Origin of the sequence: Curtobacterium sp. 22159 (assembly GCF_052045775.1) — a bacterium.
Lineage (GTDB): Bacteria > Actinomycetota > Actinomycetes > Actinomycetales > Microbacteriaceae > Curtobacterium.
In genome coordinates this window covers 17,653-73,387 of the sequence record NZ_JBQEPN010000014.1, presented here as the reverse complement: position 1 = coordinate 73,387, position 55,735 = coordinate 17,653, and the positions used below count along the sequence as shown (strand labels likewise).

General features: G+C 72.0%; 57 protein-coding genes (1 of these 57 cut by a window edge). 27 read left to right on the top strand and 30 right to left on the bottom strand.

Annotated elements, in window-relative coordinates; translation table 11 throughout:
* The 3 genes from ACTJKO_RS15505 to ACTJKO_RS15495 all read left to right on the top strand — a co-directional run.
* Positions 1–161, top strand: partial view of a lysostaphin resistance A-like protein gene (locus ACTJKO_RS15505; protein ID WP_440690042.1) — the 3' portion only. 715 nt of this gene lie to the left of the window's left edge; the window shows 161 of its 876 coding nt (coding positions 716–876); the start codon falls outside the window, past its left edge; its stop codon occupies positions 159–161.
* 185 nt (positions 162–346) lie between these two features.
* Complete coding sequence (locus ACTJKO_RS15500) at positions 347–2,143, top strand: phosphatase PAP2 family protein (RefSeq protein WP_440690041.1); 1,797 nt, start codon at positions 347–349, stop codon at positions 2,141–2,143.
* A gap of 107 nt (positions 2,144–2,250) precedes the next feature.
* A complete protein-coding gene (locus tag ACTJKO_RS15495; protein ID WP_440690040.1) occupies positions 2,251–3,117 on the top strand; it encodes a L,D-transpeptidase in 867 nt (288 codons plus the stop codon).
* 11 nt (positions 3,118–3,128) lie between these two features.
* On the opposite strand, the gene ACTJKO_RS15490 is transcribed toward ACTJKO_RS15495, so the two are convergent.
* Positions 3,129–3,923 carry a methyltransferase domain-containing protein gene (locus ACTJKO_RS15490; protein WP_440690039.1) on the bottom strand — a complete coding sequence of 265 codons (795 nt, stop codon included), beginning with the start codon at positions 3,921–3,923 and terminating at the stop codon, positions 3,129–3,131.
* A gap of 2 nt (positions 3,924–3,925) precedes the next feature.
* Complete coding sequence (locus ACTJKO_RS15485) at positions 3,926–4,723, bottom strand: HAD-IIA family hydrolase (RefSeq protein ID WP_440690038.1); 798 nt, start codon at positions 4,721–4,723, stop codon at positions 3,926–3,928.
* A gap of 178 nt (positions 4,724–4,901) precedes the next feature.
* Here ACTJKO_RS15485 and ACTJKO_RS15480 point away from each other — a divergent pair, with 178 nt between their 5' ends.
* From ACTJKO_RS15480 to ACTJKO_RS15470, 3 genes are read left to right on the top strand one after another with little or no spacing between them, the layout of a single operon-like run.
* Positions 4,902–5,582 carry a TetR/AcrR family transcriptional regulator gene (locus ACTJKO_RS15480; RefSeq protein ID WP_440690037.1) on the top strand — a complete coding sequence of 227 codons (681 nt, stop codon included), beginning with the start codon at positions 4,902–4,904 and terminating at the stop codon, positions 5,580–5,582.
* A 12-nt stretch (positions 5,583–5,594) separates the two neighbouring features.
* On the top strand, positions 5,595–6,254 hold the full coding sequence (locus tag ACTJKO_RS15475; protein WP_440690036.1) for a hypothetical protein: 660 nt from the start codon (positions 5,595–5,597) through the stop codon (positions 6,252–6,254).
* A gap of 38 nt (positions 6,255–6,292) precedes the next feature.
* Complete coding sequence (locus ACTJKO_RS15470; protein ID WP_440690035.1) at positions 6,293–6,958, top strand: TrmH family RNA methyltransferase; 666 nt, start codon at positions 6,293–6,295, stop codon at positions 6,956–6,958.
* A gap of 54 nt (positions 6,959–7,012) precedes the next feature.
* On the opposite strand, the gene ACTJKO_RS15465 is transcribed toward ACTJKO_RS15470, so the two are convergent.
* From ACTJKO_RS15465 to ACTJKO_RS15445, 5 genes are all read right to left on the bottom strand, one after another.
* Complete coding sequence (locus ACTJKO_RS15465; protein ID WP_440690034.1) at positions 7,013–8,011, bottom strand: LacI family DNA-binding transcriptional regulator; 999 nt, start codon at positions 8,009–8,011, stop codon at positions 7,013–7,015.
* A gap of 39 nt (positions 8,012–8,050) precedes the next feature.
* The gene (locus ACTJKO_RS15460; RefSeq protein WP_440690033.1) at positions 8,051–8,854 is read right to left on the bottom strand and encodes an NAD-dependent epimerase/dehydratase family protein; all 804 of its coding nucleotides are present in this window, start codon (positions 8,852–8,854) and stop codon (positions 8,051–8,053) included.
* A 149-nt stretch (positions 8,855–9,003) separates the two neighbouring features.
* Positions 9,004–11,235: a YhgE/Pip family protein gene (locus ACTJKO_RS15455; protein WP_440690032.1), complete on the bottom strand. Its 2,232-nt coding sequence runs from the start codon at positions 11,233–11,235 to the stop codon at positions 9,004–9,006.
* On the bottom strand, positions 11,232–11,936 hold the full coding sequence (locus ACTJKO_RS15450) for a hypothetical protein (protein ID WP_440690031.1): 705 nt from the start codon (positions 11,934–11,936) through the stop codon (positions 11,232–11,234). The genes ACTJKO_RS15455 and ACTJKO_RS15450 overlap by 4 nt, the downstream gene beginning before the upstream one ends.
* Positions 11,933–12,583, bottom strand: a complete 651-nt coding sequence (locus tag ACTJKO_RS15445; RefSeq protein ID WP_440690030.1) for a TetR/AcrR family transcriptional regulator — start codon at positions 12,581–12,583, stop codon at positions 11,933–11,935. The genes ACTJKO_RS15450 and ACTJKO_RS15445 overlap by 4 nt, the downstream gene beginning before the upstream one ends.
* Before the next feature lie 159 nt (positions 12,584–12,742).
* Here ACTJKO_RS15445 and ACTJKO_RS15440 point away from each other — a divergent pair, with 159 nt between their 5' ends.
* Both ACTJKO_RS15440 and ACTJKO_RS15435 read left to right on the top strand, forming a co-directional pair.
* On the top strand, positions 12,743–16,408 hold the full coding sequence (locus ACTJKO_RS15440) for a S8 family serine peptidase (protein ID WP_440690029.1): 3,666 nt from the start codon (positions 12,743–12,745) through the stop codon (positions 16,406–16,408).
* Positions 16,409–16,520: 112 nt separating this feature from the next.
* Positions 16,521–16,691: a hypothetical protein gene (locus tag ACTJKO_RS15435; RefSeq protein WP_440690028.1), complete on the top strand. Its 171-nt coding sequence runs from the start codon at positions 16,521–16,523 to the stop codon at positions 16,689–16,691.
* 89 nt (positions 16,692–16,780) lie between these two features.
* On the opposite strand, the gene ACTJKO_RS15430 is transcribed toward ACTJKO_RS15435, so the two are convergent.
* Positions 16,781–16,954: an Rv0909 family putative TA system antitoxin gene (locus tag ACTJKO_RS15430; RefSeq protein ID WP_440690027.1), complete on the bottom strand. Its 174-nt coding sequence runs from the start codon at positions 16,952–16,954 to the stop codon at positions 16,781–16,783.
* 197 nt (positions 16,955–17,151) lie between these two features.
* Between ACTJKO_RS15430 and ACTJKO_RS15425 the strand changes: the two genes are divergently transcribed.
* A complete protein-coding gene (locus ACTJKO_RS15425) occupies positions 17,152–18,444 on the top strand; it encodes an adenylosuccinate synthase (RefSeq protein WP_440690026.1) in 1,293 nt (430 codons plus the stop codon).
* Between the two features lie 3 nt (positions 18,445–18,447).
* Complete coding sequence (locus tag ACTJKO_RS15420; protein WP_440690025.1) at positions 18,448–19,005, top strand: arsenate reductase/protein-tyrosine-phosphatase family protein; 558 nt, start codon at positions 18,448–18,450, stop codon at positions 19,003–19,005.
* A gap of 133 nt (positions 19,006–19,138) precedes the next feature.
* Here the strand turns inward: ACTJKO_RS15420 and ACTJKO_RS15415 are convergent, their stop codons facing one another.
* Positions 19,139–20,386, bottom strand: a complete 1,248-nt coding sequence (locus ACTJKO_RS15415; RefSeq protein WP_440690024.1) for an MFS transporter — start codon at positions 20,384–20,386, stop codon at positions 19,139–19,141.
* A gap of 54 nt (positions 20,387–20,440) precedes the next feature.
* On the opposite strand from ACTJKO_RS15415, the gene ACTJKO_RS15410 reads away from it, so the two are divergent.
* The 3 genes from ACTJKO_RS15410 (at position 20,441) to ACTJKO_RS15400 (ending at position 22,128) form a co-directional block, all read left to right on the top strand.
* A complete protein-coding gene (locus tag ACTJKO_RS15410) occupies positions 20,441–21,211 on the top strand; it encodes an AraC family transcriptional regulator (protein ID WP_440690023.1) in 771 nt (256 codons plus the stop codon).
* 209 nt (positions 21,212–21,420) lie between these two features.
* Positions 21,421–21,750, top strand: a complete 330-nt coding sequence (locus tag ACTJKO_RS15405) for a hypothetical protein (RefSeq protein WP_440690022.1) — start codon at positions 21,421–21,423, stop codon at positions 21,748–21,750.
* 51 nt (positions 21,751–21,801) lie between these two features.
* Positions 21,802–22,128, top strand: a complete 327-nt coding sequence (locus ACTJKO_RS15400; RefSeq protein WP_440690021.1) for a hypothetical protein — start codon at positions 21,802–21,804, stop codon at positions 22,126–22,128.
* Positions 22,129–22,167: 39 nt separating this feature from the next.
* Here the strand turns inward: ACTJKO_RS15400 and ACTJKO_RS15395 are convergent, their stop codons facing one another.
* Genes ACTJKO_RS15395 through ACTJKO_RS15385 form a run of 3 tightly spaced genes read right to left on the bottom strand, consistent with a single transcriptional unit; the run spans position 22,168 to position 24,271 of the window.
* Positions 22,168–22,899, bottom strand: a complete 732-nt coding sequence (locus ACTJKO_RS15395) for an SOS response-associated peptidase (protein ID WP_440690020.1) — start codon at positions 22,897–22,899, stop codon at positions 22,168–22,170.
* A gap of 33 nt (positions 22,900–22,932) precedes the next feature.
* Positions 22,933–23,643: a hypothetical protein gene (locus ACTJKO_RS15390; protein ID WP_440690019.1), complete on the bottom strand. Its 711-nt coding sequence runs from the start codon at positions 23,641–23,643 to the stop codon at positions 22,933–22,935.
* A complete protein-coding gene (locus ACTJKO_RS15385) occupies positions 23,636–24,271 on the bottom strand; it encodes a hypothetical protein (RefSeq protein ID WP_440690018.1) in 636 nt (211 codons plus the stop codon). Before ACTJKO_RS15385 ends, ACTJKO_RS15390 begins: the two co-directional genes overlap by 8 nt.
* A gap of 62 nt (positions 24,272–24,333) precedes the next feature.
* Between ACTJKO_RS15385 and ACTJKO_RS15380 the strand changes: the two genes are divergently transcribed.
* Positions 24,334–24,720: a YchJ family protein gene (locus tag ACTJKO_RS15380; protein ID WP_440690017.1), complete on the top strand. Its 387-nt coding sequence runs from the start codon at positions 24,334–24,336 to the stop codon at positions 24,718–24,720.
* On the opposite strand, the gene ACTJKO_RS15375 is transcribed toward ACTJKO_RS15380, so the two are convergent.
* Complete coding sequence (locus tag ACTJKO_RS15375; RefSeq protein WP_440690016.1) at positions 24,713–25,597, bottom strand: shikimate dehydrogenase family protein; 885 nt, start codon at positions 25,595–25,597, stop codon at positions 24,713–24,715. The genes ACTJKO_RS15380 and ACTJKO_RS15375 overlap by 8 nt on opposite strands.
* 56 nt (positions 25,598–25,653) lie before the next feature.
* Between ACTJKO_RS15375 and ACTJKO_RS15370 the strand changes: the two genes are divergently transcribed.
* Complete coding sequence (locus tag ACTJKO_RS15370) at positions 25,654–26,664, top strand: iron-siderophore ABC transporter substrate-binding protein (RefSeq protein ID WP_440690015.1); 1,011 nt, start codon at positions 25,654–25,656, stop codon at positions 26,662–26,664.
* Positions 26,665–26,729: 65 nt separating this feature from the next.
* Here the strand turns inward: ACTJKO_RS15370 and ACTJKO_RS15365 are convergent, their stop codons facing one another.
* Positions 26,730–27,134, bottom strand: coding sequence for a DUF1304 domain-containing protein (locus ACTJKO_RS15365; RefSeq protein WP_440690014.1), 405 nt, complete (start codon positions 27,132–27,134; stop codon positions 26,730–26,732).
* Positions 27,135–27,235: 101 nt separating this feature from the next.
* Between ACTJKO_RS15365 and ACTJKO_RS15360 the strand changes: the two genes are divergently transcribed.
* Positions 27,236–27,559 (top strand): chorismate mutase, encoded by a 324-nt coding sequence (locus tag ACTJKO_RS15360; RefSeq protein ID WP_440690013.1) that lies wholly within the window; start codon positions 27,236–27,238, stop codon positions 27,557–27,559.
* Positions 27,556–28,635: a lactonase family protein gene (locus ACTJKO_RS15355; RefSeq protein WP_440690012.1), complete on the top strand. Its 1,080-nt coding sequence runs from the start codon at positions 27,556–27,558 to the stop codon at positions 28,633–28,635. The genes ACTJKO_RS15360 and ACTJKO_RS15355 overlap by 4 nt, the downstream gene beginning before the upstream one ends.
* A 30-nt stretch (positions 28,636–28,665) precedes the next feature.
* Here ACTJKO_RS15355 and ACTJKO_RS15350 read toward each other — a convergent pair whose 3' ends face one another.
* Genes ACTJKO_RS15350 through purS form a run of 4 tightly spaced genes read right to left on the bottom strand, consistent with a single transcriptional unit; the run spans position 28,666 to position 32,981 of the window.
* Positions 28,666–29,586 carry a 2-hydroxyacid dehydrogenase gene (locus ACTJKO_RS15350; protein WP_440690011.1) on the bottom strand — a complete coding sequence of 307 codons (921 nt, stop codon included), beginning with the start codon at positions 29,584–29,586 and terminating at the stop codon, positions 28,666–28,668.
* A 10-nt stretch (positions 29,587–29,596) separates the two neighbouring features.
* The gene (purL, locus tag ACTJKO_RS15345; RefSeq protein WP_440690086.1) at positions 29,597–31,999 is read right to left on the bottom strand and encodes a phosphoribosylformylglycinamidine synthase subunit PurL; all 2,403 of its coding nucleotides are present in this window, start codon (positions 31,997–31,999) and stop codon (positions 29,597–29,599) included.
* A gap of 26 nt (positions 32,000–32,025) precedes the next feature.
* Positions 32,026–32,721, bottom strand: a complete 696-nt coding sequence (gene purQ / locus ACTJKO_RS15340) for a phosphoribosylformylglycinamidine synthase subunit PurQ (protein WP_440690085.1) — start codon at positions 32,719–32,721, stop codon at positions 32,026–32,028.
* 5 nt (positions 32,722–32,726) lie between these two features.
* A complete protein-coding gene (gene purS / locus ACTJKO_RS15335; RefSeq protein WP_440690010.1) occupies positions 32,727–32,981 on the bottom strand; it encodes a phosphoribosylformylglycinamidine synthase subunit PurS in 255 nt (84 codons plus the stop codon).
* A 146-nt stretch (positions 32,982–33,127) separates the two neighbouring features.
* Between purS and ACTJKO_RS15330 the strand changes: the two genes are divergently transcribed.
* On the top strand, positions 33,128–33,742 hold the full coding sequence (locus tag ACTJKO_RS15330; RefSeq protein WP_440690009.1) for a PadR family transcriptional regulator: 615 nt from the start codon (positions 33,128–33,130) through the stop codon (positions 33,740–33,742).
* Complete coding sequence (locus tag ACTJKO_RS15325) at positions 33,739–35,388, top strand: DHA2 family efflux MFS transporter permease subunit (RefSeq protein WP_440690008.1); 1,650 nt, start codon at positions 33,739–33,741, stop codon at positions 35,386–35,388. The genes ACTJKO_RS15330 and ACTJKO_RS15325 overlap by 4 nt, the downstream gene beginning before the upstream one ends.
* 11 nt (positions 35,389–35,399) lie before the next feature.
* On the opposite strand, the gene ACTJKO_RS15320 is transcribed toward ACTJKO_RS15325, so the two are convergent.
* Entirely contained in the window at positions 35,400–36,311 is a 912-nt protein-coding gene (locus ACTJKO_RS15320) for a cytochrome c oxidase assembly protein (RefSeq protein ID WP_440690007.1), read from the bottom strand.
* A 122-nt stretch (positions 36,312–36,433) separates the two neighbouring features.
* Here ACTJKO_RS15320 and ACTJKO_RS15315 point away from each other — a divergent pair, with 122 nt between their 5' ends.
* The gene (locus tag ACTJKO_RS15315) at positions 36,434–36,880 is read left to right on the top strand and encodes a Fur family transcriptional regulator (RefSeq protein WP_440690006.1); all 447 of its coding nucleotides are present in this window, start codon (positions 36,434–36,436) and stop codon (positions 36,878–36,880) included.
* A 31-nt stretch (positions 36,881–36,911) separates the two neighbouring features.
* Entirely contained in the window at positions 36,912–38,417 is a 1,506-nt protein-coding gene (locus ACTJKO_RS15310; RefSeq protein WP_440690005.1) for a catalase, read from the top strand.
* Between the two features lie 68 nt (positions 38,418–38,485).
* Here ACTJKO_RS15310 and ACTJKO_RS15305 read toward each other — a convergent pair whose 3' ends face one another.
* Positions 38,486–39,052, bottom strand: coding sequence for a GNAT family N-acetyltransferase (locus tag ACTJKO_RS15305; RefSeq protein ID WP_440690004.1), 567 nt, complete (start codon positions 39,050–39,052; stop codon positions 38,486–38,488).
* Positions 39,053–39,158: 106 nt separating this feature from the next.
* Complete coding sequence (locus ACTJKO_RS15300) at positions 39,159–40,028, bottom strand: VOC family protein (protein WP_440690003.1); 870 nt, start codon at positions 40,026–40,028, stop codon at positions 39,159–39,161.
* A gap of 210 nt (positions 40,029–40,238) precedes the next feature.
* Here ACTJKO_RS15300 and ACTJKO_RS15295 point away from each other — a divergent pair, with 210 nt between their 5' ends.
* A complete protein-coding gene (locus ACTJKO_RS15295) occupies positions 40,239–40,709 on the top strand; it encodes a hypothetical protein (protein WP_440690002.1) in 471 nt (156 codons plus the stop codon).
* 109 nt (positions 40,710–40,818) lie between these two features.
* On the top strand, positions 40,819–41,634 hold the full coding sequence (locus tag ACTJKO_RS15290) for a helix-turn-helix transcriptional regulator (RefSeq protein ID WP_440690001.1): 816 nt from the start codon (positions 40,819–40,821) through the stop codon (positions 41,632–41,634).
* Between the two features lie 135 nt (positions 41,635–41,769).
* On the opposite strand, the gene ACTJKO_RS15285 is transcribed toward ACTJKO_RS15290, so the two are convergent.
* The 5 genes from ACTJKO_RS15285 to ACTJKO_RS15265 are packed head-to-tail and all read right to left on the bottom strand — an operon-like array spanning position 41,770 to position 45,727.
* A complete protein-coding gene (locus ACTJKO_RS15285; protein ID WP_440690000.1) occupies positions 41,770–42,090 on the bottom strand; it encodes a hypothetical protein in 321 nt (106 codons plus the stop codon).
* Between the two features lie 22 nt (positions 42,091–42,112).
* On the bottom strand, positions 42,113–42,739 hold the full coding sequence (locus ACTJKO_RS15280) for a response regulator (protein WP_440689999.1): 627 nt from the start codon (positions 42,737–42,739) through the stop codon (positions 42,113–42,115).
* Entirely contained in the window at positions 42,736–43,953 is a 1,218-nt protein-coding gene (locus ACTJKO_RS15275; RefSeq protein ID WP_440689998.1) for a sensor histidine kinase, read from the bottom strand. Before ACTJKO_RS15275 ends, ACTJKO_RS15280 begins: the two co-directional genes overlap by 4 nt.
* Before the next feature lie 23 nt (positions 43,954–43,976).
* A complete protein-coding gene (locus ACTJKO_RS15270; RefSeq protein WP_440689997.1) occupies positions 43,977–44,783 on the bottom strand; it encodes an ABC transporter permease in 807 nt (268 codons plus the stop codon).
* Positions 44,780–45,727 (bottom strand): ABC transporter ATP-binding protein, encoded by a 948-nt coding sequence (locus ACTJKO_RS15265; RefSeq protein WP_440689996.1) that lies wholly within the window; start codon positions 45,725–45,727, stop codon positions 44,780–44,782. The genes ACTJKO_RS15270 and ACTJKO_RS15265 overlap by 4 nt, the downstream gene beginning before the upstream one ends.
* A 138-nt stretch (positions 45,728–45,865) precedes the next feature.
* On the opposite strand from ACTJKO_RS15265, the gene ACTJKO_RS15260 reads away from it, so the two are divergent.
* Positions 45,866–47,059, top strand: coding sequence for a PP2C family protein-serine/threonine phosphatase (locus ACTJKO_RS15260; RefSeq protein WP_440689995.1), 1,194 nt, complete (start codon positions 45,866–45,868; stop codon positions 47,057–47,059).
* Positions 47,060–47,104: 45 nt separating this feature from the next.
* On the opposite strand, the gene ACTJKO_RS15255 is transcribed toward ACTJKO_RS15260, so the two are convergent.
* Both ACTJKO_RS15255 and purD read right to left on the bottom strand, forming a co-directional pair.
* On the bottom strand, positions 47,105–47,974 hold the full coding sequence (locus ACTJKO_RS15255; RefSeq protein ID WP_440689994.1) for a phosphoribosylaminoimidazolesuccinocarboxamide synthase: 870 nt from the start codon (positions 47,972–47,974) through the stop codon (positions 47,105–47,107).
* On the bottom strand, positions 47,971–49,239 hold the full coding sequence (gene purD, locus ACTJKO_RS15250; protein ID WP_440689993.1) for a phosphoribosylamine--glycine ligase: 1,269 nt from the start codon (positions 49,237–49,239) through the stop codon (positions 47,971–47,973). Before purD ends, ACTJKO_RS15255 begins: the two co-directional genes overlap by 4 nt.
* A 57-nt stretch (positions 49,240–49,296) precedes the next feature.
* Here purD and ACTJKO_RS15245 point away from each other — a divergent pair, with 57 nt between their 5' ends.
* Positions 49,297–49,659 (top strand): sterol carrier family protein, encoded by a 363-nt coding sequence (locus ACTJKO_RS15245; RefSeq protein ID WP_440689992.1) that lies wholly within the window; start codon positions 49,297–49,299, stop codon positions 49,657–49,659.
* 258 nt (positions 49,660–49,917) lie between these two features.
* On the opposite strand, the gene ACTJKO_RS15240 is transcribed toward ACTJKO_RS15245, so the two are convergent.
* Positions 49,918–52,491: a LuxR C-terminal-related transcriptional regulator gene (locus ACTJKO_RS15240; protein WP_440689991.1), complete on the bottom strand. Its 2,574-nt coding sequence runs from the start codon at positions 52,489–52,491 to the stop codon at positions 49,918–49,920.
* Between the two features lie 107 nt (positions 52,492–52,598).
* Between ACTJKO_RS15240 and ACTJKO_RS15235 the strand changes: the two genes are divergently transcribed.
* Positions 52,599–52,994 (top strand): hypothetical protein, encoded by a 396-nt coding sequence (locus ACTJKO_RS15235; protein ID WP_440689990.1) that lies wholly within the window; start codon positions 52,599–52,601, stop codon positions 52,992–52,994.
* 34 nt (positions 52,995–53,028) lie between these two features.
* Here the strand turns inward: ACTJKO_RS15235 and purF are convergent, their stop codons facing one another.
* On the bottom strand, positions 53,029–54,486 hold the full coding sequence (purF, locus tag ACTJKO_RS15230) for an amidophosphoribosyltransferase (protein ID WP_440689989.1): 1,458 nt from the start codon (positions 54,484–54,486) through the stop codon (positions 53,029–53,031).
* A 72-nt stretch (positions 54,487–54,558) separates the two neighbouring features.
* Here purF and purM point away from each other — a divergent pair, with 72 nt between their 5' ends.
* Entirely contained in the window at positions 54,559–55,662 is a 1,104-nt protein-coding gene (gene purM / locus ACTJKO_RS15225; protein ID WP_440689988.1) for a phosphoribosylformylglycinamidine cyclo-ligase, read from the top strand.
* Positions 55,663–55,735: the final 73 nt, after the last annotated feature.

Below are 55,735 nucleotides of genomic sequence, written 5' to 3'. Positions count from 1 at the left end.
TCTCGTTCGGGGTGCTCGCGCTCGGCGTCGTCGCCGGCGGGCTAATCGCCGGGCGGGACGACCGGCCGCGCCGCCTCCGGCGCCGGTGGCGGACGGTCCCGCCCATGGGGGTGTTCGCGGTGTCGTCGGACGAGCCGCGCCTCCCGGCCGCCGTCGGCTGAGCCGGGTCGCGCGACCACCCTGCGCGGCTCCGCGCGGTGCTGCGAGTCCGCACAGGCTGTGGTCCGGTTCACCTTCCGGTGGTCGGTCGTTCCCCACCCCGCAACCGGCGCTCCGTAGGTTCCCGACTGATTCCAGGCCGGTACCGAGAGAGGAGCGTCGCTCGCACGCCGAGCGACCACACCACATGCGCAGAACCGCACTCCGAGGGGTGACCGTCGCCGCAGCCGCGACCGCACTCGTGTTCGGATCACCCCTCGTCGCGAACGCGGCGAGCTACCCGAGCGACGCCACCAAGCCCGACCTCGTGTCGCTGCTGAACGGCTACGACCGGTACTGGACCTCCACCGGGACGAACGACCTGCACGGCACGGTGCTGGACCCCGGGACGCTCGCGAAGAACGACGAGCTGACGTCGTGGATCAACCAGCACGCGACGAAGGCCCAGCAGCTCAAGGCGCTGCAGGACTCCGAGTACCAGAACGCGACGAACACCGCGTACGACCAGTCGTCCACCGTCTCGCAGGGCCTCGGCGACACGCTCGAGAAGATCTACCTCGAGGGCCGCGAAACCGGGGCCCTGCCGTTGACGAGCGCGCTGATCAACAGCTCGAACGGGACCAGCGGCGCGTACGTCAGCACCGGCGACGCGAAGGCCCACTACAGCTACCCGCGGCCGTACCTGCCGGCGACGACCACGGCGACACTGCCGGCCGGCGACGACCAGACCGGGTGCGCTCCGGCGACGGTGAACGCGTCGTCGCTCGCCGCGAACCGCGCGGGCAAGGCCTGGGCCTCGGCCGACGGGACGCTCGACATCACCCGTGTCCCGGCGACCACGGACACCACGCACGAGTTCTCGCCGAACGACGTCGTGCTCGACGCCGGGTACGGCACGAAGGGCATCTGCACGGGCGGTTCGTTCCCGAGCGGCCACACGACGACCGCGTACCAGGCGGGCATCACGCTCGCGACGCTCGTGCCCGAGCTCGCTCCCGAGATCCTCGCGCGCGCCTCCGAAGCCGGCAACGACCGCATCGTGCTCGGTGTCCACTACCCGCTCGACATCGTGGGCGGCCGCATCGACGGTGAGGCGGCGCTCGCAGCCCGCTGGTCGGACGCGCAGTACCGCACCGAGGTCCTCGAGCCGGCCCGCGCCGAGCTGACGAAGTACCTCGAGGAGCAGTGCGGCGACACGCTCGCGAACTGCATCGCATCCGAGCACGCCTACACCGACGACCCCTACGGCGGAGCAGCGATGCCCGGCGGGACCGCACAGGTCGTCACCGACCGCGCCTCGGCCGTGAAGGTGTACCAGGAGCGGATGACCTACGGCTTCGCCCAGACGGGCGCGACGGGCCTGGCCGCGTCGGTGCCTGCCGGTGCGTCCAACCTGCTGCTCACGACCTTCCCGACCCTGACCGACGCGCAGCGCACCGCCGTCCTCGCGCAGACCGAGATCGCATCGGGCTACCCGCTCGACCAGAGCGGCACGGCAGCGGGCTCGTGGGAGCGCCTCGACCTGGCAGCCGCCACGAGCGCGACGGTCGCCATCACGGCCGACGGCACCGCGAAGGTCCTGTCCACCGGCGGCACCGCTCACGTCGTGACCGGCGTGCTCACCGCGCCGCACGGGACCTCGGTCGCGGCCGGCGGATCGCTCGCGCTCGCCGGCACCGGTCTCACGCCGGGGGCGTCGCTGCACGTCGTCCTGCACTCCGACCCCGTGACCGTCGGCACCGTCACGGTCGCCGCGGACGGCACGGTCTCCGGCAGCGTGACGATCCCCGCCACGACCGCGACGGGGTCGCACACGATCGACCTCGTCGACGCGTCGGGCGCCTCGGCACTCGTGGCGCCGCTCGCGATCACGGTCACGCCGGCCGCCGCCACCGTCGGGACCGGCACGGGGACCGACGGCGGTACCGGCACGGCAGTCGTCGACCCGACCACCGGCGTCCACCTGCCCGTCGTCAGCGGCTGACACCGACTCCGTCACGGCCGGCCGACGCGTCCCTGTGCGTCGGCCGGCCGTGCGGTCGGTCCTCCTCCGTTCGCCCCGGGTGCTCCACCCGGAGGAAGGTTGCCCTGATGCGCAGACGCACCATCTGGATCACGGCCGGTGCCGCGGCGGCGCTCGTCCTCGCCGCCGCCACCGTCCCGCTGCTCGGCGGTGCGGGCCCGACTCGGGCCGACGCGGCCGCGACCCCCTCGCCGACGGTCGCCTCGGCGCCGGCGGTCCCCGCCGTGGACCCGGCGACCCTCGCAGCGCTGCCCGAAGCCCGGTACTCGGCCGTCATCGGCGGCCTCATGCCCTTCGACCGGACGGTCACCTCGGACACCGTGTTCCAGCTCCGCGCGGACGCGCCACTGTTCGGCGCGGCACGGACGGAGCCAGTCGCCCGGTTCGCTGCCTCCGACTTCCTCCGTCAGCCCACCACGGTGGTCGGACTCCGGCGGGACGGGGACTGGGAACTCGTGCTCACCCCGGCACGACAGCAGCTCCCCTCGGCTGCGGGCGGAGCCGGAGCGCCCGCACAGACCGCTGCGTGGGTGCCTGCGGCGTCGTTGCGCGAGGTCTCGACCCCGCGTGCCCGCGTCGTGATCTCGACGAAGGACCAGTCGGTGTCGATCGTCGGACCGACCGGCGCCGTGACGAAACGGTTCGGCGCCGGCGTCGGCACGGCGGACACCCCCACGCCGACCGGGGTCACCGGCTACCTCGAGCAGCGGTACGTCGACCCCACCCAGGGCACCGGCGACCACCCCATCCAACTGACCTCCCTGCACTCGAGCGCGGCCGACGAACCGTACGGCGGTCACGACGGCGGCCTGATCGGCATCCACTGGAACGCGACGGACTCGGGTGCGGTGTCGCACGGGTGCGTCCGCCTCGACGCGGAGGCGGTGGCGGCCGTCAACGCGCTGCCGCTCGGCACGCTGGTGACGGTGGAGTAGTCGCCCGGCGGTCAGGGCTTCCGGCCGACGGCGAACACCCGGCGGAACGGGTACACGGTCCCGTGCGTGCCCGCGGGGTACGCCGCACGCAGCGCCGCCGCGTACCGCTCGGTGTACGCGGCCGTCAGGTCCCCCGACGGGTCGGCCGTGTCGAGCGCCGCGAGCACCGGCCGGAGCCCCGTGCCCCGCACCCACTCGAGCACCGGATCGGACCCCGGCAGGAGCTGCGCGTACGTGGTCTCCCACGCGCGGGCCTCGAGCCCCGCGTCGAGCATGATCCCGAGGTACCCCGCCGGGTCGAGCACGGGGTCGGTGCGGAGGACGCCGTCGAGCACGTCCGCCCACGGGCCGTCCGCCGCGATCGACCGCATGAGCGCGTGCGACGGGGACCCGAAGTTGCCCGGGACCTGCATCGCGAACCACGCACCGGACGGCAGCGCGTCGAGCCACCCCGGCAGCAGGGACACGTGCGACGGCACCCACTGCAGTGCCGCGTTCGTCACGACGACGTCGTCGGTGGGCCCGGGCGTCCAGTGCTCGATCGTGCCGAGTTCGAAGGCGAGTCCGTCCTGTGCGGGCGCGGACGCGAGCATCTCGGCCGAGCTGTCGATGCCGACCACAGAGGCGGACGGCCAGCGCGCCGCGAGCGTGGCGGTGAGGGTCCCGGGGCCGCAGCCGAGGTCGACGACGCGCCGTGGCGCCTCCGGTCCGGCACCGGCGGGCACGGCGATCTGTGCGACGAGGTCGTGGAACGGCCGGGCGCGGTCGTCCGCGAACGCGGCGTACCGTGACGGGTCCCAGCGCATCGCTACAGCTCGACCTCGATCGGCTCGGTGCGGACGAGCTCGTGGACGCCGGAGATGATCTCGCTCGGCCGGAACGGGTACCGCTCGATCTCGGCCTGGTCGCTGATGCCGGTCATCACGAGCACCGTGTGCAACCCGGCCTCGATGCCGGCCTGGACGTCCGTGTCCATCCGGTCGCCGATCATCCCGGTGTTCTCGGAGTGCGCCCCGATCCGGTTCATCGCGGAGCGGAACATCATCGGGTTCGGCTTGCCGACGACGTACGGCTGCTTGCCGGTCGCCTTCTCGATCATGGCCGCGATCGCGCCCGTGGCGGGCAGCACGCCCTCGGCGCTCGGGCCGGTCGCGTCGGGGTTCGTGACGATGAAGCGTGCGCCGTCGCGGATGAGGCGGACGGCCTTGGTGATCGCCTCGAACGAGTAGTTGCGGGTCTCGCCCACGACGACGTAGTCGGGCGCGGTCTCCGTCATGATGAAGCCGGCCTCGTGCAGGGCGGTCGTCATGCCGGCTTCGCCGATGACGAAGGCGGAACCGCCGGGCATCTGGGACCGGCAGAAGTCCGCCGTGGCGAGCGCGGAGGTCCAGATGCGCTCCTCCGGGACCTCGAGCCCGGACCACCGCAGCCGCGCGCTCAGGTCGCGCGGCGTGAAGATCGAGTTGTTGGTCAGGACGAGGAACTCGGTGCCCTCGTCGAGCCACTGCTGGATGAGTTCAGGAGCGCCGGGGAGCGCCTGGTTCTCGTGCACGAGCACGCCGTCCATGTCGGTCAGCCAGCACTCGACCTCGTCACGGGTTGCCATGGCCCTCACCCTACTGGGCGTCCGCGGAGGCCCGGCTCGACGTCCGCTCGGAAAGGGCCGGGAGGAACGGATCGGCTCTTGCGTCCGGCCGTCGGTCTTCGAGATGGTCGATCCACCGACCGCCGTTCGGGATTGCCGTAGGGTTTTCGGTACACGTACCAGAAAAAGGAGGCGCACCGTGCTCGTCGACCCCGTCACCCCTCCCACGACGCCCCGTCCGGCGCTCGCAGCGGAAGGTGGTGCACCCCGTCGGCGACGCGGCCGCCCGAACGTGTTGACCCGCGAGCAGGTGATCGACGCCGCGACGTGCATCGCGAACGAGGACGGTCTCGACCGCCTCTCGTTCCGGGCGCTCGGCGTCCGGCTCGGAGTGGCGCCGATGACGGTGCACCGGACCATCGGCGGACTCGACGACCTGCACGCCGAGCTCGTGCGGCGCACCGTCGACGAGTTCACCGCCACGTTCGTCTGGCCGGAGGACTGGCGCTCGATCGTCCGGATCTTCGCGACGACCTTCCGCGACCTGCTCGTCACCCACCCCCTCGTGCTCGAGTCGCACAGCCGACGCGCGCCGCTCGTCTCCTCGGAGTCCGACGCCGTCGTGGCGAAGGTGGTCGGGGCGCTCCGCACCGCAGGGCTCGCCGACAGTGAGGCGATGTACACGTTCTTCGTCGTCTACGACTTCGTGGTGGGGCACGCCGGCGTCCTCGTCGGCCGTGGCGACACCGAGGCCGGGCGCCCCGAGCGGCACGCGCTCGTCGGCGAGATCCTCGGGGCGCACTCCTACGAGGACCGGTTCGCGCTCGGGGTCGACATCCTCGTCGCCGGGATCGAAGCGCGGGTGGCGTCACGCGCCTGAGATGATCGTGCAGTGCCCCCGCGGAACCCGGAACAGGTCGTCGCCGACGCGCTCGCGGCGTTCGAACGCGGAGACCGTCGCGCAGCCTGGGACTCCCTGAGGACGCACGCTCGGCGGGAGCCCGGTCGGACGGAGTACCGCCTCGCGCTCGTCGAGACCTACCGGGCCGCCGGACACCCCGACCAGGCGGCGAGGTGGGGTGCGTCCGTCCCCGGTGTCGCGACCGACCACGAACGCGTGCTCCTCGCCCGGATCGTACGCCGCGCGTCGGACGAACGAGCGCTCCGGACCTACCTCGCGCTGCCGTCCGTGCCGCCGGAACTGATCGCTCTGCTGCCCACGGCACGGGACCGGCGCCGTCGTGCGACGGAACGGTGGGCCGGTGAGCTCGTGCCGGGGATCGGCGTGCTCGGGCTGATGAGCGGTGTCGGACTCGCCGTGGGGATCGTCGTCACCCTCGTCCAGGCGTTCATCGGGGGACGGGCGCAACAGTTCGCGCAGTTCACGGCGTGGTTCGGACTCGGGGCCGTGGCGGGTGTCGGCACGCTGGTGCTCGCCGCGTGTGCGCTCCGGCGGCGGTGGGTCGCGACGGCCCTCCTCGCGGTCGTGGTCGCTGCGGCGGTCCTCACCCTCGCCCAGTCGGACCCGACGTCCATGACGCCCTTCGGGTGACAGGCGCCCTGACGTCGATCGCACCGTACGCTGGGGAGGTGACCGAGCGCCTCCCGTCCGTCCCCGGTGACGCGCCGGAGCCGCAGCCGACGCACGAGGCGACGACGAACGGCGTGGGGCCGCACCCCGCGCCGTGGCCGGACGACCCGCGGCTCGACCCGGAGCTCCTCGCCACCGGCGACACCCGCAACGTCGTCGACCGCTACCGGTACTGGTCGATGGAGGCCATCGTCGCGGACCTCGACACCCGCCGGCACGCGTTCGACGTCGCGATCGAGAACTGGCAGCACGACCTCAACATCGGCTCCATCGTGCGGAGCGCGAACGCCTTCCTCGCCGGCACCGTGCACATCATCGGGCGTCGACGCTGGAACAAGCGCGGCGCGATGGTGACCGACCGGTACCAGCACGTCCGCTACCACCCGGACGTGGCGACGTTCCTCACCGCGATGCAGGACGAGGGGCGCCCGGTGATCGCGATCGACAACACCCCCGGTGCCGAGCGCATCGAGTCCGCGGCGATCCCGGAGCGGTGCGTGTTCCTGTTCGGACAGGAGGGACCGGGACTCACCGACGAGGCGGTCGCCGGAGCGGACGCGCACCTCGAGATCACCCAGTTCGGGTCCACCCGGAGCATCAACGCGTCGGCCGCAGCGGCGATCGTGATGCACAGCTGGGTCGTCCAGCACGCCGCCCTCGACTGACGCGGCGTCCCGCGGCCGCCGGATGAGCGACCGGGACGAGCCGCGCCTCCCGGCTCAGCGAGCCGCGGTCGTCCGCCGCGCGACCAGCCGTGGCTCCACGAGCACCTCGGAGGCGGGCAGCTGCGGATCCGCGATCCGGGCGAGCAGCCGCTCTCCGGCGCCGCGACCGATGTCCACGCTCCGGTCGTCGACGCTCGTGAGCCCGACGTAGCGCGTCGCCGCGAGCGGGGTGTCGTCGTACCCGATGACCGACACGTCCTCGGGCACCCGCCGGCCACGGGCGGCGAGTTCGGACAGTGCACCGAGCGCCATCACGTCGTTGGCGGCGAAGACCGCCGTGACGTCGGGGTGCTCGTCGAGCAGCGCGGCGAGGGCGCGGGAACCCGCATCCTCCGTCGGCTCGTCCGGCAGCACCGTCACGGCCAGCGCGGCGTCGGCACCGACGGCCTCCTCGAAGCCGGCGCGACGTTCCGCGGACGCGGCCGACCGTGCCCCGATGAAGCCGAGACGCGTGTGACCGAGTCCGAGCAGGTGCTGCGCCGCCATCCGGCCACCGGCGCGGTCGTCGTTCGCCACGGTGTCGGCGCGGGGGATCGACACGCGGCCACCGGCGATCACGAGCGGGGTGGACGCGGGGATCGCCAGGTCGGTGTCCGGTTCGCCGGCGATGACGAGGCCCTCGACCCGCATCGACAGGAACCCCTCGACGGGGGAGGCGTCCAGGCCGGTGTTGAGGAACCGGTCGGCGACGACGAGTCGGTGGCCCTGGTCCTGCAGCGCCTCGCGCAGTCCCGTGAGCAGGTCCACGAACCACTGGTTCCGGAAGTCGTCGAGCACGACGCCGATCGTCCGGCTCCGGGTGCCTGCGAGCGAGACCGCCGCGGTGGACGGGCGGTAGTCGAGTTCCTGGATCGCCTTGAGGACGGCGGCGCGGCGCTGCTCGCTCACCCGCGGGGAGCGCTGCAGGACCAGCGAGACGAGGGACTTCGAGACCCCGGCGCGCGCGGCGACGTCGTAGATGGTCGCGGGTTTGCCGGCTCCCATGATCTGCATCGACCTCCGTGGCTCTCCCGTCGATCGTAGCGGCCCGGGTCAGCTGGGGCGGCGACCCAGCGGCAGCCGTGCCATGCCGCCGCCGAGGAACGCCATGTCCTCGGGTGGCAGGGCGTCGCGCTCGTCCGCGTCGAGCACGGCCGAGGCGTCGTCCACCGGGTGGAACCCGATCCGCTCACCGGCCGCGAAGTCCGCCGGCGCCCCGGTGTTCCGCGAGACCGCCCACACCACGTGGTGCCCCGGGGTCGTGAGGTCCACCGTCGCCTGCACCAGGCGGGTCAGGTCGTCCGGCGACGACCACATGAGCAGGGCCCGCGCCGAGTTCGGCCGTTCGCCGAAGGCGCCGATGCGTGCGGACACGATGGACATGTCGAACCGGTCGGCGAACAGGCTGCCGAGGAGCTCCATCGCGGCCTTCGTCACGCCGTAGTACGTGTCCGGGCGGGGCAGCCGGTCGCCGGGGACGCTGCCGGGGGCGTCGGGGTCCTCGGGGACCCGGCCGACGGCGTGGATCGAGCTCGCCTGCACGACGCGCAGCACACCGTTCGCCGCGGCGGCCTCGAGCACGTTCTTCGTCCCGGTGACGTTGGCGTCGAGGAGCGCGTCCCACGCGTCCTCGCCGGGGATGCCGGCCAGGTGGACGATCGTGTCGACCCCGGGCAGCGCGGTCTCGAGGGCGGCGCGGTCGTTCACGGACCCGGGGACGAAGCGTTCCCGCTCCCCGATCGCCGGGTCCGGCCGACGTTCGTCGAGCAGGACGAGGTCGTGACCGGCGGCCAGGAGCCTCGGTCGCAGTGCGGTCCCGATCCGTCCGGTCGCCCCGGTGATGAGCAGCGTCGCCATGGCGCGGACGCTACCCGCGGCGCGGCGGTGTCGAACCAGGAACCCGACATCGAACCGGGCGAGGTGGCTGGTTCGATGTCGGTTCCGTGGTTCCTAGCCGCGCGGCCGCGCGGCGCGCGGCCGCGGCGCCGCGCGCCGCGCGCCGGCGGCTACCCGATCAGGCTCGGCCGCAGGTCGCGCAGCGTCCGCAAGCGCGTCTGCCGGGCGGTGACGACGAACGCCACGAGCAGCGAACCGAGCAGCCAGCACGCCAGCACGCCCGCGTCCGACCACGCCGTGCCGAGGCTCCCGCCGTACATCGTCTGCCGGATCGCGTCCACCGAGTACGTCATCGGCAGGGCGAAGTGCAGCGCCGCCAACGGCCCCGGGAGCGTCTGCCACGGGAACGTCCCGCCGGCGGTGACGAGCTGCACGAGCATGAGCACCAGGCCGAGGAACTGCCCCACCGAACCGAGCAGGACGTTGAGCGCCATGATGATCGCCGCGAAGGTCGCCGACGCCAGCACCATGATGCCGATCGTCGCTCCGGCGTGCACGACGTTGAGGTCGAGTGCGAACCGCACGATGAAGAACAGCGCCACCATCTGCACCACGCCGAGCACCACGGGCGTCAGCCACCCGCCGAGCACCACCGACAGCGGCTTCCGCACCGCGGTGATCGCCCGCTTCGAGATCGGCTTGAGGATGAGGAACAGCGCGTACATGCCGATCCACGCGGCGAGGGAGATGAAGAACGGCGCGAGGCCGGCGCCGTAGTTCGTCGCCGCCGCGACGTTGTCGTCGCCGACCTTGACCGGGTCGGAGATCACCGACGCCTGGTCGTTCCGCTGCGAGGCGGTCGAGGCGGGGATCTTCGTGCGCCCCTCGTCGAGCTTCGACGCGAGCTCGGACGATCCGCTCCGGAGCTTCGTCAGCCCGGCCGCGAGCGACTTCGCGCCGTCGTCGGCCGCGGACGCACCCGTGGCGAGCTGCGACGCCCCGGAGGACAGCGTCGGGGCCGATGCGGCGAGCTTCGACGTGCCCGCCGCCACCTGCGACGACCCGGACGCGAGCTTCGACGCGCCGTCCGCCGCGGACGCGATGCCCGATGCCAGTTCGGGTGCCTTCGCCGCGAGCTGCCCGGTGCCCGTCGCGAGCCGGTCCGACCCGGCAGAGAGCTTCTGGATGCCCGCGGCGAGCTCCGGTGCCTTGGCGGCCAGGTCGGATGCGCCGGCGGACACCTGGGCGCTGCCGGACTGGAGCTTGCCGAGCGATGTCGACAGGTCGGTGGCGCCCGATCCCAGCTGGGTGCTCGATGCCTCGAACGCTTGGAGGGACTGCAGGAGCGCGGCTTTCTGGGCCTCGTCGAGGGTCGACTGCTGCACCAGCGGTTCGAGCTCCGCCACGAGCGTGGGTGAACCCTTCGCCAGTTCTTGCACACCAGCGATGAACGGTGCGGCGTTCTCGGCGAGCTGCTGGTTGCCGGCGGCGACGGCGGACGCGCCGGTCGCGAGCTGTTGCGACTTCGCCGGGAGGTCCGCGGTCTGGTCGCGGGCGGCGTGGAGTCCGCTCTGGAGCTGCTGCGCGCCGTCGTTCAGCTGGGCGGTCTGGGACGGCAGCGCCGCGGTCTGCTGCTTCGCGGACTGTAGTCCGGACGCGAGCGTGGCGGCACCGGAAGCGACCTGCTGCGCCCCGTCGTTCAGCTGCGCGGTCTGCGACGGCAAGTCGGCCGTGCCGGCTGCGAGCTGCGACGCACCGGACGACAGCTTGCCCGTGCCGTCGGCCAGCGTCGCCGCGCCGTCAGCGGCGTCGGCAGCGCCGGACGCGAGCTGCCCGGCACCGTCGACGGCGTCACCGAGGCTGTCCCGCACGTCGGCGAGCCCGACGAGCAGGGTCTTCGCCGCCTGCTTCCCGACGCGCTCGGCCACCGCGGTGCGCATGGTCTTGCCGGCCTGCTCCGCGATGGTCGACGCCAGGTAGGAGTTCGTGTCCGCCGTCGTCATGACGAGCTTCGCCCGTCGGGGGTCGTCCGTCTGGGCGGACACCAGGGACTCGGAGAAGTCGTGCGGGATGGTGACGACGAAGTCGTACGTGCCGTTGCGGACACCGGACCGGGCGTCCGCCGCGGAGGTCTTCGTCCACTTGAAGTCGGCGCCGTCGATGGCTTCCTTCGTGACGTCCTTGCCGTAGTCCACGTGTTCGCCGTCGAGCGTGGCTCCGGCGTCCTGGTTCACGATCGCGGCGGGGACCTGGTCGAGCTTGGCGTACGGGTCGCGGTTGGCCCAGAGGTAGGCGCCGCCGTAGAGCAGCGGCACGACCATGAGCGCGATGAACGCCAGTCGTGCGAGCGGGGTCGCGGTGAGTCGCGCCAGTTCGGCGCGGACGAGCGAGGTGGTGGTCACGCGGTCGCCTCCGTGGGCAGGGTGTCGGTTGCGGTGTCGGACGGGAGGCGCGGGTCGTCTCCGTCGTCCACGGTCACGTCGTCGGGACCTGCGGTCTGGATGGTGTCGAGCAGTGCCTCGACGGTCGCGGCGGCGGCCTTCGAGGTCACCAGCACGACGGTCACGCCGCGGCGGGCGACGTCGCGGATGACCGCGAACCAGCCCTCCACAGCCCCGCCGTGGCGTTCGGGCGAGGTGATCACGAGTCCGGTGACGCCGTCCCGCAGCAGGGCGAGTTCGACGAGGAGCCGGACCCGGATGTGGGTCGGTACCCGCTGCACGTGCGTGTCGGCGTACTCGCGGAGTCCGAGCTCGTCGATCACCGTGTCGACGTGCTCCCGCGACGGTCGCCGTCCGGCGAACGCGAGTTCCTCCCGCACGATGCGCTTGACGCTCATCACGGGGAAGGGTTCGGCGACGCCCGGAGTGTCCACGAGTGCGAACGCCCGCCGTACGGCCGCGGGGTCGTCGTGGCCGTCGAGCAGGACCCGTCCGGTGTCGGGTCGCATGCGCCCGCCGGCGACGAGGGAGGCGAGGACGGGGGCCTGCTCCGTCTCGACGGCGACGACGCCCGGGCGGCCCGGGGCGGCGACGGCGGAGACGACGGGCAGCGCGGCGCCGGGTTCGTCGCCGATGCCGACGTGGTCGAGTTCGAGGGTCATGCGGGTTCCTTCACGGTGGTCGTGGGGGCGATCGGCTCGGAGAGCATCGCAGTGCGCCAGTCGATGCCGGCCATGCCCAGGGCGGAGAGCACGACCATGCGGCGGCCGGACTCGTCGGGGGTGCCCGAGCGGGTCGCCTCGTCGAGGACGGCGATGCACGCTCCCTCGACGAGGCGACCGAGTGTCGCGGGGTCGACGTCGTCGCGCATGGTGCCCTCGGCGATCCCGAGGGCGCAGGCTTCCCGCACCTGGGCGCGGAGGGGAGCGAAGACCTCGGCGACGGACTCGATGAACGGGCTGCGGATCGCGACCCGCGCCATCGAACGGACGTGGGAGACCTCGGCCCAGAGCGTCACCGCGATGGCGGCGAGCCGAGCGGCCGGGGGCAGTGCGCCGAGGTCCGCGCTCGTGGGCATGGCGGCAGCGATGCGGGCGGCGCCGGCGGTCACGACCTCTCGCACGAGGTCGTCCCGCGAGGGGAAGTGTCCGTAGACCGCACGCCGGGAGAGTCCGGCCGCGGTGGCGATCGTCTCGAGGGATGCATCAGGGTCCTGCTGCAGGACGGTCTTCGCGGCCTCGACGAGCGCTGCCCGGTTCTCCGTCGCGTCGCGTCGGGGCGCGCGTCCGGGCTGGTCAGGAGTGGTCACGCCGCCATCGTAATAACCTGCACAGCGGTGTGCAAGTTATCCGGATGCGATGCGTTACGACCATCGGTCCTCCGAAGTGCGGACTGCGCTCCCTGAGAGAGACCGCATAACTTCACAGGAATTCCATGCAGAACACGGACGGAGCCGAGAGTGCGCCTTTTGCACCGTGCAACACCGAACAACGACCCGAACCCCTCGCCGTACCGCCTCGAGCGCGTCCTGACCGCTGGCGTCGCCGCTGCGGCACTCGCGTGCGGCGGCCTGGCCGTCGGCGGCGCTGCCTCGGCGGCGCCGGCCGGCCTGACGCCCGCTGAGCTCAAGCTCGCGCAGCCCCTGCGCGAGGCGAAGCCCCAGAAGACGGTCGCCGCGTTCGTGCGGACGACCGGTCAGGGCGCGCTCGAGGTCGACGCCGAGGCGAAGGGCGGCGACCTCGCCGGGTCGAAGGCCCCGTCCTCCGCAGCGAAGCAGCGCGTCAAGGCCATCGGTTCGACCGTCGCCGCCGTCCGCGCAGCCGTCGAGCGCACGGACTCGGACGCGACGCAGCTCTACTCGAGCGAGTACACCGTCCCGGGCATCGCGGTCGTCGCCGACGTCGAGGCGCTCCGGAAGGTCGCGACGCGCTCCGACGTCGAGAGCATCATCCCGCTCACCCCGAAGAAGGTCGTCCAGCCGACGGTCAACGCGGACGCCGGCGCTGCACCGTCGGGCGTCGACCCCAGCCTCGCGCCGGCAGGTGCGGACGGCGTCGCGCCGAAGAACGCGGCCAGTGACGTCTACACCCGCGCGCTGAACGCCTGGACGCAGACGGGACACACCGGCAAGGGCATCAACGTCGCCGTCCTGGACACCGGCCTCGACTACACCCAGGCGGACTTCGGCGGCCCCGGCACCACGGCGGCCTACGACGCCGCGCTCGCGTCCACCAGCGCGCCGGACCCGAGCTGGTACGACTCGTCGAAGTTCCTCGGCGGCTACGACTTCGCCGGCCCGACGTACAACGCCGACCCGACCAGCGAGAGCTACGACCCGACGCCCGCGCCGGACGCCAACCCGATCGACGGCAAGGGCGGTGACCACGGCACGCACGTGTCCGGCACCATCGCCGGCTACGGGCTCGACGCCGACAAGAAGACCTTCGACGGCGACTACACCAAGCTGACCACGCAGCAGGTGCAGGACATGTGGGTCGGCCCGGGCACCGCGCCCGAGGCCGGGCTGTACGCGCTCAAGGTGTTCGGTGACGGCGGCGGCTCGACCGACCTCACCGGTGCCGCGCTCGACTGGGTCGGCCAGGCGCTGACCGAGGGCAAGGACATCAACGTCCTCAACCTGTCGCTCGGCTCCGACTACGGCGCGCCGGACGACCCCGACAACGCGAAGATCGACGCGCTCACCGCGCGCGGCGTGCTCCCCGTCATCGCTTCGGGCAACGCCGACGACTTCACCGACATCGGTGGGTCGCCGGGCAACGCCGAGGGGGCCCTGACCGTCGCGGCCAGCGCCACCGGTCAGTCGCTGTACGACGGTGTCGACGTGACCGCCCCGTCGGGCGTCGCGAAGACCTACCGCTCGCAGTACTCACAGAACTTCAAGGGCGCGCTCCCGGTCGAGGGCGACGTCGTCGTCCCGACCACGGACGTCGACGGCTGCAGCGCCTTCACGGGTGCCGACGCCGCGGCCGTCGAGGGCAAGGTCGTCTGGCTGAAGTGGACCGACGCCGCGCTCGAGTGCGGCTCCGGTCAGCGCTTCAACAACGTCCAGGCCGCCGGCGGTGTCGGGGTGCTCCTCGCCGGGACCGTCAACACCTTCAGCTCCGGCATCGCGGGGAACGCGACCATCCCGGGCGCCGAGCTGACCAAGGACAGCGTGGCCGCCCTCCAGGCATCCGCGACGGCCGGGACCCTGCACGTGCGGTTCGCCGACGAGCTGAAGGGCTTCGAGATCGCGACCGATCCGGAGGCGGTGAACACCCTCGCCTCGTTCACGAGCCGGGGCGTGCACGGGTCGTTCGGTGACATCGTCAAGCCCGACATCGCCGGCCCGGGCGTCAACGTGATCTCCGCGGCGAACGGCACCGGTGACGGGCGACTGTCGATGAGCGGCACCTCGATGGCGACGCCGGACGTGGCGGGGATCGCCGCCCTGACCTTCGAGTCCCACCCGACCTGGTCGGCGCCGGACGTGAAGGCCGCGCTCATGAACACCGCCACGCACGACGTCAAGGACGGCACCGGGACGGCCACCCTGCTCCGCCAGGGCACCGGCCGCGTCGACGCCCTGCAGGCGGTCAACGCCGACACCACGGTCCGCAGCGTGGAGAACGGCGAGCTCGTCACCGCCTCCTACGGCGTGGTCGAGGTGGCCGCGAAGACCAGCGGGACCCGCTCCCTGCTCATCGAGAACACCGACTCCCGGGCGCACACCTACGACGTGGCGTACGAACCGCGCGTCTCTCAGCCCGGTGTCACGTTCTCGCTCAGCTCGAAGCGCGTCACGGTGGGGGCACACCGCGGAGCCGTCGTCGACCTGACGTACACGATCGCCGACCCGCGGCAGCTCCGCCGCGTCATCGACCCCACGCAGGACGCGGTGCAGAAGGGCTACCAGCGCGAGTTCGTGGCCGCCGCGACCGGACTGGTGACCTTCACCCCGACCGACAAGACCCTCGAACCGCTGCGCCTCGGCACCTACGTCGCGCCGAAGCCGGTCAGCGCCGTGAGCGGCTCGGGCGTCACGTTCACCGGTCGGCAGACCACTGCCGACCTCGCCCTGCGCGGTCGGACGGTCGACCAGGGCACGCTCACCTCGGGCTACCACGCGGCGGTCGCACCGTTCGTGCTCGCCGGCACGGACCCGCAGGAGTCGTTCCCCGAGGGTTCGGCCTCCCAGTCCCTCGCCGCAGCGGACGTCCGGGCGTACGGCGTCAGCTACGACAAGGGGTCCGACACGCTCGCCTTCGGTGTGCAGACCGCCGGTCCGGACGCCAACCCGGGCGCGGTGACCAACGTCGAGGTGTTCATCGACACGAACGGTGACGGCAAGGACGACTACCTCGTGTACGACGCGAAGTCGTCTGCGGTGGACGCCACGTTCGTCACGACGATCGACCTCGCGAAGGCCGCCGCCGCTGCCGACGACCCGGACATCGACCCCGTCGTGGATGCCTACCCGCTCAACGGCGGGGCGCCCGGTCAGGACGTGAACACGTTCGACAGCGCCGTGAAGGTGCTGCCGGTGACCGCGTCGGCGATCGGTGCCGCGGGCAAGACCATCTCGTACCGGGTGGAGACGGAGTCGGCGTACGCGCCGGGTGCCGCGACCAGCGGGTCCTCGGTGGTGGACGTGACCTCGACGGCGCAGTTCGACCTCGCCAAGCCGGCGCTCACGTTCTCCCAGGCTCGCCGGGGCGGGACGCTCTTCGCCGACAGTGGTTCGCTCCAGGTCACCCGCGCCCCGGGCGTCACGAGCGCGCAGGTCCTGCTGCTGCACCTCGACAACGCGGTCGGCCGCCAGGCCCAGGTCACCCCGGCGACCTGGGTGGCCCCGACGCTCGCGCTGACCAAGGGCAGCAAGGTCGCGGTGAAGGGCAAGACGAAGGTCGGGTCCAAGCTCACCGCCGACCACGGCACGTGGGACGCCACGGGTGTCACCTACGCGTACCAGTGGCTCCGTGACGGCAAGCCGGTGAAGAACGCGACCGGTTCGTCGTACAAGCTCGGCTCGTCCGACCGCGGTCACACCTTCGCGGTGCAGGTCGTCGCCAAGGCGAAGGGCTATCAGGACGGGACGGCGACCTCGAAGCCGACCGCGAAGATCTCCCGGTAGCGACCGAGCGCGGCACACCTCCGGGCCCCGGCACAGCTCGTGCCGGGGCCTGGAGTGCGTTCGGGGGACATGTAGTTAGACAAACTAGTTATCTGGTGGCAGGCTGTTCCACATGCAGACGCACAGCACCCTGAAGCAGCTCCGGGCCAACCCGATGGAGTGGCGTCGTCGTGGGCTGACCCCGCCGGACGTCATCCAGTCGATGGTCGAGGAGCGCCTCGCCGAGCCCGGGCACGCGCAGCCGGTCGGTGACCCGTCCTACCAGGACTTCTTCCGGAACTGATCCGGATCGAACGGTCGCGATTCGGGACGCGACCGCGAACACACTGGAGGCGCGGTGNCGCCTCCAGTCCGTCAGGAGTGGGCCCTGACCTACTTGCCGATCTTGTCGTCGGCGGCCTGCTCCGCCTTGTCGATCTGATCCCCGTGGCTGCCGCCGGTGGCCTTGTCGGCGGCGTCCGCCGCCTTGCCGAGGCCCGCGTCCGTGGCCTGCTCGCCCTTGTCGCTGTCCGCGAAGTCCTTCGCCTTGTCGCCGAGGTCGCTCATGTGCTGCTCCTTCTCCGCTCGTGGATCGCTCACGTCCGACGCTGCGCCGTCCCGCGTGCGCGCCCTCCCAGGTCCGCGCGGCCGGCAGGTCCCCGCCGAGCACGGCCGGGTGGCGCGCAGGTGACCAGCCGATAGACTCGGGTGGACCACCGGCCGCCTGGTCGCGTGCGGTCCTCCGCCAACGTGAGGAGAACCAGATGCCCGCAGCAGTGATCATCGGAGCCCAGTGGGGCGACGAGGGCAAGGGGAAGGCCACCGACCTCCTCGGCTCCCGCATCGACTACGTCGTGAAGTTCAACGGTGGCAACAACGCCGGGCACACGGTCGTCGTCGGCGGCGAGAAGTACGCACTGCACCTGCTGCCGTCCGGCATCCTCACGCCCGGTGTCACCCCGATCATCGGCAACGGCGTCGTCGTCGACCTCGAGGTCCTGTTCCAGGAACTCGACGCGCTGCGGGCCCGCGGCGTCGACACCTCGAAGCTGCTCGTGTCGGCGAACGCCCACGTCATCACGCACTACCACCGCACCATCGACAAGGTGACCGAACGGTTCCTCGGCAAGCGCCAGATCGGCACCACGGGTCGTGGCATCGGTCCGACCTACGCGGACAAGATCAACCGCGTCGGCATCCGCATCCAGGACATCTTCGACGAGAACATCCTGCGGCAGAAGGTCGAAGCCGCCCTCGACCAGAAGAACCACCTGCTCGTCAAGGTCTTCAACCGCCGTGCGATCGACGCGGACGAGGTCGTCGAGTCGCTCCTCTCCTTCGCGGACCGGCTGCGACCGATGGTCGCCGACACCGGGCTCGAGATCCACCGGGCCCTCGAGCGCGGTGAGACGGTCCTGTTCGAGGCCGGTCAGGCCACCATGCTCGACGTCGACCACGGCACCTACCCGTTCGTGACCTCGTCGTCCGCGACGGCAGGTGGTGCGGCGACCGGGTCCGGCATCGGCCCGGGCAGGCTCGAGCGGATCATCGGGATCGTCAAGGCCTACACGACCCGCGTCGGCGCCGGTCCGTTCCCGACCGAGCTGTTCGACGAGTCCGGCGAGTTCCTCCGCGCGAACGGCTTCGAGTTCGGCACGACGACCGGCCGGCCCCGCCGCTGCGGCTGGTACGACGCCCCGATCGCCCGGTACACCGCCCGCGTCAACGGCGTGACCGACTTCGTGCTCACGAAGCTCGACGTCCTCACCGGGCTCGAGACCATCCCGGTGTGTGTCGCCTACGAGGTCGACGGCGTCCGCGTGGACGAGGTCCCCGTGAACCAGTCCGACTTCCACCACGCGAAGCCGATCTACGAGGAGTTCCCCGGCTGGACCGAGGACATCACCGGAGCCCGCTCCTTCGAGGACCTGCCGCAGGCCGCGCAGGACTACGTGCTCGCCGTCGAGCGGATGTCCGGAGCCCGGATCTCCGCGATCGGCGTCGGACCGGGGCGTGACGCGATCGTCGTCCGGCACGACCTGCTCGGCGCTTCCTGAGCCATGCGGGTCCTGTTCGTCTGCAGCGGCAACATCTGCCGTTCGCCGCTCGGCGCACAGGTCCTCGTGGCGCGGCTCGGCCGTGACGCCCCTGGGTTCACGGTCGAGTCCGCCGGCACCATCGCCGAGGACGGCGCACCGATGGACGCCGCCGCCGCCCGGCAGTCCGTGCGGCTCGGCGGTGACCCCTCGGCACACGGGTCGCGGTACCTGACCGAGGCGATCGCCGCAGGTGCCGACCTCGTGCTGACCGCGGAGCGCTCGCACCGTGCGGCCGTGGTGTCGCTCGCACCACGGGCAGCGAAGCGGGCGTTCACGATCAAGCAGTTCTCCCGCGTGCTCGAAGCGCTCGAGCCCGCCGACCTGGCCGGTGTCGCCACCGCGGAGCAGCTCGTGGAGCGGGTCGCGCGGCTCCGGGGGACCGTGCCGCCGCCCGCCGACCCCGCGGACGACGACGTCGACGACCCCTACCGCCGGTCCGAGGCGACGCACGTGCGCGTGGCGGACGAGATCGGCGCGGCGCTCGGGGTGGTCGCGGACGCGCTGCGCGCGGTGCGCTGACGCGGCGGGCGCGTGGGTGCGCGCGTTGCGCGCCGGGCGCGTGGGTGCGCCCGTTGGCGCGTTCGTCGTTTCGCGCTGAGCGCGCGAAACATCGCGAGAGCGCGCGGACCGGCGCCCGCCCCGTCCCGGTCCGCTACCGGCGCGCGAGCACGTGCCGGTCCCGGCTCGCCGCGACCCCGGCGACCAGCTGGACCACCAGGAGCGCCAACAGGACCACGATCGGCACCGCCCAACCCCCGGTCGCCGTGTGCAGCAGCCCGATGCCGAGCGGCCCGAGCCCTGCGAGCAGGTACCCCGTCCCCTGCGCCATGGTCGACAGGTGCGCGGTGTGCCGAGCGTCGGGCGATCGCCACACGATGTAGCTCAGCGAGAGGCTGATCGCCCCGCCCTGGCCGAGCCCGAGCAGGGTCATCCACAGCCAGGCTCCAGCCGACGGAGCGACGAGCAGCCCGCCGAACCCGACCGCGCAGAGCAGCACCACGGCGAGGACCGGCACCCAGCTCGGGCGGAGTCGCCGCGCGATCGCCGGGCCGGTGACGCCCGTGAGGATGCCGGGCAGGCTCGAGTACGCGAGCATCAACCCGGCCTCGTGCGCTGGGACCCCGGCGTTCTGCAGCACCGTCGGCACCCAGGTGAGGAAGGCGTAGTACGACAGACTCTGCAGCCCCATGAAGCCCGTCACGGCGATGGCCACCGGGTCCCGGAAGAGCCGGGCGAACGTCGGCTCGTCGGCTGCCTCGGCGGGGGAGTCCGCTACGGCCCGCGATCCCGGCGCGTGCCCGGGGTTCCGGAGCGCACGCGGTAGCCACACCACGAACGCGACGACGGCCGGCACCGCCCAGAACGCCAGGGCAGGGCGCCAGGACCCGAACGCGGTCATGAGCGGGACGACCGCCGCGGACGCGATGGCGGCGCTGAGGAAGAGCGCCGTCGAGTAGAGCCCCATCATGAGCCCCACGCGGTGCGCGAAGTCGGTCTTGATCGCCGCGGGCATGAGCACGTTGGCGACCGCGATCGCCGCACCAGCGAGCACGGTCCCGCCGTAGAGCGCCCAGCCGTGCGGCTCGAGCCGGAGCGCGATGCCGAGCGCCAGGACCGCCATGGTGAGGCCGAGCAGCCGGTGGAGGCCGATCCGCCGTGTGAGCACCGGGGTGAGGAACGCGAACGCCCCGAACGCGAACACGGGGATCGTCGTGAGCAGGCTCGCGGCCGAGGGGGTGAGGTGCAGCGTCCGTTCGATCGCCCCCAGGACCGGGCCGGCGGACGCGACGCCCATCCGCAGGTTGAGCGCAACGAGCATGAGCCCAGCACCGACGTACCAGGCGGCGAGGACTCCGCGTCGGGATGCGGAGGTCGGGACGGGGACGGAAGCGGTCGTCATGCTCCGATCAGATCACCGCTCGCCCGCGGCCCGGAACACGTACGCTGCCTCGTGATGTCCGTTTCCAGCCAGGACCTGTCGCGTCTCGTCGACGACCGTACCGAGGCGGCGTTCTGGTTCGCGCACGCGGAGACCGTCCCGCCGCACGTGCACCCGCTGGGGCACCTCGTCCACGCCGCGACGGGAGTGCTCTCGCTCATCACCGACGACGGCGCGTGGATCGCCCCGCCGAACCGCGTCGCGTGGGTCCCGGCCGGCGCTGAGCACCGGCACCGCGCACACGGCGAGACGGACATGCGGGTCGTCTACCTCGCCGCGGACGACGCCGTGGCCCTGCCCGGTGGTCCGGCGGTCCTCGCCGTCTCCCCGCTCGCTCGGGAGGCGCTGCTCGCCATCACGACGCCGGCGCCGCGGACCGAGACGGCCCGGTCACACCTCCGCGCGGTCATCGTCGACGAGGTCGCCTCCGCGCCCGAGCAGCCGCTCCACCTGCCGGAACCCCGCGACGCCCGGCTGCGTCGGGTGGTGCGTCGAGTGGAGCGGGACCTCACCGAACCGGTGGCGCTCGCCGAGCTCGCGGCCTGGTCCGGGGTAGGGGAGCGCACCCTGACGCGGCTGTTCCGCGAGGAGACGGGGATGGGGTACCGGCAGTGGCGGCTGCAGTTGCGCGTGCACCGTGCGCTCGTGCTGCTCGCGGGTGGGATGAACGTCACTGACGTCGCGGCAGCGTGCGGGTGGGCGACGACCAGCCAGTTCATCGACCAGTTCACCCCGCTCGCCGGGATGACACCCGGGGCCTACCGACGGGCGGCACTCCAGCCCTGACCGTTGGGCGGAATGGACGGGAAACGAGTACCCCGATCGGGCGCCTGTACCCCGGAAGTGCGACGTACAGCCCCGGAATCCCGGGATGTCGGGATGCACCGCATTGACGGAACCCGTGAATCCTCGGGCATCGGTGGCATGGCATCGGCCTCCTTCCGTAGCCTTGGGGTGTCAGCAGATGTACCCCGATCGTGAAGAAGGAGAGCGACATGACCACCACCGTCCCCACCGACACCCGAGCCGAGGTCACGCTCGACACCGACACGGTCGACACGATCGCGATCCTCGAGGCCCAGGCCGAACCGCACTCCCGGCCCGAGCGCGCCAAGCTCTCCTGGACCCAGGAAGAGGACGGCGAGTGGGTCGCGAACTACGGCGGCTACTTCGGCGGCTCGGTCGACAAGCGTGACGGCCGCTACGTCGCCTCCGACACCTTCGGCCTCGTCGTCGGCGACTTCGGGTCGCTCGAGCAGGCGCAGGCGGAACTCGCTGACCAGCTGCACGTCATGCTGCCGTCCGTCATCCGGCCCGTCGACTAGTCCGGCGCACCGCACCACCGCTTTTCCCGCACGACCGCAAGGAGCACCACGATGAGCACGACCCTCGCCAATCGTCCCCAGGCCGAGGTGACCCTGGACACCGCCACGATCGAGGTCATCGCCGAGATCGAGGCCGAGGTCGTCGCTCCCCGCTCCGCTGCCCCGGTCCGCATCACCTGGTCGCAGCCGGACACCGGCCTCTGGGCGGCGAACTACGGCGGCTACTACGGCGGGACCGTCGACCAGCAGGGGGCGCACTACTTCGTCTCCGACACCTTCGGTCAGTACGTCGGGGACTTCCGGTCGCTCGAAGAGGCGCAGCAGCGGCTCGCCGACCGGCTGCACGTGGTCCTGCCCGACGTGATCCGCGCCTCCTGACCCGCTCTGCGGGCTCCCAGCGCCGGCCGCGCCGCGCTCCTACGCGACCGGCTCGATGAGCTGGGGCCCGTCGTTCTTCACGCTGTTCACCGCGCGCGACACCTCGTACTGTTCGAGCCCCGCGGCGACGGTCAGCGACTCGTGGTCGAGCAGCGACAACAGATCGTCCGCGCCCAGGCTGCCGTCCAGCCAGTCGTCGTAGCCGTCCGGCGTCAGGAACGCCGGCATCCGGTCGTGCACCTCGCCCGGTGCGACGTGGGCGTCGCGGGTGATGATCGCGAGTGACAAACGCCACTTGTCCGGGTCGCCCTCGGGCTTCGTCGGGTCGGGCCAGGCGCTCACGACGCCGGCCATCGCCAGTGCGCCTCCGGGCTCGTGGACGAAGTGCGGTTCCTTGCCGTCCGCGCGCACCACCCACTCGTAGTACCCCTGGGCGGGCACGATGCACCGGTTCGTCGCGAACGCCCGCTTGAACATGCCGCTCGTCGCCACGGTCTCGATGCGTGCGTTGATCGGCTTCGGTCGCTGCTTCTGGAAGTCCTTCGCCCAGCTCGGCACGAAGCCCCAGTTGATCCGTGGGAGTTCCCGCTGCCCGTGCCGCTGCCGGACCGCGAACACCTCGTCCGTCGGGGCGACGTTCCAGCTCGGGACGAGGCCGGTGCCGACGACGCCCGTGTCCTCGTCGACGTGCTCCGTCCGGTCGGCGAGCTCACCGATGAGTTCCGGCAGCAGATCGGCTGTGGTGTCGCTGACGACGAACCTTCCACACATGCGCCCAGTGTGCCCGCCCCCACCGACACCCGCTCACTCCCCGGGCAGCCCCAGCTTGCTGCCGGTGGCACTGCCCGGGCGACCACGTCGCACCGGCGGTGGAACGGGCGGCAGTGCCTCCGCCTCGACGCGGAGCTGCTCCTGTCGTCCGAGCGTGCGAGTGCCGCCGATCGCGGACGTCGCGCCGCTCAGCGGGAGGAGGAGCCAGAGCGGCCAGGCCGCGACCATGGAACCGCTGCCCGCATCGCTCGTGGACACGTCGAAGAGGACCGCACCGAGCAGGCCGCTCGCCCAGCCGCCCAGGAGGAGGTAGCCCCGGAAGGCGGAGCGGACCAGGAGGTCGCGAGTGGTCGGCATCCCGTGGAGCACGGCGTCGCGATGGGCCGGTTCGACGGGGGGCGGGTTGCGACGGTAGTAGCGGGCGATCGCTTCCTGTGTCCGCCACCCGAAGCCGGGGATCGGAGGCACGCCCCAGCCCTTCGGTCCGATCGGGACGAAGCACGCACCGATGAGTCCGATCCCGCTCGCAAGCAGGACGGCCGCCACGACGGCGGTCACCGGGACCGTTGCGGCGTCCCAGTCGCCGGACACCGTGCCGAGGAGCAGCAGGCCGGCGAGCACGACGACGGCGACGACGACTCCGACCACGACGACCCGCCGGCGGCGCCGTGGGCTGACGAGTTCGGGGAAGCGCTCGCGGAACACCCGCCACCCGAGTCTGAACACGAGGTTCCGATCAGGCACCGGGCGCCTCCACCCTCGGACCGGGTGCAGACTCCGAGGCCGCGAGTGCCGAGCGCCGCGCCCGCTCACTGCGCCCGAGCTCGACGAGCAGTTCGGGGAGCGCGACTGCGTAGGAGAACGGCAAGAGCGCGGTGAACCAGTTCGTTTGCTCGGTCAGCAGCACGGCGACGCCCCAGCAGAGGAGTCCCGTCGCGCCGGCGCCGAACCGGACGGTCCGCCGGATCAGGCTGCGCTGGAGCAGTCCGACGTCGCTGATGACCGCAGCGGCGTCCTCCGGCCGGACCGTCCGCGCACGGCGGAGCAGGTAGGGTCCGACCGACTGCCGGACGTACGTCTGCGAGTCCGGACGGATCCGCCGGCCGTTGATGGTCGCGGAGGGTGCGGGTTCGTTCGCCGTCGGGCAGCATGCGTACACCGCGAGGCCGACGCCGACTGACGCGAGGACGAGGACCGCGATCGTTGGACCCGTGCCCACGCCCGTCCAGTCGACCGTGACCTGCAGCCATGACAGGCCGATCGCTGCCAGCGCTGCAGCGCCGACGGCGAGCCAGGAGGCGCGGCGCACCTTCGCGGGGTCGCGCACCTCGCCGAGGCGCTCGCGGAACACCCGCCACCCGAGTCTGAACACGAGGTTCCTTCTACTCGGCGGAGCCGAGAATCGTCCGCCAGCGGATCGGCTACGGTTCCGGGGTGATCACGGACGAGACGCGCTGCCCCTGCCTCAGCGGCAACCCCTACGGCGAGTGCTGCGCGCCCCTGCACGCCGGGGCTGCCGCTCCCACGGCGGAACGCCTCATGCGCTCGCGCTTCACGGCGTTCGCGCTCGGCCTCCCCGAGTACCTGCTGCGCACCTGGCACCCGACCACGCGCCCGGCGTCGCTCGAGCTGGACGCCGACCAGCGGTGGACGCGCCTGGACATCGTCTCGACGCGTGCCGGAGGCCCGTTCGACTCCCGGGGCACGGTCGCCTTCCGCGCGTGGTGGCGCTCGGGGACCGACCGCGGAACACTCGAGGAGACGAGCGAGTTCGTCCGCGAGAGCGGCCGCTGGTACTACGTCGACGGCGTGGTCAGCTGACCGACCGGTCGTCCCCGCCGATCACCGGCGGCAGACCCACGGAGGCGCGCATCGCCCGCCGCACGTCGGCCTCCGACGGCAGCAGTTCGTCCTGGTCCCCGCTGAGGAAGAACCGGATCTGGCCGAGCGCCTGCTCGGACAGCATGTCGAGGCCGTTCAGCACGCGCCCTCCGGCGGCAGCCCACCTCGTCGACGCCGCGGTCGGCCACGGCTCGTAGGCGACGTCGAAGAGCACGGCGTCGGAGCCGGACGGGACGAGGTCGAGCTCGTCGGCGGCGCCCCCGGGCAGCGTGGACAGCACGAAGCCGTGGTGCGTGCCGGGCAGCTCGGTGAGCGGGAGCACCTCGAGCGAGATGCCTTGGCGGACGGCCAGGTCCACGAGCGCACCGGCCTTCGCGGTGTCCCGGAGGAAGAGCCGCACGAGGGAGGCCCCGAGCCGGACGGCCGCGGTGAGGGCGCTCGCCGCGGTGGCCCCACCGCCGAGGATCGTGGCCTCGCCGGGCAGGTGCCCGAGCGCCTCGACGGGGCGTACGAGCCCCTCGACGTCCGTGTTGGCCCCGTACCGCAGCACGGTGTCGCCCGAGCGCCGGAACGCGACGGTGTTCGCGACGCCGAGCTCGTCGACCAGCGGGGTCGTCCGGTCGAGCAGGGGCAGGACCTCGCGCTTGAGCGGCATCGTGAGGCTCAGCCCGCGCCACTCCGGACCCAGCCCCGCGACGAACGCGTCGAGGCCGCCGGACGCGACCTCGTGCCTCCCGTACGTGAAGGGGAGCCCGAGCACGTCGTAGGCCGCTGCGTGCAGCGTGGGGGAGAGCGAGTGCGCGATGGGGGAGCCGAGCACCGCAAGACGGGTGCGGTCCGGGTCGGAGTACGCCACGGTCCGTCAGCCTATCCGCGTGCCCCAGCACGCGCCGTTAGGTTAGGCTTACCTACGTGATCCGTACTCCCCACCGTCTCCGCCGAGCGGTCGCCGCAGTCGGCGCCGTCGTCGCAGCGTCCCTCGTCCTCGCCGGCTGTGCCTCCGGTTCCGGTTCCGACGCGTCGTCGTCCTCCTCCGGATCGGCGTCCGAGGGCCAGTTCCCGGTGTCCATCACCACGGCGCTGGGCACCACGAAGATCGACTCCCAGCCGAAGCGCGTCGTCGCCCTCGGGTGGGGCGACGCCGAGACCGCCCTCGAACTCGGCGTCCAGCCGGTCGGCGCGAGCGACTGGCTCGCCTTCGGCGGCGACGGCGTCGGACCGTGGCTGAAGGGCGCGTACGACAAGTCGCCGAAGATCATCCAGACGCTCGAGCCGAGCTACGAGGACATCATCAAGCTCAAGCCCGACGTGATCCTGGACGTGAAGTCCTCGGGCGACAAGGACCGCTACGCCAAGCTCTCGGCGATCGCGCCGACCGTCGCGATCCCGAAGGGCGGGGAGAACTACCTCGCGACGACGGAGCAGCAGACGACCATGATCGCGAAGGCGCTCGGGAAGGAAGCCGAGGGCAAGAAGCTCCTGTCCGACCTCGACGACGCCTACGCCGCCGCCCGCAAGGCCCACCCCGAGTTCGCCGGCAAGACCGCCGTCGTCGGTGCCTACACGTCGGAGGGCTTCGGGGCGTACGCGTCCACGGACAGCCGCTCGACGTTCATGCGGAAGCTCGGATTCACGATCCCGAAGGCGATCGACGAGCAGGCCGGCAAGGCGTTCTCGGTGCACCTGTCGGACGAGAACCTCGACCTGCTCGACGCCGACCTGACGTTGATCCTGCCGATCTACGTCGACGCGTCGAAGGCCGAGTCGGACCCGCTGTTCCAGAAGGTGCCGTCGGTCGAGGCCGGGCACGACATCGTGTTCGACGACCCGGACGTGTCCTCCGCGTTCTCGATGGGCACCACCGCGGCGATCGAGTGGGCGCTGAAGAAGCTGCCGGACGAGTTCGCCGCGAAGCTCGGCTGATCGACCCGGGGCGGACTGGAGGCGCGGTGTCTGCTGGCACCGCGCCTCCGGTCGTGAAGGGACGGTCAGACCCCGAAGGTCGACCCGAGGAACGCGAAGAGCAGGGCGATCAGCGGGAACGAGCCCTGCACGAACGCGGAGTTGAGGTAGCGCCGACCCGTCCCGGCGAGGATCACCGCGGCTCCGAGCATCGACGCCGTGGAGAACACCACGAGCGTCCACCCGCTCGCGCCGTTGCCCGCGATCACGAGGACGACCCCGAGGAGCGCCCCGATCGCGAGGAACAGGTTGTAGAAGCCCTGGTTGAACGCGAGCGAGCGCGTCGCCTGCACCTCGGTGTCGGACGAGAGCCCGAAGATCCGGCGGACCCGCGGGCTCGTCCAGGCGACGGACTCGAGGAAGAAGATGTAGACGTGCACGACGGCCGCGAGGACCGCGCACACGCTCGAGATCACCAGCAGGACGGACATGGCTTCCATTCTCGCAGTTCCGACGGGGTGCTCAGGTCCCACCCAGCTCCGACGGACGTAACCGACACGTGACGAACGGCTCCGGCCGTTAGGCTTCCGGCATGAGCGACGACGACACCACGCCCGAGTACGACCCGGCGGCCGTCGCCGAACTGCACAGCATCCGGCAGAGCATCGACAACATCGACGCCGCCGTGATCCACATGCTCGCCGAGCGCTTCAAGTACACGCAGCGGGTCGGGTACCTCAAGGCCGCCGCCGGGATGCCACCGGCAGACCCGGGGCGCGAGCAGGTCCAGGTCGCGCGACTCCGGTCGCTCGCAGCGGAGTCGCGCCTCGACCCTGCCTTCGCCGAGAAGTTCCTCAACTTCATCGTCGCCGAGGTCATCCACCACCACGAGCAGATCGCCGGCGGCGACGAGTGACCGACCAGCTGCCGTCGCTGCTCGTCGGTTCCTACACGGCCACGGGCGGCGGCACCGCGACGGGCATCTCGTGGGTGCCGGGCGGGCCGGTCGACGCCCTCCCGGAGGCGCGGACGGTCGCGGTCATCGACGACCCGTCGTTCCTCGCCGTCTCCGGCGACCGTGTCTACGCGGTGTCCGAGACGACCCCGGGCACGGTCTCCGCGTTCCGCCGCGACGGCGCCTCGCTCGAGCACCTCTGGGACGCGCCGTCCGGTGGTGACGCCCCGTGCCACGTGCGGGTCGACCCGTCCGGCACGCTCGTCGTCACCAACTACACCTCCGGCACGGTCACCGCGGTGTCGCTCGCGGCCGTCGAGTCGCATGCCGCCTCGGTGCTGGCGAGCGACGGCCTCGTCGTCGCGCACGGCACCGAGGACCAGCTGACGGCGCCCGACACCTCGGTCGTCACCGCGGTCCTGCCCGACGTCACCGGACCGGTCGAGGACCGGCAGGACGGCCCGCACGCCCATCAGTCGATCGCGACACCGGACGGCACGGTGCTCGTCGCCGACCTCGGCGGCGACGCGTTGCACGAGTTCCGGGTCACGAGCGCACCGTCCGTCGAAGCCGTCGGCGTCCACCGGCTCACCCCCGGTGTCGGCCCGCGGCACATGGCCTGGTACGACGGCGACCTGTTCGTGGCCGGTGAGCTCGACGGGCGCGTGCACCGCCTCCGACGCGATGCATCGGGGACGTTCGCGTCGGTCGCCTCCGTGGCCACCTTCGACGGCGAGGTCGGCGCATCGCTCCTCAGCCACATCGAGGGCGACGACGCCGGGCGGGTGTCCGTCGCGGTGCGCGGCCGTGACCTGATCGTGGTGCTCGACGCATCCGACGGCGGGCTGTCGCTCGTCGGGAGCGCCGGGTCCGGTGGCGTCTGGCCCCGACACTTCGCGCGCGTGCCCGGGTACCTGCTCGTCGCCAACCAGATGTCCGACGCGGTGGCCGTGCTGCCGGTCGGGGACGACGGTGTGCCGGGTCCGGCGATCGCGCAGATCCCGGTGGGCTCACCGAGCTGCGTCATCCCGGTCTGACGTCCGTCGGTGCCGTCCCGGGGGCGAGCGTCAGCGGTCGACGACGTTCTCGAACGGACGGCCCTCCGCCAGCGCGGTCACCTGCCGGCGCATGAGTTCGATCGACCGCGGGACGCTGAGGTCGGTGTTGCCGCCGACGTGCGGCGTCACGACCGTGTTCGGCGTCGTCCACAGCGGGTGGCCGGCGGGCAGCGGCTCCGGGTCGGTGACGTCGAGCGCCGCCGAGATCCGCCCGGACCGCAGTTCCGCGACGAGTGCGTCGGTGTCGACGACCTTGCCGCGCGCCACGTTCACCACGAGGGCGCCGTCGGGCAGCGCCGCGAGCAGCTCGGCGTCCACCAGCCGCTCGGTCTCGTCCGTGAGCGGCGTGATGAGCACGAGGACGTCGGTCGTCGCCGCGAGCGCTGGCAGCTCGTCGAACGCGTGCACCTGCCGACCGTCCTGGACGCGCGCGGTCCGCGCGACGACGGTGACCTCGGTGCGGAAGGCCTCGAAGCGCGTGGCGATCGCGGACCCGATGGCGCCGTACCCGACGACGGTCACCCGACGGTCCGCCAACGAACGGGTGGTGCGGGCGTCCCAGACGCCGGCGGCACGGTCGGCCTGGAACGCGCCCAGTTCCCGTAGCGAGGTGAGGGCGAGCCCGACGGCGAGTTCGGCCGTCTCGTCGTCGTGGATGCCCCGGCCGTTCGCGAGCTGCGCGTGTCCGGGGACGTGCGGCACGGCGTGCTCGTAGCCCGCACTCGGCAGCTGCAGGAGCTGGAGGTTCGGCAGGTCGTGCACGTACTGCCAGCGGTGTCGGCCCGCGAAGTAGAACGGCAGCAGTGTGACCGCGACCTCGTCGGGGCGGGCGTACGGCCCCTCGACGTCCCACACGTCGAGCTCGACGCCGTCCGGCACGGGGCCGAACCGGTCGACGAGCTCGACGAAGGGCAGTGTGACGATCGTCATGCCGGCGGGGTCAGCCGTCGGTGCGCGGCGAGAACGTGCCGTCGGCGTCGAGCGGACCCCGACCGACGTAGCCCTCGGTGACGTCCTCGGCGACGACGTCCCCGAAGCGCGACGGGAGCGTGGCGGCGTGGGCGCCGCGCAGCTCGTCGATCGTCGCCTCGAACGCGCCCTGGACCTCGAGCGTGCCGCTCGTGGCGTCGGTGACGCCGATGCGGAGCACGGGGAAGCCGCGCCCGTCGCAGAGGCCCTGGAAGCGCACGTCGTCCTCGCGCCGGACGGTCACGATGACGCGACCGGTCGACTCGGAGAACAGCGCGGTCGCGGTGTCGACGCCGTCGCGCTCCTCGAGCTCGTCGAGGACGACCCGGGCGCCGATGCCGAACCGGAGCACCGACTCGGCGAGGGACTGGCCGAGACCGCCGTCCGCCAGGTCGTGCGCGCTGGTGAGCAGCTGCTCGCCGGCCGCAGCGTGCAGGAGGTCGGCGAGGGCCTTCTCGTGCTCGAGGTCGACCGCCGGCGGGCGTCCACCGAGGTGCCCGTGCACGGTGCCGGCCCACGCCGAGCCGTCGAGCTCGAGCGACGTCGTGCCGAGCAGGTAGATGTTGTGGCCGTCGTCCTGCCAGCCGGAGGGGACCCGCAGTGCGACGTCCTCGATCACACCGAGGACCCCGACGACCGGCGTCGGGTGGATCGGGGTGGTGCCGGTCTGGTTGTAGAACGACACGTTGCCGCCGGTCACCGGGATGCCGAGCTCCATGCAGCCGTCCGCGAGGCCCTCGACGGCCTCGGAGAACTGCCACATCACCTCGGGGTTCTCCGGGGAGCCGAAGTTCAGGCAGTCGGTGACCGCGGCGGGGACGGCACCGGTCACGGCGACGTTCCGGTACGCCTCGGCCAGGGCCAGACGCGCACCCTGCTTCGGGTCGAGCTGGCAGTACCGGCCGTTCGCGTCGGTCGCGATCGTCACGCCGAGGCCGGTCTCTTCGTCGACACGGATCATGCCGCCGTCGTCGGGGAAGGAGAGTGCCGTGTTGCCGAGCACGTAGGTGTCGTACTGGTTCGTGACCCAGTTCTTCGAGGCGAGGTTCGGCGAACCGAGCAGGCTGAGGAACTGCGCCTTCATCGCGGGGCCGTCGGCCGGGCGGTCGAGCGACGCGGCCGAGTCGGCCTGCAGTGCGTCGATCCACGTCGGGTAGGCGACGGGACGGTCGTACACCGGACCGTCGACGGCGACCGTGCGCGGGTCGACGTTCACGATCTCCTGGCCCTGCCAGTCGATGACGAGGCGGCCCGTCCCGGTGACCTCGCCGAGGACGCTGGTCTCGACCTCCCACTTGTCGACGACCGCGAGGAACTCGTCGAGCTTCTCGGGGCGGACGACCGCCATCATGCGCTCCTGGCTCTCCGACATGAGGATCTCTTCTGCGGTGAGCGAGGGGTCGCGGAGCAGCACGTCGTCGAGCGAGATGTGCATGCCGCCGTCACCGTTGCTCGCGAGCTCGGAGGTCGCGCAGGAGATGCCGGCCGCGCCGAGGTCCTGGATGCCCTCGACCAGCTCCTTCTGGAACAGCTCGAGGCAGCACTCGATGAGGACCTTCTCGGCGAAGGGGTCGCCCACCTGGACGGCCGGACGCTTCGTCGGGCCGCCCTCGGTGAAGGTGTCGGAGGCGAGGATCGACGCGCCGCCGATGCCGTCGCCTCCGGTCCGCGCACCGAAGAGCACGACCTTGTTGCCGGCGCCGGACGCGTTCGCGAGGTGGAGGTCCTCGTGCCGGAGCACGCCGACCGCCAGCGCGTTGACGAGCGGGTTGCCCTGGTACACCGGGTCGAAGTAGGTCTCGCCGCCGATGTTCGGCAGGCCGAGGCAGTTGCCGTAGAACGAGATGCCGCCGACGACGCCGTGCACGACGCGCGCGGTGTCCTCGTGGTCGATCGCGCCGAAGCGGAGCTGGTCCATCACGGCGACCGGTCGGGCGCCCATCGAGATGATGTCGCGGACGATGCCCCCGACGCCGGTCGCGGCACCCTGGTAGGGCTCGACGTAGGAGGGGTGGTTGTGCGACTCGACCTTGAAGGTCACCGCCCAGCCGTTGCCCACGTCGATCACACCGGCGTTCTCGCCCATGCCGACCATGAGGTTCTTCGTCATCTCCGGCGTGACCTTCTTGCCGAACTGCCGGAGGTAGTTCTTGCTCGACTTGTACGAGCAGTGCTCGGACCACATGACCGAGTACATCGCCAGCTCGCCCGAGGTGGGGCGGCGGCCGAGGATCTCGCGGATCTTCGCGTACTCGTCCGCCTTGAGCCCGAGGGCCTCGTACGGCTGCTCCTTGTCGGGGGTGGCAGCGGCGTCCTGCACGGTGTCGGGCTTCGGGCGAACGGAGGTCGTCACGGTGTTGTCGTTCCCTGTCACTGGAGTCGTGTTCGTCGACGTGGTGGTCACTTGACCAGCGTCGACTCGATCACGGAGGTGAAGAAGGTGAGGCCGTCCGTGCCGGAGGCCATCGCCGCGGGGGTGTCCGGGCCGAACCCGGGCTCCGTCGCGTGCTCGGGGTGCGGCATGAGGCCGACGACGTTGCCGCGCTCGTTCGAGACGCCGGCGATGTCGTCGATCGACCCGTTCGGGTTCACGCCGACGTAGCGGAACACCACCTGGCCGTTGTCCTCGATGCGCTTGATCTCGTCGGCGTCGGCGACGAACCGGCCGTCGGCGTTCTTCAGCGGGATGGTGATCTCCTGCTGGGACGCGAAGCCGCTCGTCCACGCCGTCGCGGTCGTCTCGACGCGGAGCTTCTGGTCGCGCCGGATGAACTGCTGGTGCGCGTTGCGGGTGTGGGCGCCCGGGACGAGGCGGGCCTCGGCGAGCATCTGGAAGCCGTTGCAGATGCCGAGCACGGGCATGCCCTTGCCGGCGGCGTCGATGACCTCGGCCATGATCGGGGCCTTCGCGGCGATCGCACCGGCGCGGAGGTAGTCGCCGTAGGAGAACCCGCCGGGCAGCACGATCGCGTCGACCCCCTGCAGGTCGTGGTCGCCGTGCCAGAGGGCCACGGCCTCTGCGCCCGCGAGGCGCACCGCGCGCTGGGCGTCGCGGTCGTCGAGCGAACCCGGGAACGTGATGACGCCGATGCGCATCGGGCTCACGCCTCGTCGGCGACGGTGACCGAGACGACGTCCTCGATCACGGCGTTCGAGAAGACGTCCGCCGCGATGTCGCGGACCTCGGCGAGCTTGGCGTCGTCGACGGGGCCGTCGACGGTCACCTCGAAGCGCTTGCCGATGCGGACGTTGGTCAGGTCGGCCTTGCCGAGACGGGCGAGGGCGTTGCCCACCGCCTTGCCCTGCGGGTCGAGGATCTCGGCCTTCGGCATGACCTCGACGACGATCGTTGGCACGTGTTCACTCCAGCGCTTCGGGGGTGGGTGGGACGGCACCAGTCTACGGTGCGGCCGCGACACGCCGGACCGTCTTGCAGCGTTCTCCTCCAAGACGTATATTCCAGGTCGAATAGTCGTTGTCGAACACCGGACGGGAGGCACGGATGGCGTCGCTCACGCCGCTCGCGTTCGCCGCGCTCGGGCTCCTGGCCGAAGCGCCCATGCACCCCTACGAGATGTTCCAGACGATGCTGCAGCGCCGCGAGGACCAGAACGTCAAGGTCCGGCCCGGCACGCTCTATCACCAGATCGGCCGGTTGGTGGACCTCGGGTTCGCCGAGGCGCTCGGCTCCGCGCGCGAGGGCAACCGCCCGGAACGCACGACCTACGCCATCACCGACCACGGGCGCGCCGAACTCCGGGCCGCACTCCGCCGGATGATCGCGGAGCCGGCGGACGAGTACCCGGAGTTCCAGCTCGCCGTCTCCCACGTCGACAACCTGACCGCACCGGACGCCGTCAGCGCCCTGCGTGCACGAGCGGACGCGCTCCGCGACCAACGCGCCGAGTACGACGAGGCAGCCACGGGCCTGGAAGCCAAGCGTCTCGCCGACCGCTTCTGGCTGGACGTGTCGTACGTCCGTGCCATGCTCACGGCGCAGATCGAGTGGCTCTCCGCCACCGCCGACCGGATCGCCAGCGGTGACGTCCGCTGGGACGGACCGGCGGTCCCCGACGACACCGACCCCTCCACGAACAGCAAGGAACCCACTCGATGACCACCGTCACGCCCCCGCGGACGACCGAGAAGAAGCCGTGGCCCGCCCTGTGGGCGCTCGTCGTCGGCTTCTTCATGATCCTCGTCGACTCGACCATCGTGTCGGTCGCGACCCCGACCATCGCCCAGAAGCTCCACGCGGACATCAACTCCGTGATCTGGGTGACGAGCGCGTACCTGCTCGCGTACGCGGTCCCGCTGCTCATCACCGGTCGGCTCGGTGACCGCTTCGGCCCGAAGGTGCTGTACCAGACCGGTCTCGTCGTGTTCACGCTCTCGAGCCTCTGGTGCGGTCTCGCCGGCTCGATCGAGGTGCTCATCGTCGCCCGCGTGGTGCAGGGGCTCGGTGCCGCGATGATGACGCCGCAGACGATGTCGGTCATCACGCGCATCTTCCCGCCGCAGAACCGCGGTGCCGCGATGGGGCTCTGGGGCGCCGTCGCCGGGGTCGCCTCACTCGTCGGGCCCATCGTCGGCGGCCTGCTCGTCGACGGCTTCGGCTGGGAATGGATCTTCTTCGTCAACGTCCCGGTCGGCGTCGTCGCGTTCGTCCTCGCGCAGCGCTTCGTCCCGACATTCGAGCGCCACGGGCACCGCTTCGACTACCTCGGCATCGTGCTGAGCGCCGTCGGCATGTTCCTGCTCGTCTTCGGCATCCAGGAAGGCGAGACGTACGACTGGGGCACCATCACGGGCCCGATCACCGTCTGGTCGCTCATCATCGCCGGCCTCGTCGTGCTCGCCGCGTTCGTCGTCTGGCAGGGCGTGCAGAAGGGCGAGCCGCTGCTGCCGCTCGGCCTGTTCAAGGACCGCAACTTCACCCTCGCCAACATCGCCATCACGGCGGTGGGCGTCGCGATCTCGTCGTTCGCCCTCCCGATCATGCTGTGGGCGCAGGACGTCCTCACCTTCAGCCCGACCCAGGCCGCGCTGCTGCTCGTGCCGCAGGCCGTCCTGTCCGCCGGCCTCGCGCCGCTGGTCGGCAAGAACCTGCACCGCTGGAACGCCCGCTGGGTCGCGTCGTTCGGTCTCGCCTGCTTCTCGGGCGCACTGTTCTGGTTCGGCTCGCTCCTGGCGTCCGGGGCGGACTGGGGCTGGGTGCTGCTGCCGTCGACGCTCCTGGGCCTCGCGAACGCCTGCATGTGGGGACCCCTCTCGGTCTCCGCGACCCGCAACCTGCCGCCGAAGCTGGCCGGTGCCGGCTCGGGCGTCTACAACACGACCCGGCAGATCGGCGCCGTCCTCGGCTCGGCCGGCATCGCCGCGTTGATCGAGGCCCGCATCACGGCGAACTTCCCGGCGTCGACCGGGGGTCACAGCGCCGGCGGTGCCGAGCAGCAGGTCGGGGCGCTCCCGAGCATGCTCCAGCAGCCGTTCTCGACCGCGATGGGCCAGTCGCTCGTCCTGCCGGCCGTGGTGCTCGTCGTCGCGATCATCGCCGCGCTCTGCCTCGGCAAGCCGAAGCAGATCGTCGCGTGGCAGCAGACCGGTTCGATGGCGACGCAGCCGGGTGCCGGCTCCGACCCCAGCGCGTCCGTCGCCGAGCAGGGCGCGACGACCGGCGCGCACGCGGCGGGTGCCGCCCCGGCCACCGCCGAGGACGAACTGGCGGCCGTCGACCACCGCGGCAAGCACGCGGACGCCTAGCCCTCGGGGGCTCACCCGCGGCGCTGCAGGTGCGCCCGGGTGAGCTCCTCCATCTCCTCGTCGCTCAGCGCATCGACCGAGCGGGCCTCCCGCCGGTCGGTGCGCTGCCACCGGATGAAGAGCGAGATGAGCACGGGGACGTCCGCCACCTCGGCGATGAACCAGAGCAGGTCCCCGGCGAGGTGCTGGTCCTGCAACGGTGACGGGAACCACGGTCGCCCGACCGCGTGCACGAGCGAGCCGTCGAGCACGTGGTTCGACACGCGCAGGACGATGCCCGGGATCGCATCGGCGAGGAGCTCGACGAACGCCAGCAGGAACTCGACGGTGACGAACGTCGACGACCGCAGGACGCCCGGCTCCGAGAGCGGGGTCAGCAGGGCGAAGCCGAGCATCGGCACGAGCACGGTGATCGCGGTCGCGCTGACCTCGGACTCCCGCACCACGGCCGACAGCGGGGTGAGCAGGAAGCAGAACAACGCCAGGGCGATCAGCGGGGAGACGATCGCGTTCCCCAGGAACCGTCCCGGGCGCGAGGCGAGCGCCGCCGTGGCCGCACGGGCGAGCCGTTCCGGGCCTCCGGCGCGGAGCAGGGACACCGGCGCGGCGAACGCGGCGAACGTCGGCACGGCGAAGAAGAGCAGCGCGAGCCGCAGCACGAAGGCCCAGCGGAGCTGTCGGTCGTACACACCGACGATGCCGAACTGCAGGATCCCGAACAGGACGAGCGCCGCGAGGAACGCCAGGCTCCGCCACCACGGCCACCGGGTACCGCGACGCGCGGCCCCGACCATCCACCACCCGTAGGTGACGGCGGCGACGGCGATGAGGACCGCCGCGAGCGGGTCGACGTGCCAGATGCTCCAGAACTCGGGTGTCGAGGGCGTGGGGTGCCTCCTGCGGGGTCGTGCTGCCGACGACAATCCTCCGCCTCCGGAGCGGCGCACAGCGGGCCCGCACGGTGAGAACCGGTTCAGATCCCGGTGACCCGGGCCTGGTGTACAGTGGTCTCGTTGTCTTGATCTCTGCAAAAGAAAGGCCCAGCATGGACGTCGACGCCGACCTGCTCCGCGCCTCCGGTCTCCGGGTCACGACACCACGGCTCGCCGTCCTCCGCGCCACGGGGTCGATGCCGCACGCCACCGCCGACGACATCGTCACCGCGCTCACCGCCGAGCTGCCGACCACCAGTCACCAGGCGGTCTACGGCGTCCTCGCGGCGCTCACCGGCGTCGGCCTGGTCCGGCGCATCGAACCCGCCGGCAGTCCCGCCCGCTACGAACGGCGGACCGGTGACAACCACCACCACATCGTCTGCACCATGTGCGGCGCCATCGCGGACGTCGACTGCGCCGTCGGTCACGCGCCCTGCCTGACCCCGTCCGAGACGCACGGCTTCGCCGTCACCACCGCGGAGGTCACGTACTGGGGCATCTGCGAGCGGTGCGCCGCCGCCGAGCGCGACGACACCGAGCAACCCGAGCAACCCTGACCGAACCAACCGTTCCACCTGAGGAGGAACCGTGTCCGACCAGAACACGCCCACCACGACGACCAACAGCGGCGCACCCGTCTCCAGCGACCAGCACTCGATGAGTGTCGGCGCGGACGGCCCCATCGCGCTCCACGACCACTACCTCGTCGAGAAGCTCGCCCAGTTCAACCGGGAGCGGATCCCGGAGCGCGTCGTGCACGCCAAGGGCGGCGGTGCGTTCGGCACCTTCACCGTCACGCACGACGTCAGCCGCTACACCCGCGCGGCGTTCCTGCAGCCGGGCCAGACCACCGAGATGCTCGCCCGTTTCTCGTCCGTCGCCGGCGAGCAGGGCTCCCCGGACACCTGGCGCGACCCCCGTGGCTTCGCGCTGAAGTTCTACACGACCGAGGGCAACTACGACCTCGTCGGCAACAACACCCCGGTGTTCTTCCTCCGCGACGGCATCAAGTTTCCGGACTTCATCCGCTCCCAGAAGCGCCTGCCGGGGTCGCACCTCCGTGACCACGACATGCAGTGGGACTTCTGGACCCTGTCGCCCGAGTCGGCCCACCAGGTCACGTGGCTCATGGGTGACCGTGGCCTCCCCGCCAGCTGGCGCAACATGGACGGCTTCGGGTCGCACACCTACCAGTGGATCAACGCCGACGGCGAGCGCTTCTGGGTGAAGTACCACTTCATCACCGAGCAGGGCCACAAGACCCTGACCCAGGAGGACGCCGACCGCATCGCCGGCGAGGACGCGGACTTCCACATCCGTGACCTGCACGAGGCGATCGAGCGGCAGGACTTCCCGCGCTGGACCCTCAAGGTGCAGGTCATGCCCTACGAGGACGCGAAGACCTACCGCTTCAACCCGTTCGACCTCACGAAGGTCTGGCCGCACGCGGACTACCCGCTCATCGAGGTCGGCACGATGGAGCTCAACCGCAACCCGGAGAACTACTTCGCGCAGATCGAGCAGGCGACCTTCGCCCCCTCGAACTTCGTGCCGGGCATCGCTGCCAGCCCCGACAAGATGCTCCTCGCCCGCATCTTCAGCTACGCGGACGCGCACCGCTACCGTGTCGGCACGAACCACGCGCAGCTGCCGGTGAACGCCCCGAAGAACGAGGTCCACTCGTACTCGAAGGACGGCGCCATGCGGTTCGACTTCCAGAAGTCCGAGGTCCCCGTCTACGCGCCGAACTCCCTCGGCGGTGCGCACGCCGACCCGGCCGCCACGGACGACGCTCCCGGTTGGGAGTCCGACGGCGCCCTGCAGCGCTCCGCAGCGACCCTCCACCCCGAGGACGACGACTTCGGTCAGGCCGGCACGCTCTACCGCGAGGTCCTCGACGACGCCGCCCGCGAGCGCCTGGTCGGCAACATCGCCGGGCACGTCTCGAAGGTGACGCGCGACGACCTGCGCGAGCGCGTCTTCGCGTACTGGACCAACGTCGACCCCGACCTCGGAGCGCGCGTGCGCGCCGCGGTCGTGCCGAGCGCGCCGGGCTCCAGCGAGGACCCGGAGAAGGTCGCGGTCGAGGCGTAGGCCCCGGCCCCACTTGACGGGAGGCGCGGTGCCGGNCACCGCGCCTCCCGTCCGTCGTGGGACTGTGTCTAGACCTGCTGGCCGTTGAGCCAGATCGGTCCAGCGGGCCAGGCCTCCAGCCGGTCGGTCACCGGCAGCACCATCCAGCCGCCCTGGTCGGTCATCGGCAGGCCCGCGCCCTCGGCCGTGAACGCGGTGTAGTCGCCCACCACGTCGTCGAAGAGGTGCCAGCCGAGGTTGGCGTAGAACGGCACGCGGTTCTCGGCTGCGCCGAGGAATCCGTACGGCACCGCCAGCCCCTCGAGCACGGCGTGCGCGCGTTCCATCAGGTCGCGGCCCTTGCCCGTGCCCTGCAGCCGGGGCGACACCGCGACGAGTCCGGTGTCGCCGACCAGGACGTCCCTGCCGCCGACCGTGATGAACATCCGGCGGATGCCGACGTGCGCGAGGACGACGTCGTCGTCGCCCCGGGCGAGCACGCGTCGTTCGGGCTGCATGCCGGCCCAGCTGCGGCCGCCCACGTACCAGTGCGACCAGTCGGGGAAGGCCTGCCCCAGGAGCGCTGCGATCGCCTCGTGGTCGGTGAGCGACAGGGCGCTCTCCTCGACCACCTCCCACCGGATGTCGTCAGTCATGCGTCCATCCTGTCGGAGCCGGCCCGGCCGGGTCTCGGGCTGGGCGACGATCCTCGCGCGATCGAGCACGAGGAGTGTCGCCGGACGCGGGACTCGGGCCCGCGGTTCAGCCGCGTGCCGGCGTCGTGACCTCGATGCGGTTCGCCCACGGGTCCTCGAACGCGACGGTCCGACCGTCGTCGGCAGTCTGGACGCCCGTGTGGTGCATCCGCTCGACGAGTGCCCCGAGGTCGTCGGTGCCGGGTACCTCGATCCGGACGAGTCCGAGGCCGAGTGCGAGCTGGCGTCGACCGGCTCCGCGGGAGTTCCACGTGTTCATCGCCATGTGGTGGTGGTAGCCGCCGGCACTGACGAAGAGCGCCTCGCCCCACCCCGCGGTCGCCGCGAAGCCGAGCCGGTCGACGTAGAACTCCTTCGCCGTCGCGACGTCGCCGACGGAGAGGTGCACGTGCCCGACCTTGCCGGGGGCTGCCTGTGCCGAAGTGAGCGCGGTCTCGGTCAGGTGCGCGCGGAGGAACGCGTTCGGGTCGAGGAAGATCGTGTCCATGTCGACGGAGCCGTGCGTCCACGACCACTCCGTCCGGTCGCGGTCCCAGTACAGCTCGACGCCGTTGCCCTCGGGGTCCTGGAAGTAGAAGGCGTTGCTCACGAGGTGGTCCGCGCTGCCGGTGAACGTCTCGGGGTACTTCGTCGCGACGGAGTAGAGCGCCGCCGCGAGGTCGGCGCGGGTGTCGAACAGGATCGCGGTGTGGAAGAGGCCGGCCTCGTGCGGGGCGGCGTGCCGCATGGCGGGTGCGTGTTCGAGGACCACGATCGGCGTCGTGCCCCGACCGAGGACCGCGACGGCGCCGTCGTCGGTGAGGACCGAGAGCCGGACGCCCTCGGTGTAGAAGCCGATCATCCGGTCGAGGTCGGCGACCCGGAGGGTCACGGCACCCATCCCGGTGTCGGCGGCGAGGAGGTCCTGCGTGTGCATGGGACCAGTGTGCGCGCATGTGGTTGACGCGTCAACCAAATGCGTCCCGCTGCTCGCGGTGCGCGTCCGCAGCGGGCGTCGGTGACGGGGGAAGATGGGAGCATGCCGCGCGCACCTCGACCGCACCCCCGTCCTCGTGGTCGCTCGGGAGGGCGTCCCGGCGGCCGTTCGGGCCCCGGCGACTTCCCGGTCGAGCAGATGCGCGACCGCATGTCGTCCTACATCTACGGCAACATCACGGTGCTCGCCGCGGCGATCGCGGTCGACCCCGACGCGATCCACCACGGAGCCGCGGTCTGGGCCGTCCTCGGCACGGCCGTGCTGACGTACCTCGCGCACGTGCTGTCCCACCTCGTCGCGCACGGCTTCGGCGACGACGGCAGCGGATCCGACGACGCCCGGCGCGAGTCGGTCGCGATCATCGCGCGGAACGCCAACCCGATCGCGACGTCGGGCCTGATCCCCGCCGTGCTGTACGCGGCGTCCTGGATCGGGTGGCTGCCGGCTCCCTGGGCGCAGACGGCGGCGCTCGTCATCCTCGTCGTCCGCATCGGCCTGGTCGGTGTCTTCATGCAGCGCTTCAGCGGGAAGCGCCCGACGTTCCTCGGGTTGTGGGGCGGCATCGTGCTCGCCGCGGTCGCCTTCGTGATCGGGTTCGTCAAGGTGCTGCTCACCCACTGAGCGCGCCCGGCCCCCGCGGCGGGTGTCGTGCGCGTGCGCCGTCGGCCGGTCGCGGTAGCGTTCGGAGAGCGCCGGACCCGGTGTGCCGCACGCCGATCGGAGGGATGCCATGCCGCCGTCCGAACCGGCCTTCGACTACCGCACCGGTGGCGACGACGACGTCACCATCCGGCAGATCCGCACCGACGGTCCGCAGGCGGGCACGATCGGGCCGCGCCCGGACCACGTCGTCTTCGTGCTCGAGGACGGCGGGGCGACGCTCACCGCCGACGACGGCAGCACGTGGGAGGTCCGAGCCGGACGCCCGATGATGCTCTCCGCCCCGGTCGCCTACGCGTTCGAGACGGATGCGCGGGGGATGACGCTCCTGCACATCGCGCCGGCCGTGCTCGGCGACACCGAGGAGCCCTCGGAGTTCGTCCAGCCCGACGCCGACGACCCGGGCGTCGAACCCCTGCTCGCGCTGCTCCGTGAGGTCACCGACCGGATCCTCGACCCCGCGCTGCAGCCCGACGAGCGAGCGGCGCTGAACCGGCGCGTGGCCACCGTCGTCACCTCGACGTTCACCCGATCGCGTTCGGACGTCCAGCACCGGCTCCGCCACGCGATCCGGTTCGTGCACGACCACGCGGGCGAGCCCATCGAGGTCGCGGACATCGCCGCCGCGGCGGACCTCAGCGAGCGGGGGCTGCAGGACCTGTTCCGGCGTCGGCTGGCGGTCACGCCGATGCGCTACCTGCGCGAGGTCCGACTCGACCGCGTGCACCTCGAGCTCGCGTCCCGGCGCACCGGCGTCGTCACGGTGCGCGACGTCGCCCGGCGCTGGCAGTTCGCGCACCTCGGGCGGTTCGCGGCGACCTACCGTCGTCGGTTCGGGGAGAGCCCGCACGAGACCCTCGGCCGCTCGGGGCGCGTCGAGGGCTGAGCGACCCCGGACGGGGACGCGACCGGGCGGGCCGCACCCGAGCGGGACGCGACCGGGCACGGGAGGCGCGGTGCGGGTCCGACCCGCACCATGCCTCCCGTCGGTCCACCGTCACGAGCCCGCGGCGGCGCGGGCTCAGCAGCCGGTCGTGCCCAGCGTGACCGAGGCGACCTCGTCGTTCGTGACCTTCGCGTGCTGCGGGCACAGCCCGGATGCGCGGATCGTCACCGGCCCGAGGGGCACGCCCGCGAAGTTCGCCGTGCCGCCCGCGAACACCCGCTGGTGCTCGGACAACTTGCCGGTCGACGCGTAGACCTTCACCTCGTACGGGTGGTCGGCCGCGTTCGCGGACACCGTCACCGACACCTGCCCGGTCGAGTCGTGGGCACCGCAGCCCGCGAGGGCGAGCACCGCGGCGGCGCCGAGGACGAACACGGGGACGACACGACGGAGCACGACGACCAGGGTACGCCGCGCGTCAGGCCGGTCCGAGCAGCCAGCCGTTGTCCGCGGCGACCCGGAGCGCCTCGGTCGCGTTCCGTGCGGCGGTCTTCCCGATCGCCGAGGACAGGTGGTTCCGGACGGTGCCCTCGGACAGGTGGAGCGTGCCCGCGACCCCTGCCACGGTCGGTGCCGTCCGGAACGCGATGAGCACGTCCGTCTCCCGCGGCGTGAGGGGCGACGGGCCCGCGGCGAGCGACTCCGCGGCCAGCACGGGGTCGACGACGCGGAACCCGCCGGCGACGCGGCGGACGGCGTCGGCGAGCTGTTCCGCGGGTGTGTCCTTCACGACGAACCCGGCGGCACCGGCCTCGAGGGCTCGCCGGAGGTACCCGGGGCGCCCGAACGTCGTCACGATGAGCGACCGGCACGTCGGCAGCTCGCGCGCCAGGGTCGCCGCGGCGGTGAGACCGTCCGCGCCGGGCATCTCGACGTCGAGCAGCGCCACCGCGGCCCCGGACGCGCGGGCGGCGTCGAGCACCTCGTCACCCCGGGCGACCTGGGCGACGACGTCGATGTCCCGCTCGAGCGACAGCAGCGAGGCGAGCGCACCGCGGACGAGCGCCTGGTCGTCGGCCAGCAGCACGCGGATGGTCCCGGTCATCGTCCGCTCCTCTCGACCCGCAGCAGGAATCCGCCGAGGTCGCTCGTGCCGGTCGTCAGGGTCGCACCGACCGCGTCCGCTCGCTCGCGGAGCCCGCGCAGGCCGTTGCCCCCGGTGCCCCCCGTCGTCCCGACCGTGCCGGTGCCGTCGTCCTCGACCGTCAGGGCGGTGCGGGTGAGCGTCACGCGCACCCGGCTCGCGGCGGCGTGGCGGACGACGTTCGTCACGCCCTCGCGGAGCACCCACGCGAACAGGCTCCGTGCGTCGGCTGCGGCCGCTGTGCCGTCGCTGGGGAGCACGGCGTCGATCTCCGCGGCGTCCAGGGCCGCGCGGGCTGACACGAGTTCGGCGTCGAGGTCGGCCTGCCGGTACCCGCTGACGGCCTGCCGGAGGCCCTGGAGCGCCTCCCGGGACAGCCGCTCCACGTCCTGCATCTCGGCCTTCGCCCGCGCCGGATCGGCGTCGACCAGCCGTGCGGCGAGCTCGGACTTCATCGCCACGACCGTCAGCGAGTGCCCGAGCACGTCGTGCAGGTCGCGGGAGAACCGTGCGCGTTCCTCGACGACGGCGAGCCGGGTGATCTCGTCCTGCGCCACCCCGAGGCGCTGTTCCGCCTCGCGTTGCCGCCCGAAGAACAGCATCGAGGCGCCGACGGACACGGTGATCACCGGGGCGAAGAGGATGCCGCTGTTCACCGCGGTGTCCCAGCCGGTGCTCGCGGCGACGAGGAACTGGGCTCCGACGATCCCGAGCACGACCACGCCCGCCTCCCAGAGCCGTTCGGCGACGAACCCGGCCAGCGCGGCGACGAGCAGCCAGGTCCAGACCGCGAGCGGCCCGACCACGAGCAGCAGCAGCCCGGCGAGGACCGCGACGCCCACCACGACGGCGACCCGCCCGCGGATGCTGCGACGCCACATGAGCTCGGGCGCGAACAGGTACGCGGCGTACACGACCGCGAGGGCGACGGACGCCAGGAGGTGTGCACGCAGGCTCCGGCCGTCGTTCCAGACGGCGATGACCTCGAGCGCCTGCCAGAGGAGCGCGAAGACGGCCCCGGCGTACCACCGACGTCGCCCGATCCGGATGTCGTCGTCGCTCGCCCCCGGCGCGACGGCCCACGGGAACGACCGCGGAGCCGGGCGCGACGGCCGGGAGGCGCGGGGTGCGTCGTCCGCGCCCCGTGCCTCCGCCGTGTTGGTCGCGTCGGACATCGGTGCCAGCGTAGGGCCGTCGGTCACGCTCGTGCGGCGTCGCGCCGGTAGCGCCACACGATCACGGCAGCGAGGGCCACCGCCCAGGCCGCCAGCACGAGGGCCGGCTCGGTCATCCCGGACGTGCCCGACGCGCCCGCGCCCATCTGGCCGATCCGGTTCAGCCAGTAGGACGGCACGAGGTGCGCCACGCTCCCCATCCAGTCCGGCATGACCGACAGCGGCACCCACAGCCCGCCGAGGATCGCCATGCCCATGAACACCACCATGAACAACGGCTGCGCGAACGACGGCTTCGCGAACTGCCCGACGAGGATCGCGATGAGCGCGAACGGGACCACGCCGCACCAGATCCCGAGACCGGCGGCGAACCAGCGGGCCGGGTCGAGCGACGCGTGCAGGCCGAGCGTGGCGACGAGCACCGTGACGACGATCGACATCGCGGCGAACGCCATCGCGGCGATCACCTTCGAGACCATGAACCCCCATCCGGACAGCGGGGTCACCCGGAGCTGACGGTTCCAGCCGAGCGCCCGCTCGTTCACGATCGCGAACGCCTGGCTCAGCGCGGCCGTCATCGCCCCGTACGAGGCCATCTGCAGGGTCGTGACGACGAGGTACGGCAGGTGCGTCGTCGGGTCCTGCTGCCCGCCGAACGCCGAGCCGAACACGAGCAGCATGACGACCGGGACGGCGAACGTGAACACCATCGCCCGCACGTTGCGGAGCTGCCGCTTCGTCTCGAGGGACACGTACCGGAGCGGCAGCCGCCCGGTGACCGGTCGTGTGCGCGTCGCGGCGGCGGGCCGGACGGAGGTCGTGGTGGTCATGCGCGGACTCCCTCGGGGTCGGTGGTGGTGTCGGTGAGCGTGGCGGGGGTGGTGGTGTCGGCAGTCAGGGCGAGGAAGGCGTCGTCCATCGTCGAGGCGACCACCTGGACGTCGTGCGCCTGCGGGAAGGTGCCGAGGAGCGCGCGGAGCGTGTCGTCGCTGCGGTCGGAACGGAGCGTGACGGAGTCGTGCCGCGCCTCCAGGCCCAGGACACCCGGCAACGCGCGCAGAGCGGTGTGCGCCGCGGGACCGACGCCGGAGAACCGGATCGCACGCGTCGCCGTGATCGCCTTGATCGCCGCCGGCGTGCCGTCGGCGACCACCCGGCCGGCGCGCATGATCACGATGCGGTCGGCGAACGTGTCGGCCTCGTCGAGGTAGTGCGTCGCGAACACCACGGTGCGTCCGGCGTCGGTGAACTCCCGCATGGCCGACCAGAAGGTGTGCCGGGCCTCGACGTCCATCGCGGCCGTCGGCTCGTCGAGGACGAGGAGGTCCGGGTCGGAGACCACGGCGACCGCGAACCGGGCCCGCTGCAGCTGACCACCGGAGAGCTTGCCGATCCGACGCCCCGCGATCTCGGTGCACCGTGCCCGCCGCAGCGCCTCGTCGACCGGCATGGGACGACGATGGACCGCCGCGACGAGTGCGACCGACTCCCGCACCGTCATGTCGGGCAGGAGGGCGCCGCCCTGCAGCATCGCGCCGACCCGGCCCGCGACGACCGCGGCGCGGGGGTCCCCGCCGAAGAGCAGCGCCTCGCCGGTGGTCGGCGTCGAGAGGCCGAGCGCCAGGTCGACCGTCGTGGTCTTGCCCGCGCCGTTCGGACCGAGGAGGGCGACGACCTCGCCCGGACGGATCGTCAGGTCGACGCCGTCGACCGCGGCCACCGCGCCGAAGCGCTTCCGGAGGCCGCGGAGCTGGATGACCGGTGTGTCGTTCATGCCGTCGAGCTTCGCGCGCACCGCTGCCCCGGACCGCTGCCGGACGTCACGATCCCGGCGTGACATCTGTCACGGATCCGCCCGTCGTCCTCCCTTCGGGGGACTGGGACTGTCCGGTCCGCGCGTTAGCGTTGACGCATGCACCACGAGCCCGCAGTCTCCGACCGCCCCGACACGGACGCCGTCCGCCGGGCCGCGCTCCTCACCGCGCTCGACGTCGTCGACAGCGGGGCCGAGGAACGCTTCGAGCGCATCACCCGCATCGCGCGCGAGGCGTTCGGGGTCACCGGGTCCTTCATCAACCTCGCGGGGGAGACCCACCTCACGATCAAGTCGCAGCAGATGGACGTCCCGCTGGCGCCGGTCAGCCCCCTCCAGGACACCTTCTGCGGCCGGACCATCACCGCTCCCGGGGCCGTGATCGTGCCCGACGCGCTCGCCGACGGCCGGTACGCGGACCTCCCCGCCGTCACCGGGGACCCGCACGTGCGCTTCTACGCCGGGGTCCCGATCCGCATCGGGGACGACGACGTCAAGGTCGGGACGCTCTGCCTCATCGACCAGCAGCCCCGGACGCTCGAGCCGGACGACCTCGCCCTGCTCGAGGAACTCGGCGTCTGGGCGGAACGGGAGCTCGCGGCCGGCGCGGACGAGGACCGCCTCCGCTCCGTGCTCGCCGGCCTCGAGCCCGCGGCGGTCACCGTGGCCGGGTACCGGGTCGGCGGGATGTCCGTACCGTACGGCGTCGTCTCCGGCGACTTCCACGACTGGCAGGTCCACGACTCCTCGATCGTCGTGACGGTGGCGGACGTGATGGGCAAGGGGATGTCCGCCGGGCTCCTCGCCGCGACGATCCGCGGTGCGCTGCTCGCCCGGTCCACCGAGCGACCGGACCGCGCCGTGGCCGCGCTCGAGGCCCAGGTCGGACCGGACCTGTCCCGTGCCGAGTCCTTCGCGACGATGTTCCACGGCCGACTCGCCACCGCGACCGGCCGCATGGAGTTCACCGACGCAGGCCACGGTCTCGTCCTGCACCTGCACGCCGACGGCACCGAGAGCGTCCTGCGCTCGTACGACCTGCCGATCGGGCTGCACCCCGCCGGTGCCGAGCGCGTGACCGGCAGCCTCGAGCTCGAGCGCGGGGACGTCCTGCTCCTCGTCAGCGACGGCGCGCTCGAACTGTGGGACTCCACGCTCGCGTCACTCGGGGCGCTCGGAGCGATGTGGCGGGACGCGCCGGAGATCGACACGTTCCTGCAGCGGGTGCGCGCCCGAGCGGTCACGCACGACCCGGGGGACGACCTGACGGTCGTGGTCGTCGCGCGCGACTGACGCGCGCGGCGGGGCCGCGCCGTGGGCCCGCCGTCGGCGGGGGCGTCAGGCGCCGAGACGGTCGATCAGCTCGCGGTAGCGCTCGGCCGTCCGCGACACGATCGCATCCGGGAGCACCGGGGGCGTCCCCTGCCGGTCCCAGTTCGCGCTGAGCCAGTCCCGCACGATCTGCTTGTCGAAGCTCTCGGCGCGGTGCTCCGAACGCGCGTCCCAGTACCGGCTGGAGTCGCTCGTCAGGACCTCGTCGGCGATGCGGACGACACCGGACGCATCCCGCCCGAACTCGAACTTCGTGTCCGCGATGACCACACCGCGGTCGAGCGCGATCGCCGCAGCCTCGGAGTAGACCCGGAGCGACAGGTCCCGGAGCTGCGCGGCGACGTCGGCACCCACCAGCTCCTCGGTCTGCTCGAAGGAGATGTTCTCGTCGTGCTCACCCTGCGGCGCCTTGTACGCCGGCGTGTAGATCGGCTCCGGCAGGCGGTCCCCGTTCGACAGCCCGGCCGGCAGCTGCACGCCGCACACGCTCCCGCTCTCCTGGTACTCGGACCACCCGCTGCCGACGAGGTACCCGCGCACGACGCACTCGACGGGGAACATCGTCAGCGGCATGACGTGCATGGACCGTGCCGCCACCGAGGACGGCACCGGCGTGCCACCGGCGGACGGTGCGATGAGGTGGTTCGGGATGTCGGCGAGCTGCGTGAACCAGAACCGGGACAGCCGCGTGAGGAGCTCGCCCTTGCCGGGGATCGGCGGCTCGAGCGCGAAGTCGTAGGCGCTGACCCGGTCGGAGGCGACGAGCAACAGCTCGGTCGCGCTCGCGACGTCAGCGGTGCCCGCGGGGACGTAGAGCTCGCGGACCTTGCCGGACGAGACGTGCTGCCAGCCGTCGAGTTCGGGCGCGGCGCTCACCGGGCGACCTTCGCGGCGATGTCGGTGCGGAACTGCGCGCCCTCGAGCGTGATGTCGCCGATCCCGGCGTAGGCGCGCTCCCGGGCCTCGGCGAACGAGGAGCCGGTGGCGACGACGCTCAGCACACGGCCACCCGTCGCGACGAGCCCGTCGTCGAGCACGCCGGTCGCGGCGTGCGCGACGGAGACGCCCTCACGCGCGTTCGCCTCGTCGATGCCGGTGATGGGCCTGCCGGTGCGGGGGTTCTCCGGGTAGCCCTCGCTCGCGAGGACGACCGTCACGGCCACCTCGTCGCGGAACTCCGGCGCCGGCACGGAGGCGAGCTGTCCGGTGGCCGCGGCGAGCATGAGGCCGCTCAGCGGTGTGGCCAGGCGGGGGAGCACGACCTGGGTCTCCGGGTCGCCGAAGCGCGCGTTGAACTCGATGACCCGCACGCCCTGCTCGGTGACGATGAGGCCGCAGTACAGCAACCCGACGAACGGCGTCCCCTCGTGTTCGAGTCGGCGGACGGTCGGGAGCGCCACCAGGTCGGTGACCTCGTCCACGAAGGCGCGTTCGGAGGACCAGCGGTCGGTGAGCCACGGCAGCGGCGAGTAGGCGCCCATACCGCCGGTGTTCGGGCCGACGTCGCCGTCACCGAGGCGCTTGTAGTCCTGCGCGGGGCTGAGGGCGTGCACGTCGTGCCCGTCGCTGAGGAAGAAGAGCGAGACCTCTTCGCCGTCCAGGAACTCCTCGACGACGACGTGGCCGTGCTGGAGCCAGTACGTGGCGTGGTCGATCGCTGCCTGCCGGTCCTCGGTCACCAGGACGCCCTTGCCGGCGGCGAGCCCGTCGGCCTTCACGACGTACGGGACGCCGAGTTCGTCGATCGCGGCGACCGCTTCGTCCACGGTGCCGGCGGAGACGGGACGCCCGGTGGGGACGCCCGCTTCGGACATGATGCGCTTCGCGAACGCCTTCGACCCCTCGAGCTGCGCTGCGGCCTTGCTCGGCCCGAACACCGGGATCCCGCGGGTGCGCACCGGGTCGGCGACACCGGCGATGAGCGGCGCCTCGGGGCCGACGACCACGAGCTCGACGCCGTTCTCGATCGCGTACTCGGCGACGAGCGCGCCGTTCGTCGGGTCGAGGGAGACGGTCTCGACGTCGGCGGCGATGCCGGCGTTGCCGGGTGCTGCCGTGATGACGTGACCGGCCTGCTCAGCGAGGAGGGCCGTGATGATCGCGTGCTCGCGGGCACCGGAACCGAGGACGAGGATTCGCACCCGATCACCCTACCCAGCCGGGCTCGCCGCCCGCGATGCGGCGGCTAGCCTGTGGAGATGCCACCCAGGAGGATCGAGGACGCGGAAGGACGCGCCGCGCTCGCGGCGGTGCTGCAGGGGGAGATCGCTCGCCCGACCCTCGCCACGGCGGTGCGCTGGTCGCTGCAGCGTCTCGCCGACGACGTGCCCGGCAACAGCGTGGAGGTCCGGGTACCGCCGTTCGCGGCCGTGCAGGCCGTCCCGGGCCCGCGACACACGCGCGGGACCCCGCCGAACGTGGTCGAGACGGACGCCGCGACGTGGCTGGCACTCGCCACCGGGGCGCTCCGGTGGGACGACGCCCTCGCGCAGTCGCGGGTGAGCGCATCGGGCTCCCGTGCCGACCTGACGGGGTTCCTCCCGGTCCGACTCGACGCCTGACCCGAGGGGCGCGAACCCGCGCAGATGTCGGTGCCCTGCTGGCCGACCTCGGGGAATTAGGTAGTACCTACCGATGCGGAGGCATCGACCCGGTCGATAGCGTTGAAGTCGCCGGGATTCGGACCCGACCCGAACGGGTCCGAACCCGGCGACAGGGACAAAGGTACGCGACATTCGTCACGGGGTGTCAACCGTTCCGGCGCGTCGTGCTGCAATCCGCAACGAACATGCGTCCCGTCGTCGCCGCGGAACGGGTCGTCAGAGCAGCTCCGCGAGCTCCGTCCGGGCGTGCAGCTCCCACTTCGAGAACACCCTCGACAGGTGCGCGTCGATCGTCCGGACGCTCAGCCCGAGCGTCTCGGCGATGCGTCGGTTGCTGAGCCCCTGCGCCGCGAGTTCCGCGACCTCGTACTCACGGTTCGTCAGGGGCGGCTTGACCTTGCCCGCCGAGACCGCCATGCCGTGGCTCGCCAGGACGCCCTGCGCTGCGATGATGCGGGTCCGCTCCCCGGCCCGGAGAGCGTCGGCGTACTCGACGATCGCAGCGGCGAGCGGGCCGTCCACGCGCGCGGCCGCACGGCGCATCCGGTCGAGGGAGGCCGCCGTGTCGCGCCCGTTCACCATGTCGTTCGTGTAGTGCAACGTCTGCGCGTACATGACGTGCGTCCACGCGCCGCTGGCGGTCCCGCGCTCGATGATCTCGTCGGCGTGACGGAGGCCCGCCGGGTGGCCGAGCACGGCCTCGGCCCACGCGATCGACACGGCCACCTGCTCGCCGATGATCCGCATGGCGCGGAGCGGCGTCGACCGCGCACGCTCCAACGCTGCCGTGGCCTGCTCGGGTTGGCCGGCGTACGCGTACGAGAGCGCCAGGCGGGCCCACGGGTAGGCGGCGAACCCGCCGTGGTCCGCCACGTCGTACCGCTCGCACGCGGCGGAGAACGCGGCGATGGCGTCGTCCCACCGACGCTGCGCGATCGCGAGGTTGCCGTCCCCGATGAGTTCGAGTGTGAAGTCGTACTTGAGGTACGGGCTGGACCGGCGGACCGGGACCTCGGTGATGAGGTCCGCGATGTCCCCGCGCCAGACCTGGACCTGGTGCATCACCGAGACGATCTCGCCGACGCTCCAGGGCGCCTCCTCGAGGTGTTCCACCGCGGTCGCGAGGCACGCCTTCCCCAGCGCCGCGGCCTCGTCCAACCGACCCCCGGTCGCGAGGGCCATCACGGCGCACGGCGCGAGGCAGAGGAAGGAGAACGGCACGGTGGCCGCGTGCAGGATGCCGGACCGTTCGATCTCGGTGCGCACCTCCTCGAAGCGGCCGCCCCAGCCGAGGTGCGCGAGGCGGAGGAGCCGGAGCCGTTCGACGGTGCCGCCGGCCACGAACCCGGCCGCCACGTCCGTCAGCGCCACCGCAGCCGCCACGTCGTCGTCGTGGAACTGCCGGATGTTCGCGAGGGTCTCGCACGCCTCCACCACGGCGTCGTCGTCGACCTCGTCGGGGGCCGACCGGACGAGGTTCCAGGCCGCCTCGGCGTCCGCGCGTCCGGCTTCCCGGCCGGTGCTGTACGAGTGCGCGAGCGACCGCAGGCAGTGCGCCGCGACCCGTTCGGTCGGCGTGAGCGTCGTGCGCAGGGCCGCCGAGGCGAGCGCGATGCCGCTCTCGTACTCCTGCAGCCGGGACGCGACCACGGCGGCGTCGAGCAGTTGTCCCACCGGCGGGAGCACGCCGCACTCCAGCGACCACAGCGCGGCCCGGAGCCGGGCTGCGGGCGGCGCCCCCTCGGGTCGGTCGGTGCGGAACACGTTCGCGCGGGCGAACAACGCCGTCCGCCGGGCGACCGGGACCAGTGCGCGGACGACCTCGCCGACCAGGGGGTGCGACGGCCGGACGACCGCGGCGCCGTCGTCGAGGGAGTCGATCCGGACGAGGCCGAGCGCCACCACGCGGTCGACGTCGCCGCCGCTCACGAGGCCGACGAGGCGGGCGAGCGGGATGGGGTCGGCGAGCGCGACGATGTCGACGACGTCCCGGAGGTCCTCCGGCAGGGAACCGAGCTCCGTCCGGTACATGTCCGCGAGGCTGCTCGACGCGGTGACCCGGCCGCGCCAGTACCACCCGGAGGCCGTCTGTTCGAGCGCCCCCGAGGCGAGTGCCGCCCGCACGACCTCCCGCAGGTACAGCGGGTTGCCCGCGGTCGCCCGGTGCACGCGCTCCGCCGACGCCGTCTCGAGCTGGGCGCCGAGCGCCTCGGCGATGAGCGACGAGGTCTCGTGCAGGTCGAGCGGTTCGAGGTCGATGCGTTCGAGCAGGTCGTCCTGCCACAGCTCGCGGAGCGGCTCGGGCAGGGCGGTGAAGTCCCGACACGTCAGGACGAGGCGCGCACCCTGGTCGCGCACGAGCCACGCCACGTACCGGGCCGAGATCGCGTCGAGGTGGTCGGCGTCGTCGACCCGGAGGAGCACGTCGCGGTCGGTGAGCTCCTCGGTCTCGCGGAGGCGCTGCTCGGCACCGCCCGCGCCGACGAGTTCGGCGAGGGAGCCGGGCAGCTCACCGAACCGCTCGGCGACGGCGCCGAACGGCATCGACCGGTTGGCCGCCACGGCCGTGATCGGGACGACGAGGGTCCGTCCGGAAGCGTCCCGCGCCGACACCCGGTCCGTCACCCGGACGGCCGCCGAGGTCTTGCCGAGCCCGGGGGCACCGACGAGTGCGACGCTCCAGCCGTGCTCGGCGACGACGGAGACGGCCCGGTCCTCCTCGCGCCGCTGCAGGATCGGCCACGCCAGACGCGCGGGGACACGGGACGCCCGTGCGCTGTGCTCGCGCATCCGTCTCACCTCTTCCCCGTGGACACCGAACGGTGGGGACCATCCTCCCCCGGAACGTCGCGACCGGACAGGCCGGAGCACCTCCCACAGTGGGGGACAATGGACGGGTGAGCAACACCGACCGACCCGACGAACGACCGGCTCCGGCGCCGAACGCCGTCACCTCCTCCGACGAGGTGACCATCCGCCGCGCTCCGAAGTTCGGCGTCTTCATCGTGGGCGGTGCGCTGGTCGGCTTCGTCGCGACGCTCATCGTCGTGTCACTCACGATGAACATCGACCGCGGCGGCCAGCAGGAGACCGCGAGCTTCGGTTCGCTCGTGGGGTACTTCTCGCTCTGGGGCGTCACGATCGGCGCGTTCCTCGGCGCCGTGGCCGCCGTCGTCCTCGACCGGGTGTTCTCGCGGCGGGCCGCTCGGCTCACGGCCGAGCGCGTCGAGGTGGAGATGCCCCCGGAGACCGTCGACGGCGAGATCGAGGACCACGGCGACCAGACGCGGTAGACGCGTCCTGCTCCGGACCGCCCCGGCGACGTGCCTAGCTGAGCTGGTTGGCCTCGACCCAGGACAGGTACTCCGGCGTGACCGTGCCGGTCACGTACTCGCCGGTGAAGCAGCTCATCTCGAGGTCGGTGACGTCCGAGCCCTCGATGATCGCGTCGCGCATGTCACCGATCTCCTGGTAGATCAGGTGGTCGCTGCCGAGCACCCGGTTGATCTCCGGGATCTTGCGGTCGTGCGCGATGAGCTCCGCGCGCGTGGGCATGTTGATGCCGTACACGTGCGGGTAGCGGACCGGGGGAGCGGCGCTCGTGAAGGTCACCTCGTTCGCTCCGGCGGCGCGGGCCATCTCGACGATCTCGCGGCTCGTGGTGCCACGCACGATCGAGTCGTCGACGATGAGGATGTTCTTGCCCTTGAACTCGGACGACATCGCGTTGAGCTTCTGCCGGACGGACCGCTTGCGCTCCGCCTGCCCGGGCATGATGAAGGTCCGGCCGACGTAGCGGTTCTTGTAGAAGCCCTCGCGGTACTCGATGCCGAGCTTCTGCGCCACCTGCATGGCCGCCGGACGGCTGGAGTCCGGGATCGGCATGACCACGTCGATGTCGCCGGTCGGCGCGTACTGCGCGATGGTGTCCGCCAGCCGGTTGCCGAGTCGGAGCCGGGCGTCGTACACCGAGATGCCGTTCATGACCGAGTCGGGCCGCGCGAGGTAGACGTACTCGAACGAGCACGGCACGAGGCGCGGGTCCTTCGCGCACTGTCGGGCGTGCATCTGACCGTTCATCTCGATGAACACGGCCTCACCGGGCGCGATGTCACGGACGATCTCGTAGCCGCCGGACTCGAGCACGAGCGACTCGGAGGCGACGACCCACTCGGGCTTGCCGGCGTCGTCGAACTTGTGTCCGAGGATGAGCGGACGGATGCCGAACGGATCGCGGAATGCCAGCAGACCGTGGCCCGCGATCGTGGCGATCGTGGCGTACGACCCCTCGACGCGTTCGTGCACGCGCTCGACCGCGTCGAACACCTGGCCGGGGTCGAGGTCGGTGCCGCGGACCTGGCCCTGGAGCTCGTGCGCCAGCACGTTCACCAGGAGCTCGGTGTCCGAGGTCGTGTTGAGGTGCCGACGGTCGATGTCGAAGAGTTCACGCGTCAGTTCCCGCGTGTTGGTGAGGTTGCCGTTGTGGACGAGGACGATGCCGTAGGGCGCGTTCACGTAGAACGGCTGGGCTTCCTCCTCGTTGCTCGCGGCGCCCTTCGTGGCGTAGCGGACGTGGCCGAGGCCCATGGTGCCGAGGAGGGCCCGCATGTCGCGGGTCCGGAACGCCTCGCGCACGTGTCCGCGGGTCTTGTGCATGTGGTGCACGTGGCCCTCGACCGTGGCGATGCCGGTCGAGTCCTGCCCGCGGTGCTGCAGGAGGAGCAGTGCGTCGTAGATGGATTGGTTGGCGGGGCCCTGTGCAACGAGGCCGACGATGCCGCACATTCGCGGTGTGCTCCAGACCGTAGAATCGGGGGGTACCGAACAAGTCTGCCATGTCACCGCGGAGGACGACGCATGCCCAACCCGTACGCAGAGGCCGGTGTCGACACCGCCGCCGGTGACCTCGCGGTCGAGCTCATGAAGTCCGCCGTCTCGGCCACCCACAACGCTTCGGTGCTGGGCGGGGTGGGCGGATTCGCGGGGCTCTACGACGTCTCGTTCCTGCGTGACTTCTCACGGCCGCTGCTCGCCACGTCCACCGACGGCGTCGGCACGAAGGTCGCCATCGCGCAAGCCATCGACAAGCACGACACCATCGGGCAGGACCTCGTCGGCATGGTCGTCGACGACATCGTCGTGGTCGGGGCCCGCCCGTTGTTCATGACGGACTACATCGCCTGCGGACGGGTCGTGCCGAACCGCATCGCGGACATCGTCGCCGGCATCGCCCGGGGCTGCGCCGAGACGGGCACCGCGCTCGTCGGCGGGGAGACCGCGGAGCACCCGGGGCTGCTCGGACCGGACGACTACGACGTGGCCGGTGCCGCGGTCGGTGCTGTCGAGGCCGACAGCGTGCTCGGTGCCGAGCGCGTGCAGGACGGCGACGTCGTCATCGCGATCGCGTCCTCCGGGCTGCACTCGAACGGGTACTCGCTCGTCCGGCACATCCTGTCGTCGCGCGGGGTCGCGTACACGGACTCGCTGCCGGAGCTCGGCGGCCGCGGCACCTCCGTCGGCGAGGCCCTCCTCGAGCCCACCCGTCTCTACACGTCGCCGCTGCTGTCGCTCATCGAGCAGCATCCCGGCGCCGTGCACTCGCTCTCGCACGTCACCGGTGGTGGCATCGCGGCGAACCTGGCCCGCGTCCTGCCCGTCGGCTCCTGGGTCGAGGTCGACCGCTCCACCTGGGAGCCCCTGCCCGTCTTCCGGGTGCTCGCATCGATGGCCGGTACGCCGATCGAGGACACCGAGGGCACGTGGAACCTCGGCATCGGCATGTTCGCGGTCGTCGCGTCGGCTGCCGCGGAGGACGTCATCGCGTCGCTCGGGGCTGCGGGCCTGGCGGCGTGGGCGGTCGGGGCGGTCTCGATGTCCGCGCGCGACCTCGACGGGTTCGAGCAGGGCGCCAAGGGCGTCGACGGCGGGGCTGTGCGGCTCGTGGGGGCGTACGCGGGCTGAGCGTGCCGCGGGGGCGGTGCGGTGCGGGGCGGTCGATGTCGCACGACAGCGGTGATGTCGTTCGTTGCGCGCG

Bases quoted from the DNA above. Each gene is read 5' to 3' on its own strand.
- ACTJKO_RS15500 (WP_440690041.1), top strand. From the start codon at position 347: ATGCGCAGAACCGCACTCCGAGGGGTGACCGTCGCCGCAGCCGCGACC.
- ACTJKO_RS15495 (WP_440690040.1), top strand. From the start codon at position 2,251: ATGCGCAGACGCACCATCTGGATCACGGCCGGTGCCGCGGCGGCGCTC.
- ACTJKO_RS15490 (WP_440690039.1), bottom strand. From the start codon at position 3,923: ATGCGCTGGGACCCGTCACGGTACGCCGCGTTCGCGGACGACCGCGCC.
- ACTJKO_RS15485 (WP_440690038.1), bottom strand. From the start codon at position 4,723: ATGGCAACCCGTGACGAGGTCGAGTGCTGGCTGACCGACATGGACGGC.
- ACTJKO_RS15465 (WP_440690034.1), bottom strand. From the start codon at position 8,011: ATGCAGATCATGGGAGCCGGCAAACCCGCGACCATCTACGACGTCGCC.
- ACTJKO_RS15460 (WP_440690033.1), bottom strand. From the start codon at position 8,854: ATGGCGACGCTGCTCATCACCGGGGCGACCGGACGGATCGGGACCGCA.
- ACTJKO_RS15450 (WP_440690031.1), bottom strand. From the start codon at position 11,936: ATGACCCTCGAACTCGACCACGTCGGCATCGGCGACGAACCCGGCGCC.
- ACTJKO_RS15435 (WP_440690028.1), top strand. From the start codon at position 16,521: ATGCAGACGCACAGCACCCTGAAGCAGCTCCGGGCCAACCCGATGGAG.
- ACTJKO_RS15430 (WP_440690027.1), bottom strand. From the start codon at position 16,954: ATGAGCGACCTCGGCGACAAGGCGAAGGACTTCGCGGACAGCGACAAG.
- ACTJKO_RS15425 (WP_440690026.1), top strand. From the start codon at position 17,152: ATGCCCGCAGCAGTGATCATCGGAGCCCAGTGGGGCGACGAGGGCAAG.
- ACTJKO_RS15420 (WP_440690025.1), top strand. From the start codon at position 18,448: ATGCGGGTCCTGTTCGTCTGCAGCGGCAACATCTGCCGTTCGCCGCTC.
- ACTJKO_RS15415 (WP_440690024.1), bottom strand. From the start codon at position 20,386: ATGACGACCGCTTCCGTCCCCGTCCCGACCTCCGCATCCCGACGCGGA.
- ACTJKO_RS15410 (WP_440690023.1), top strand. From the start codon at position 20,441: ATGTCCGTTTCCAGCCAGGACCTGTCGCGTCTCGTCGACGACCGTACC.
- ACTJKO_RS15405 (WP_440690022.1), top strand. From the start codon at position 21,421: ATGACCACCACCGTCCCCACCGACACCCGAGCCGAGGTCACGCTCGAC.
- ACTJKO_RS15400 (WP_440690021.1), top strand. From the start codon at position 21,802: ATGAGCACGACCCTCGCCAATCGTCCCCAGGCCGAGGTGACCCTGGAC.
- ACTJKO_RS15395 (WP_440690020.1), bottom strand. From the start codon at position 22,899: ATGTGTGGAAGGTTCGTCGTCAGCGACACCACAGCCGATCTGCTGCCG.
- ACTJKO_RS15365 (WP_440690014.1), bottom strand. From the start codon at position 27,134: ATGTCCGTCCTGCTGGTGATCTCGAGCGTGTGCGCGGTCCTCGCGGCC.
- ACTJKO_RS15360 (WP_440690013.1), top strand. From the start codon at position 27,236: ATGAGCGACGACGACACCACGCCCGAGTACGACCCGGCGGCCGTCGCC.
- ACTJKO_RS15350 (WP_440690011.1), bottom strand. From the start codon at position 29,586: ATGACGATCGTCACACTGCCCTTCGTCGAGCTCGTCGACCGGTTCGGC.
- purQ (WP_440690085.1), bottom strand. From the start codon at position 32,721: ATGCGCATCGGCGTCATCACGTTCCCGGGTTCGCTCGACGACCGCGAC.
- ACTJKO_RS15330 (WP_440690009.1), top strand. From the start codon at position 33,128: ATGGCGTCGCTCACGCCGCTCGCGTTCGCCGCGCTCGGGCTCCTGGCC.
- ACTJKO_RS15325 (WP_440690008.1), top strand. From the start codon at position 33,739: ATGACCACCGTCACGCCCCCGCGGACGACCGAGAAGAAGCCGTGGCCC.
- ACTJKO_RS15315 (WP_440690006.1), top strand. From the start codon at position 36,434: ATGGACGTCGACGCCGACCTGCTCCGCGCCTCCGGTCTCCGGGTCACG.
- ACTJKO_RS15305 (WP_440690004.1), bottom strand. From the start codon at position 39,052: ATGACTGACGACATCCGGTGGGAGGTGGTCGAGGAGAGCGCCCTGTCG.
- ACTJKO_RS15300 (WP_440690003.1), bottom strand. From the start codon at position 40,028: ATGCACACGCAGGACCTCCTCGCCGCCGACACCGGGATGGGTGCCGTG.
- ACTJKO_RS15295 (WP_440690002.1), top strand. From the start codon at position 40,239: ATGTCGTCCTACATCTACGGCAACATCACGGTGCTCGCCGCGGCGATC.
- ACTJKO_RS15290 (WP_440690001.1), top strand. From the start codon at position 40,819: ATGCCGCCGTCCGAACCGGCCTTCGACTACCGCACCGGTGGCGACGAC.
- ACTJKO_RS15280 (WP_440689999.1), bottom strand. From the start codon at position 42,739: ATGACCGGGACCATCCGCGTGCTGCTGGCCGACGACCAGGCGCTCGTC.
- ACTJKO_RS15275 (WP_440689998.1), bottom strand. From the start codon at position 43,953: ATGTCCGACGCGACCAACACGGCGGAGGCACGGGGCGCGGACGACGCA.
- ACTJKO_RS15270 (WP_440689997.1), bottom strand. From the start codon at position 44,783: ATGACCACCACGACCTCCGTCCGGCCCGCCGCCGCGACGCGCACACGA.
- ACTJKO_RS15265 (WP_440689996.1), bottom strand. From the start codon at position 45,727: ATGAACGACACACCGGTCATCCAGCTCCGCGGCCTCCGGAAGCGCTTC.
- ACTJKO_RS15260 (WP_440689995.1), top strand. From the start codon at position 45,866: ATGCACCACGAGCCCGCAGTCTCCGACCGCCCCGACACGGACGCCGTC.
- ACTJKO_RS15245 (WP_440689992.1), top strand. From the start codon at position 49,297: ATGCCACCCAGGAGGATCGAGGACGCGGAAGGACGCGCCGCGCTCGCG.
- ACTJKO_RS15240 (WP_440689991.1), bottom strand. From the start codon at position 52,491: ATGCGCGAGCACAGCGCACGGGCGTCCCGTGTCCCCGCGCGTCTGGCG.
- purF (WP_440689989.1), bottom strand. From the start codon at position 54,486: ATGTGCGGCATCGTCGGCCTCGTTGCACAGGGCCCCGCCAACCAATCC.
- purM (WP_440689988.1), top strand. From the start codon at position 54,559: ATGCCCAACCCGTACGCAGAGGCCGGTGTCGACACCGCCGCCGGTGAC.